The sequence below is a fragment of the Planomonospora sp. ID67723 genome, assembly GCF_015711605.1.
GTDB lineage: Bacteria > Actinomycetota > Actinomycetes > Streptosporangiales > Streptosporangiaceae > Planomonospora_A.
In genome coordinates this window covers 1,831,893-1,888,384 of record NZ_JABTEZ010000002.1, presented here as the reverse complement: position 1 = coordinate 1,888,384, position 56,492 = coordinate 1,831,893, and the positions used below count along the sequence as shown (strand labels likewise).

The 56,492-nt window shown below is 72.1% G+C and carries 53 protein-coding genes and 1 riboswitch (2 of these 54 cut by a window edge); of the genes, 17 read left to right on the top strand and 36 right to left on the bottom strand.

Going from position 1 to position 56,492, the window contains the following annotated elements; translation table 11 throughout:
- From HS041_RS21025 to HS041_RS20970, 12 genes are all read right to left on the bottom strand, one after another.
- Positions 1 to 653: the start of an ABC transporter substrate-binding protein gene (locus tag HS041_RS21025; protein ID WP_196442350.1), read on the bottom strand. 1,132 nt of this gene lie to the left of the window's left edge; the window shows 653 of its 1,785 coding nt (coding positions 1-653); the start codon lies at positions 651 to 653; the stop codon falls past the left edge of the window.
- A gap of 30 nt (positions 654 to 683) precedes the next feature.
- Positions 684 to 959 (bottom strand): DUF2160 domain-containing protein, encoded by a 276-nt coding sequence (locus tag HS041_RS21020; RefSeq protein WP_196442349.1) that lies wholly within the window; start codon positions 957 to 959, stop codon positions 684 to 686.
- 2 nt (positions 960 to 961) lie between these two features.
- Entirely contained in the window at positions 962 to 1,810 is an 849-nt protein-coding gene (locus tag HS041_RS21015) for a carbohydrate ABC transporter permease (RefSeq protein WP_196442348.1), read from the bottom strand.
- Between the two features lie 5 nt (positions 1,811 to 1,815).
- Entirely contained in the window at positions 1,816 to 2,796 is a 981-nt protein-coding gene (locus tag HS041_RS38535; RefSeq protein ID WP_196442347.1) for a carbohydrate ABC transporter permease, read from the bottom strand.
- Positions 2,793 to 3,923, bottom strand: a complete 1,131-nt coding sequence (locus HS041_RS21005) for an ABC transporter ATP-binding protein (RefSeq protein WP_196442346.1) — start codon at positions 3,921 to 3,923, stop codon at positions 2,793 to 2,795. The genes HS041_RS38535 and HS041_RS21005 overlap by 4 nt, the downstream gene beginning before the upstream one ends.
- Positions 3,916 to 5,034: an ABC transporter ATP-binding protein gene (locus HS041_RS21000; RefSeq protein ID WP_196442345.1), complete on the bottom strand. Its 1,119-nt coding sequence runs from the start codon at positions 5,032 to 5,034 to the stop codon at positions 3,916 to 3,918. The genes HS041_RS21005 and HS041_RS21000 overlap by 8 nt, the downstream gene beginning before the upstream one ends.
- Before the next feature lie 213 nt (positions 5,035 to 5,247).
- Complete coding sequence (locus tag HS041_RS20995; RefSeq protein ID WP_196442344.1) at positions 5,248 to 6,072, bottom strand: carbohydrate ABC transporter permease; 825 nt, start codon at positions 6,070 to 6,072, stop codon at positions 5,248 to 5,250.
- A gap of 32 nt (positions 6,073 to 6,104) precedes the next feature.
- Entirely contained in the window at positions 6,105 to 7,070 is a 966-nt protein-coding gene (locus HS041_RS40115) for a carbohydrate ABC transporter permease (protein ID WP_196442343.1), read from the bottom strand.
- A gap of 69 nt (positions 7,071 to 7,139) precedes the next feature.
- On the bottom strand, positions 7,140 to 8,408 hold the full coding sequence (locus HS041_RS20985) for an extracellular solute-binding protein (protein ID WP_196442342.1): 1,269 nt from the start codon (positions 8,406 to 8,408) through the stop codon (positions 7,140 to 7,142).
- 94 nt (positions 8,409 to 8,502) lie between these two features.
- The gene (locus tag HS041_RS20980) at positions 8,503 to 9,897 is read right to left on the bottom strand and encodes a cellulose binding domain-containing protein (protein ID WP_196442341.1); all 1,395 of its coding nucleotides are present in this window, start codon (positions 9,895 to 9,897) and stop codon (positions 8,503 to 8,505) included.
- A 177-nt stretch (positions 9,898 to 10,074) separates the two neighbouring features.
- A complete protein-coding gene (locus tag HS041_RS20975; RefSeq protein ID WP_307845389.1) occupies positions 10,075 to 10,881 on the bottom strand; it encodes a sugar isomerase domain-containing protein in 807 nt (268 codons plus the stop codon).
- The gene (locus HS041_RS20970; protein ID WP_196442340.1) at positions 10,872 to 11,750 is read right to left on the bottom strand and encodes a MurR/RpiR family transcriptional regulator; all 879 of its coding nucleotides are present in this window, start codon (positions 11,748 to 11,750) and stop codon (positions 10,872 to 10,874) included. Before HS041_RS20970 ends, HS041_RS20975 begins: the two co-directional genes overlap by 10 nt.
- 76 nt (positions 11,751 to 11,826) lie before the next feature.
- Between HS041_RS20970 and HS041_RS20965 the strand changes: the two genes are divergently transcribed.
- From HS041_RS20965 to egtE, 9 genes are all read left to right on the top strand, one after another.
- Complete coding sequence (locus tag HS041_RS20965) at positions 11,827 to 12,897, top strand: BadF/BadG/BcrA/BcrD ATPase family protein (protein WP_196442339.1); 1,071 nt, start codon at positions 11,827 to 11,829, stop codon at positions 12,895 to 12,897.
- Between the two features lie 248 nt (positions 12,898 to 13,145).
- The gene (locus HS041_RS20960; protein WP_196442338.1) at positions 13,146 to 14,630 is read left to right on the top strand and encodes a PhoX family protein; all 1,485 of its coding nucleotides are present in this window, start codon (positions 13,146 to 13,148) and stop codon (positions 14,628 to 14,630) included.
- A gap of 217 nt (positions 14,631 to 14,847) precedes the next feature.
- Entirely contained in the window at positions 14,848 to 15,498 is a 651-nt protein-coding gene (locus HS041_RS20955) for an RNA polymerase sigma factor (RefSeq protein ID WP_307845388.1), read from the top strand.
- Between the two features lie 65 nt (positions 15,499 to 15,563).
- Entirely contained in the window at positions 15,564 to 15,779 is a 216-nt protein-coding gene (locus tag HS041_RS40110; RefSeq protein ID WP_307845387.1) for an anti-sigma factor family protein, read from the top strand.
- A 169-nt stretch (positions 15,780 to 15,948) separates the two neighbouring features.
- Entirely contained in the window at positions 15,949 to 17,169 is a 1,221-nt protein-coding gene (gene egtA / locus HS041_RS20945; RefSeq protein WP_196442335.1) for an ergothioneine biosynthesis glutamate--cysteine ligase EgtA, read from the top strand.
- The gene (egtB, locus tag HS041_RS20940) at positions 17,166 to 18,527 is read left to right on the top strand and encodes an ergothioneine biosynthesis protein EgtB (protein ID WP_196442334.1); all 1,362 of its coding nucleotides are present in this window, start codon (positions 17,166 to 17,168) and stop codon (positions 18,525 to 18,527) included. Before egtA ends, egtB begins: the two co-directional genes overlap by 4 nt.
- Positions 18,527 to 19,255, top strand: coding sequence for an ergothioneine biosynthesis protein EgtC (gene egtC, locus HS041_RS20935; protein ID WP_196442333.1), 729 nt, complete (start codon positions 18,527 to 18,529; stop codon positions 19,253 to 19,255). The genes egtB and egtC overlap by 1 nt, the downstream gene beginning before the upstream one ends.
- 131 nt (positions 19,256 to 19,386) lie before the next feature.
- Positions 19,387 to 20,367, top strand: coding sequence for an L-histidine N(alpha)-methyltransferase (gene egtD, locus HS041_RS20930; protein ID WP_196442332.1), 981 nt, complete (start codon positions 19,387 to 19,389; stop codon positions 20,365 to 20,367).
- On the top strand, positions 20,364 to 21,554 hold the full coding sequence (egtE, locus tag HS041_RS20925) for an ergothioneine biosynthesis PLP-dependent enzyme EgtE (protein WP_196442331.1): 1,191 nt from the start codon (positions 20,364 to 20,366) through the stop codon (positions 21,552 to 21,554). The genes egtD and egtE overlap by 4 nt, the downstream gene beginning before the upstream one ends.
- 59 nt (positions 21,555 to 21,613) lie before the next feature.
- Here the strand turns inward: egtE and HS041_RS20920 are convergent, their stop codons facing one another.
- On the bottom strand, positions 21,614 to 22,225 hold the full coding sequence (locus HS041_RS20920) for a TetR/AcrR family transcriptional regulator (protein WP_196442330.1): 612 nt from the start codon (positions 22,223 to 22,225) through the stop codon (positions 21,614 to 21,616).
- 95 nt (positions 22,226 to 22,320) lie between these two features.
- Here HS041_RS20920 and HS041_RS20915 point away from each other — a divergent pair, with 95 nt between their 5' ends.
- From HS041_RS20915 to HS041_RS20905, 3 genes are all read left to right on the top strand, one after another.
- Positions 22,321 to 22,932, top strand: coding sequence for a flavodoxin family protein (locus tag HS041_RS20915; protein ID WP_196442329.1), 612 nt, complete (start codon positions 22,321 to 22,323; stop codon positions 22,930 to 22,932).
- The gene (locus HS041_RS20910) at positions 22,932 to 24,029 is read left to right on the top strand and encodes an NAD(P)H-dependent flavin oxidoreductase (RefSeq protein WP_196442328.1); all 1,098 of its coding nucleotides are present in this window, start codon (positions 22,932 to 22,934) and stop codon (positions 24,027 to 24,029) included. The genes HS041_RS20915 and HS041_RS20910 overlap by 1 nt, the downstream gene beginning before the upstream one ends.
- Before the next feature lie 155 nt (positions 24,030 to 24,184).
- The gene (locus HS041_RS20905; RefSeq protein WP_196442327.1) at positions 24,185 to 25,114 is read left to right on the top strand and encodes a CE1 family esterase; all 930 of its coding nucleotides are present in this window, start codon (positions 24,185 to 24,187) and stop codon (positions 25,112 to 25,114) included.
- A 40-nt stretch (positions 25,115 to 25,154) separates the two neighbouring features.
- On the opposite strand, the gene HS041_RS20900 is transcribed toward HS041_RS20905, so the two are convergent.
- The 4 genes from HS041_RS20900 to HS041_RS20885 all read right to left on the bottom strand — a co-directional run bounded on the left by HS041_RS20900 (position 25,155) and on the right by HS041_RS20885 (position 32,354).
- Positions 25,155 to 26,309 carry a methyltransferase gene (locus tag HS041_RS20900; RefSeq protein WP_196442326.1) on the bottom strand — a complete coding sequence of 385 codons (1,155 nt, stop codon included), beginning with the start codon at positions 26,307 to 26,309 and terminating at the stop codon, positions 25,155 to 25,157.
- Between the two features lie 66 nt (positions 26,310 to 26,375).
- A complete protein-coding gene (gene metH, locus HS041_RS20895; RefSeq protein WP_196442625.1) occupies positions 26,376 to 30,092 on the bottom strand; it encodes a methionine synthase in 3,717 nt (1,238 codons plus the stop codon).
- Between the two features lie 19 nt (positions 30,093 to 30,111).
- Positions 30,112 to 30,187, bottom strand: a riboswitch (S-adenosyl-L-homocysteine riboswitch).
- A gap of 41 nt (positions 30,188 to 30,228) precedes the next feature.
- Entirely contained in the window at positions 30,229 to 30,642 is a 414-nt protein-coding gene (locus tag HS041_RS20890; protein ID WP_196442325.1) for a YchJ family protein, read from the bottom strand.
- 74 nt (positions 30,643 to 30,716) lie between these two features.
- Positions 30,717 to 32,354 (bottom strand): RecQ family ATP-dependent DNA helicase, encoded by a 1,638-nt coding sequence (locus HS041_RS20885; protein ID WP_196442324.1) that lies wholly within the window; start codon positions 32,352 to 32,354, stop codon positions 30,717 to 30,719.
- A 226-nt stretch (positions 32,355 to 32,580) separates the two neighbouring features.
- Here HS041_RS20885 and HS041_RS20880 point away from each other — a divergent pair, with 226 nt between their 5' ends.
- Positions 32,581 to 32,955 (top strand): STAS domain-containing protein, encoded by a 375-nt coding sequence (locus tag HS041_RS20880; RefSeq protein ID WP_230879506.1) that lies wholly within the window; start codon positions 32,581 to 32,583, stop codon positions 32,953 to 32,955.
- Between the two features lie 52 nt (positions 32,956 to 33,007).
- Here the strand turns inward: HS041_RS20880 and HS041_RS20875 are convergent, their stop codons facing one another.
- Complete coding sequence (locus HS041_RS20875) at positions 33,008 to 34,063, bottom strand: LacI family DNA-binding transcriptional regulator (protein WP_196442322.1); 1,056 nt, start codon at positions 34,061 to 34,063, stop codon at positions 33,008 to 33,010.
- Positions 34,064 to 34,223: 160 nt separating this feature from the next.
- On the opposite strand from HS041_RS20875, the gene HS041_RS20870 reads away from it, so the two are divergent.
- Complete coding sequence (locus HS041_RS20870; protein ID WP_196442321.1) at positions 34,224 to 35,111, top strand: phytanoyl-CoA dioxygenase family protein; 888 nt, start codon at positions 34,224 to 34,226, stop codon at positions 35,109 to 35,111.
- A 90-nt stretch (positions 35,112 to 35,201) separates the two neighbouring features.
- Here HS041_RS20870 and HS041_RS20865 read toward each other — a convergent pair whose 3' ends face one another.
- From HS041_RS20865 to HS041_RS20820, 10 genes are all read right to left on the bottom strand, one after another.
- Positions 35,202 to 35,738 carry an NUDIX hydrolase family protein gene (locus HS041_RS20865; protein WP_196442320.1) on the bottom strand — a complete coding sequence of 179 codons (537 nt, stop codon included), beginning with the start codon at positions 35,736 to 35,738 and terminating at the stop codon, positions 35,202 to 35,204.
- 157 nt (positions 35,739 to 35,895) lie between these two features.
- The gene (locus tag HS041_RS20860; protein ID WP_196442319.1) at positions 35,896 to 36,462 is read right to left on the bottom strand and encodes a flavin reductase family protein; all 567 of its coding nucleotides are present in this window, start codon (positions 36,460 to 36,462) and stop codon (positions 35,896 to 35,898) included.
- A complete protein-coding gene (locus HS041_RS20855; protein ID WP_307845411.1) occupies positions 36,459 to 37,025 on the bottom strand; it encodes an NADPH-dependent FMN reductase in 567 nt (188 codons plus the stop codon). Before HS041_RS20855 ends, HS041_RS20860 begins: the two co-directional genes overlap by 4 nt.
- A 2-nt stretch (positions 37,026 to 37,027) precedes the next feature.
- Entirely contained in the window at positions 37,028 to 38,377 is a 1,350-nt protein-coding gene (locus tag HS041_RS20850; protein WP_196442318.1) for an LLM class flavin-dependent oxidoreductase, read from the bottom strand.
- A complete protein-coding gene (locus HS041_RS20845) occupies positions 38,377 to 39,291 on the bottom strand; it encodes an ABC transporter permease (RefSeq protein WP_230879159.1) in 915 nt (304 codons plus the stop codon). Before HS041_RS20845 ends, HS041_RS20850 begins: the two co-directional genes overlap by 1 nt.
- Positions 39,284 to 40,069 (bottom strand): ABC transporter ATP-binding protein, encoded by a 786-nt coding sequence (locus HS041_RS20840; RefSeq protein ID WP_196442622.1) that lies wholly within the window; start codon positions 40,067 to 40,069, stop codon positions 39,284 to 39,286. The genes HS041_RS20845 and HS041_RS20840 overlap by 8 nt, the downstream gene beginning before the upstream one ends.
- Positions 40,070 to 40,209: 140 nt before the next feature.
- Positions 40,210 to 41,229 (bottom strand): ABC transporter substrate-binding protein, encoded by a 1,020-nt coding sequence (locus HS041_RS20835; RefSeq protein WP_196442317.1) that lies wholly within the window; start codon positions 41,227 to 41,229, stop codon positions 40,210 to 40,212.
- Between the two features lie 492 nt (positions 41,230 to 41,721).
- Entirely contained in the window at positions 41,722 to 42,342 is a 621-nt protein-coding gene (locus HS041_RS20830; RefSeq protein WP_196442316.1) for a TetR/AcrR family transcriptional regulator, read from the bottom strand.
- Positions 42,343 to 42,362: 20 nt separating this feature from the next.
- Positions 42,363 to 43,799 (bottom strand): MFS transporter, encoded by a 1,437-nt coding sequence (locus tag HS041_RS20825; protein WP_307845385.1) that lies wholly within the window; start codon positions 43,797 to 43,799, stop codon positions 42,363 to 42,365.
- Positions 43,800 to 43,883: 84 nt separating this feature from the next.
- Positions 43,884 to 44,798 (bottom strand): helix-turn-helix transcriptional regulator, encoded by a 915-nt coding sequence (locus tag HS041_RS20820; RefSeq protein WP_196442315.1) that lies wholly within the window; start codon positions 44,796 to 44,798, stop codon positions 43,884 to 43,886.
- Positions 44,799 to 44,907: 109 nt separating this feature from the next.
- Between HS041_RS20820 and HS041_RS20815 the strand changes: the two genes are divergently transcribed.
- A complete protein-coding gene (locus HS041_RS20815; protein WP_196442314.1) occupies positions 44,908 to 45,897 on the top strand; it encodes an SMP-30/gluconolactonase/LRE family protein in 990 nt (329 codons plus the stop codon).
- 25 nt (positions 45,898 to 45,922) lie between these two features.
- On the opposite strand, the gene HS041_RS20810 is transcribed toward HS041_RS20815, so the two are convergent.
- The 8 genes from HS041_RS20810 to HS041_RS20775 form a co-directional block, all read right to left on the bottom strand.
- Positions 45,923 to 46,942, bottom strand: a complete 1,020-nt coding sequence (locus HS041_RS20810; protein WP_196442313.1) for a LacI family DNA-binding transcriptional regulator — start codon at positions 46,940 to 46,942, stop codon at positions 45,923 to 45,925.
- Positions 46,933 to 48,072 carry an alpha/beta hydrolase family protein gene (locus HS041_RS20805; RefSeq protein WP_196442312.1) on the bottom strand — a complete coding sequence of 380 codons (1,140 nt, stop codon included), beginning with the start codon at positions 48,070 to 48,072 and terminating at the stop codon, positions 46,933 to 46,935. Before HS041_RS20805 ends, HS041_RS20810 begins: the two co-directional genes overlap by 10 nt.
- 3 nt (positions 48,073 to 48,075) lie before the next feature.
- Entirely contained in the window at positions 48,076 to 49,362 is a 1,287-nt protein-coding gene (locus HS041_RS20800; RefSeq protein ID WP_196442311.1) for a Gfo/Idh/MocA family protein, read from the bottom strand.
- Positions 49,363 to 49,447: 85 nt separating this feature from the next.
- Positions 49,448 to 50,719 carry an extracellular solute-binding protein gene (locus HS041_RS20795; RefSeq protein ID WP_196442310.1) on the bottom strand — a complete coding sequence of 424 codons (1,272 nt, stop codon included), beginning with the start codon at positions 50,717 to 50,719 and terminating at the stop codon, positions 49,448 to 49,450.
- A gap of 45 nt (positions 50,720 to 50,764) precedes the next feature.
- Positions 50,765 to 51,628, bottom strand: a complete 864-nt coding sequence (locus tag HS041_RS20790) for a carbohydrate ABC transporter permease (protein WP_196442309.1) — start codon at positions 51,626 to 51,628, stop codon at positions 50,765 to 50,767.
- The gene (locus tag HS041_RS20785) at positions 51,612 to 52,589 is read right to left on the bottom strand and encodes a carbohydrate ABC transporter permease (protein WP_307845384.1); all 978 of its coding nucleotides are present in this window, start codon (positions 52,587 to 52,589) and stop codon (positions 51,612 to 51,614) included. Before HS041_RS20785 ends, HS041_RS20790 begins: the two co-directional genes overlap by 17 nt.
- Positions 52,590 to 52,957: 368 nt before the next feature.
- Positions 52,958 to 53,881 carry an aldose epimerase family protein gene (locus HS041_RS20780; RefSeq protein ID WP_307845383.1) on the bottom strand — a complete coding sequence of 308 codons (924 nt, stop codon included), beginning with the start codon at positions 53,879 to 53,881 and terminating at the stop codon, positions 52,958 to 52,960.
- A 29-nt stretch (positions 53,882 to 53,910) separates the two neighbouring features.
- On the bottom strand, positions 53,911 to 54,900 hold the full coding sequence (locus HS041_RS20775; protein ID WP_196442306.1) for a LacI family DNA-binding transcriptional regulator: 990 nt from the start codon (positions 54,898 to 54,900) through the stop codon (positions 53,911 to 53,913).
- A 249-nt stretch (positions 54,901 to 55,149) separates the two neighbouring features.
- On the opposite strand from HS041_RS20775, the gene HS041_RS20770 reads away from it, so the two are divergent.
- A complete protein-coding gene (locus HS041_RS20770) occupies positions 55,150 to 56,031 on the top strand; it encodes an NAD-dependent epimerase/dehydratase family protein (RefSeq protein ID WP_196442305.1) in 882 nt (293 codons plus the stop codon).
- Positions 56,032 to 56,074: 43 nt separating this feature from the next.
- On the top strand, positions 56,075 to 56,492 hold the 5' portion of the coding sequence (locus HS041_RS20765; protein ID WP_196442304.1) for a 5-dehydro-4-deoxyglucarate dehydratase. The gene runs 458 nt beyond the window's last position; the window shows 418 of its 876 coding nt (coding positions 1-418); its start codon is at positions 56,075 to 56,077; its stop codon lies beyond the right edge, outside the window.

Here is a 56,492-nt window from a genome sequence, read left to right as displayed (position 1 = left end):
TTCGGATCGGTGAACCAGTCGTAGCGGAACCAGTAGAGGTTCGCGAACTGCTGGTCGGGGAGCTGGTAGATCTTCTTGTCCGGCCCGGTGGTGAAGCTGATGCCGATGAAGTCGTCGATGTCGAGCGTGGGCGACGTGACGGCCTTGCCCTCGCCCGCCATGTAGTCGGAGAGCGGGAGCACGTAGTCGCCGCGCGAGTGGGTGCCGATGAGGTCGGAGTCGTTGACGTAGGCGTCGTAGATGTTCTGGTCGCCCTGGATCTGGGTCTGCAGCTTCTCGATGACGTCGCCCTCCTGGATCAGGTCGTGCTTGAGCCTGATCCCGGTGATCTCGGTGAACGCCTTGGCGAGCCGCTGCGACTCGTACTCGTGCGTGGTGATCGTCTCGGAGACCACGTTGATCTCCATTCCGCGGTACGGCGCCGCGGCCTTGATGAACCAGTCCATCTCCGCGAGTTGCCGGTCACGCGAGAGCGTGCTCGGCGTGAACTCCTCGGACACCCATTTGCGCGCCGCCGCCCTTCCGTCCTCCTCCCTGAAGTCACTCGTGCGTTCTCCCTCGCCCTCTCCCGTGCAGCCGGCCCCCAGCAGTGCGAGCAGTACGGCCAGGCCGACCGCCCGCCTCCTGAGCCGTCTCTTGAGCGTCAACGACATCGCCTGACTCCTCTCGGGGAAACGTGCGCGTCATCCCCATATCCCGATCACCGCCGCCACCAGCAGCGCGCACGCCAGCGCCAGCCACATCGACAGGTCGGTGACGGCGATCCATCCGGCGAGCACGGCCCCCGCGGCGAGCAGGCCGATGTACAGCCGGTCGCCCCGGTCGGTCTCGATCCGCAGGAAGCCTCGCCGGGCCACCGGTGGCGAGAGCCTGGCCCACACCGCCGTCCCGGCCAGCAGCAGCGTCAGCCCGATGAACACCGCGGCCGTGGGAGGGGTCCACACCATCCACTCCAGCATCGTCAGACCCTCCCGAGCGCGAAGCCCTTGGCGATGTAGTTGCGGACGAACCAGATGACGATCGCGCCCGGGATGATCGTCAGCACGCCGGCCGCGGCGAGCAGCCCCCAGTCGACCCCCGCCGCGCTCACGGTCCGCGTCATGGTGGCGGCGATCGGCTTGGCGTTGACCGAGGTGATGGTCCTGGCGATGAGCAGCTCGACCCAGCTGAACATGAAGCAGAAGAAGGCGGTGACCCCGATCGCGGAACGGATCATCGGCAGGAATATGCGGATGAAGAACCGCGGCAGGGAGTACCCGTCGATCGCCGCGGTCTCGTCTATCTCCCGGGGGATCCCGGACATGAACCCCTCCAGGATCCAGACGGCGAGCGGGACGTTGAACAGCATGTGCGCGATGGCGACCCCGAGGTGGGTGTCGAACAGTCCTACGCTCTGGTAGATCTGGAAGAACGGCAGCAGGAACACCGCCGGCGGGGCCATGCGGTTGGTCAGCAGCCAGAAGAACAGGTGCTTGTCCCCGGCGAACCTGAAGCGGGAGAAGGCGTAGGCCGCCGGGAGCGCCACGACCAGCGAGAGGACCGCGTTGACGGACGTGTAGACGATCGAGTTCAGGTAGCTCGAGTACCACACGGGGTCCGTGAAGAACGTCCCGTAGTTGTCGAACGTCACCCGCTGCGGGATGAGCGAGAAACTGCCGAGGATGTCCTCGTTCGGCCGGATGGACATGCCGAACATCCACAGCAGGGGCAGCATGAGGGTGGCGGCGTACAGCCAGAAGACCGCGCGGGCCCACGGAAGCTGCCGCCGGGCCTTCGCGGCCACGGCGGCCGGTGCCCCTCCTCCGGTCACCGGGCTCACCTCCCCGTCCTGGTCAGCACGGTGAAGAAGACGTACGAGACGATCTGCACGATGAGGAAGTACAGCAGGGAGAACGCTCCCGCGGGCCCGAGGTCGAACTGGCCCACGGCGATCTTCGACAGCAGGATGCTCAGGAACGACGTGGCGTTGCCGGGTCCGCCGCCGGTCACCACGAACGGCTCCGTGTAGATCATGAAGCTGTCCATGAACCTCAGCAGGATCGCGATCGTCAGCACGCCGCGCAGCCGCGGCAACTGGATGTGGCGGAAGGTCGCCCAGGCGGAGGCGCCGTCGATCTGCGCGGCCTGGAAGTAGGGGTCCGGGATCGACCGCAGGCCCGCGTAGGCCAGCAGCGCCACCAGCGGGGTCCAGTGCCAGACGTCCATGAGCAGGACCGTGATCCAGGCGTCGGTGGAGTCCAGGGTGTAGTTGAAGTCGACGCCCAGGACGTTGTTGATCGCCCAGCCGCCGAGCCCGATGTCGCCGCGCGCGAAGATCTGCCAGATGGTGCCCACCACGTTCCACGGGATGAGCAGCGGCAGCGCGACCACGACCAGGGCCGCCGAGGCCCACACCCCGCGGCGCGGCATCGACACCGCGAGCGCCACCCCGAGCGGGATCTCCAGCAGCAGGACCTGGGCCGAGAACAGCAGGGTCCGCAGGAAGGCCGAGCGGATCTCGGGGTCGCGGGCGACGTCCCGGAACCAGTCCAGCCCCACGAAGATCCGGTCGGTGGGGCTGAAGATGTCCTGCACCGAGAAGTTGACGACCGTCATCAGCGGGATCACCGCGGTGAACGCGACCGAGACGACGACCGGGAGCACGAGGAACCAGGCCCGGTTGTCCCTCGGCTTGGCGTCCGCCTGCCTGCCGGGCGCGTCGCGGGGTGCGGCGGCGCCCGCGAGGGAGTCGTCCACCGCCCGGCCGGCGGCGGTGGCGCCCGCCGCCGGGATGTCGTCCACGCTCCTGCCGGTCACGTTCCCGGCCCCCCTTCCAGCGGCGTGATCGACCCGCACCGGACCTCGTCGCGGAACAGGAAGGCCCGCCCGGCGGCGAAGCGGAGCACCGCGGCGGTGCCGGGCTCGTACCGGGAACCGGTGCCCGTCCTGGCGACGAGGGTGTGCCCGTCCACCCGGGCGTGCACGAGGTGGTAGGCCCCCATGCGGTCCACCCCGGTGATCCGCGCGCTCAGGCCCGGTGCCGCCCGCTCGGCCGCGGTCCGGGCGGTCGGAGTGGATGGGAGGACCTGGACGAACTCCGGCCGGACCCCGATTCGCACCGGACCCGGCGGGAGCTCGCCGCCGTCGCCCGCGGCGCGCCCGACGGCCGTCCTCCCGATCATGACCACCCCGCCGGCGACCTCGGCGGGCAGCACGTTCATGCCGGGTGAGCCGATGAAGTGGCCGACGAACTCGTGCGCGGGCGACAGGAAGAGCTCGGCCGGCTCGCCGGCCTGCACGATCCCCCCGTCTTTGAGGACGACCACTTCGTCGGCGAAGGTCAGGGCCTCGGTCTGGTCGTGGGTGACGTAGATGAGCGTGTGGCCGGTGTCGCGGTGGATCTCCTTCAGCTTGCTGCGCAGCGTCCATTTCAGCGCCGGGTCGATGACGGTGAGGGGTTCGTCGAGCAGCACCGCCGCGACCTCGGGGCGGACCAGCCCGCGGCCCAGGCAGACGATCTGCTGCCGGCCCGGGTCCAGCCGCCGCGACCTGCGGCCGAGGTGGCCTTCCAGTCCGAGCATCCGGGAGACCTCGCGCACCCTCCGGTCGACCTCCGCCCTGGGGTAGCCGCGGTTGCGCAGCGGGAAGGCGAGGTTGTCGTAGACCGACATCTCCTCGTACAGGACCGGGAACTGGAAGACCTGGGCGATGTTGCGGCCCGCGGTCGGCACCGCGGTGACCTCGCGGTCGTCGAGCCAGATCCGCCCCGTCGTCGGGGAGAGCAGACCGGAGATGATGTTCAGCAGCGTGGTCTTGCCGCATCCGCTCGGGCCGAGGAGCGCGTAGGCCCTGGCGCTCCGCCACGTCCAGGTCATCGGCCGCAGGGCCCAGGTCCGGCCTCCGTCGTAGCTGTGGCCCACGCCCTCCATGCGGATGTCAGCCATGCAGATCGGCCTCCGCGGCCGACCTGGCGAGCAGGCCTCCGTCGTTGTCGTCGAAGACGAGGACGTGCGCGGGATCCACGTGGACCGTCGCCGGCTCGCCGGGGGTGAACAACCGGGCCCCCGGCAGCTCCGCGACGAGGTGGCGCCCGCCGGCCAGCAGGAGGTGCAGGAAGGTGACGCTCCCGGTGACCTCCGCGAGCCGGATCTCCGCGGGGAACGCGAGTCCCTCGAGCCCGTCCGGCTCGAGGGCCACCTGGTGGGGGCGTACACCGAGGACGACCCGCAGGCCGGAGGCGTGCGCCCCGGGGGCCGGGAACGAGGCGCCCAGGCACTCGATCCGGCCGTCGCGCACGACGCCCGGCAGGAGGTTCAGCGGCGGGTCGCTGAGGGTCGCGGCGACGGCCAGCGTCGGCGGCCGGTCGTACATCTCCGCCGGGTCGCCGACGTGCCGCACCCTGCCCTCGCCCAGGACCACCGTCGGCGCCGCGAAGGTCAGCGCCTCGGCCGGGTCGGCGGTGGAGTACAGGACGGTGCCCGGCGAGTCCGCGAACATGCTCTTGAGATCGGCTCTCAACTGCTCTCTGAGCTTGTAGTCGAGATTGGCGAGCGGCTCGTCCAGCAGCAGCACGTCGGCAGGACGGGCCAGCGCCCTGGCGATGGCGGTCCGCTGCTGCTGGCCGCCCGACAGTTCGGCCGGCCTGCGCCTGAGCAGGTCGCCGATTCCCATGAGCTCGGCGACCTCGCGCACCCGCCGGTCGATCCCCTCCTTCGGGAAGGAGGGCTCCAGGCGCAGCGGGGAGGCGATGTTCTCGTAGACCGTCAGCGAGGGGTAGTTGATGAATTGCTGGTAGACGAAGGCCACGGATCGTTTTCGCACCGAAATGGAGGTGACGTCTTTCCCGTCGACGACGACGCGCCCCTCGGTGGGCGGGAGCAGCCCGGCGGCGACGCGCATCAACGTCGTTTTCCCCGCCGCCACCGGCCCGATGAGGGTCGTCATTCCGTCCGGCAATTCGAGGTTGATGTCGTCCAGCCAGGACTCCCCGCGTTGCCGCACGTGAACGCCGTCGAGAATCAGCGCCACCGTGCCCGGTCCTCTCTGCCGGAGCATGATCGAAACCGTGCGGTCAGCGTAAGCGCTCCGACGTGCGATCGCGACGGTCCTGAACCGAATCCAATTCCATATAACATGACCGTCAAGTCTGTGCATAGGGGGCGTCTACTGTGACGCGAGATACGTCACCGCCCCGGAGATGCGGTGCTTTTCAGCTCACCGCCTCCCCCTCCGGCGGCCCTCGCCGGAGCTTCCCGGCGCACGCCGCGCTCACCCTTTCACCGCCCCCGTGATCATGCCCGCACCGACCCTGCGCTGCAGGAACAGGAAGACCAGCAGAACCGGAAGGGCGAACAGGGTGGCGGCGGCCATGGTGGCGCCCCAGTCGGTGCCGAACACGTCGCGGAAGGACGACAGCCACACCGGGAGCGTCCGCTTGTCCTGGTCCTTGATGATCAGCACGTTGACGAACGCGAACTCGTTCCACGCGGTGATGAATCCGAACAGCGAGGTGGCCATCAGGCCCGGTGCGAGCAGCGGGAAGACCACCCGCCGGAAGGCGGCCGGCCGGGTGCAGCCGTCGACCAGGGCGGCCTCCTCCACCTCGACGGGGATGGCGGCGAGGAAGCCGCGCAGGGTCACGATCGTGAACGGCAGGGTGATCATGAAGTAGACGCCGGTGAGCATGGCCAGCGAGTCGAGCAGCTCGGTGTCCCTGGCGATGATGAACATCGGCACGAGCAACGCCTCCCACGGCGCCATCTGCGCGGCGAAGACCATGACGATGAACGCCCCCCTGCCGCGCCAGCGCATCCGCGCCACGGCGAAGGCCGACAGCAACGAGACCGCCAGGGCCAGGAGCACGGCGGCGCCGGTGACGGCCAGGCTGTTGCGCCAGAACGTCCAGAACCCGTCGGCGCCCACCGCGGCGGCGAAGTGCTCCAGCGTCGGGTGCGCCGGCCACAGGCTCGGCGTCTCTGCCTGGATCTCCGCGGCCGGCTTGAAGGCGGTGGCGAACATCCAGTAGACCGGGAAGATCATCACGACGAGCACGGCCGCGGCGGCGGCGTTGAGGGCGATCCCGCCCGCTCTCATGACCCGTCTCCTCCTGGCCGGGGCGGCTGGTGTCACGACTCGGCTCCTTCCTGCCTGAGCATCCGGCGCAGGTTGCCGACCAGGGCGACGGCGAGGACCGCGACGGTGAGCATGGCGACCGCCGAGCCGAGGTCGTAGCGGTGCAGGACCCGGGCGACCTTGAAGGCGTAGACCGGCAGCGTGGTCGTCGCGTTGCCGGGGCCTCCCTGGCTGAGCACCCAGATCTGCGGGAAGCACTTGAAGACCCAGATCACCTCCAGCGAGGTGATGAGCGCGAACATCGGGCGCAGGATCGGGAAGGTCACCCGGGTGAAGATCTGCCTGCCGGTACCGCCGTCGATCCTGGCCGACTCGTACAGCTCGGCGGGGATCGTGGTCAGGCCCGCGTACAGGGTCAGCGCGGCGAACGGCACCGACTGCCAGACCACCAGGGCCACCAGCACGCCGAACATCGCCCGGCCGTCGGCGAACCAGGAGTACCCCTGGAACGAGTCGAGGCCGAGGCCCACCAGCAGCCAGTTGACGACGCCCAGTTCCGACTGGAAGAGCCACTGGAAGATCGTGGTGGCCGCGATGACCGGTGTGGCCCAGACGAGGGCCAGTGCGCTCATCAGGGCGACGCGCATGCGCCGGCCGAGCCGCGCCAGCATGAGTGCGACGGCGGTCGAGATGCCCACGATGAGCACCACGTTGACCGCGGTCCAGGCGAAGGTGCGCAGCGTGACCGTCCAGAACTCCTCGGCGGCCAGCAGCTCGCGGTAGTTGTCCAGGCCGGCGAGCTCCGCGCCGCCCCGGATGAGCTCGCCCATCCGGAAGCGCTGGAAGGAGATCGTCGCTGCGCGCAGCAGCGGGTAGAGCAGCAGGAAGACGCCTCCGGCCACAGCGGGGGCGATGAGCAGGTAGGGCCACAGGTCCCCGGGTCGCCGGCGTCTTCCGGTCGGGGCCCGCGGCTCCTGCCGCCGTCGCGGCGGGGCCGGGGCCTGGGTGGCGGCGGGCACGTTCGCTCCCTCCGGTTCGGCGTTCCGCCCGGCCCTGGACGCTCCCGGGCCGGGCGGCGCGCAGGTGTCTCAGGATCCGCTGTTGAGGGTCGTGGTGATGGACTCGGACGCCTTGCGCGCCTCGGTCGCCGGATCCTTGCCGGTGAGCACGGCGGTCATGTACTGCTTGATCACGGAGGTGGCCTCGACCGCCGCCCAGTTGGGGGTGTTGGGGGTGGCCCTGCCGGCCGCCGCCCCCCGCGCCATGGCGGCGGTGCCCTCGTCGGCGTCGAGCACGTGCGCCAGCGACGCCCTGTTGGGCACGAAGTTCATCGTCTTGGCCAGGTCGGTCTGGAACTCCTCCCCCGCCAGGGCCTTGACCACCTCGTAGGCGGCCTCCGGGTTCTTCGACGCCTCCGGGATGATCAGATCGGAGCCGCCGGTGAACACCGCGCCGGGCTTGTCCGCCGTCTTCCCCGGGATCGGGAAGAACCCCATCTTGTCTTTCATGCCCGGCTCGACCTCCAGCACCCGGGCCGCGCCGCCGGGCACGTTGATCATCTGCGCGACCTTGCCCTGGGCGAAGACCTCGTGCTGCGGCGGGTTGGCCTCGTCGGCGTCCTTCGGCCCCTTGCCGAGGGCCTGGAGCCGCCTGTAGAAGTCCATTCCGGCCAGCGCCTGCGGGGTGTCGAGGGCGCCCTTCCACCGGTCGCCCTCCTTGACGGCCAGGTCGCCGCCCTCGTCCCAGATGAATCCGGCCAGCGCGTACCACGTCTGCCCGGTGAGGTAGATGCCCTGGGTCCCGCCCTTGTCGAGCTTGGCGGTGATCTCCAGCCACTCGTCGCGCGTCTTGGGCGGGGCCTCGATCCCGGCCTTGGCGAACAGCTCCTTGTTGTAGACGACGACGCGGTTGGCGGCGTACCAGGGGATGCCGTACTGCCTGCCGTCGATGTTGCCGGGTTGGGCCAGTCCGGGGATCCAGTCGGAGCCGGCGAGGTCGGGGACCTTGTCGGTGAGGTCCTTGACGCCGCCGCTCGCGGCGTACTGGGCGACCTGGGTGTTGCCGACCTCGATCACGTCGGGGGCGTCGGTGCTGGCCAGCGCGGCGGTGACGCGCTCGCCGATGCCGTCCCACGCCTGGATCTGGATGTCGAGGTCGACACCCCGGTGGGCGGTCTCGTAGCCGGTCTCGAAACGCTTGGCGAGCTCGTCGGTGACACTCCCGTCCATGATCCATACGGTGAGTTCGGCGGGCCCGGTGCTCGCGGGGGCGGCGGATCCGCCGCCGGAGCCGGAGCCACAGGCGGCGGTGGCGGCCAGGGTCAGGGCGGCGGCCGCGGTCAGGAGGCGGTGCTTCATGGTGTCTTCTCTTTTCGGGGGGTACGGCCTGCGGGCCGTGCGGGCGCCGGGGCACGACCCGCAGGCGGCTCCGCGCGGGAGCCGTGGGCGTTCCTCAGGGGGCGGGGACGGTGTCGGTGAACGTGGTGGAGGCCGCGCGGAAGGCGGCGACCCTGCTCAGCACGTCGGCGGGCGGGACGACCTCGTTCCTGCTGTGGTAGACCCAGTCGACCTGCTGCCGGTAGGTGCGCGGGGCGGAGCCGCCCTGCAGGTCGATGAACCACTGGTTGAACATGATCCACATGGGGGTTTCGGGATAGTGGACGTCGCCGTGGTCGGCGAACAGACGCCCGTCGACGTAGTACCTGATCCGGCCGCCGGAGACCTGGATGACCAGGTCGTGCCAGCCGACGAAGCTGGCCCGCTCCTCGGTGTGGGTGTTGACGGCCTGCCAGGGATCGGCCTGGTAGGTCTCCCAGCTCGTGGCGTACAGGATGTTGCCGGGCTCTCCCCACCCGCCGTTGGGGAGGTACTCGAAGTCCAGCTCGCCGTAGTCCGGGTCCATGTTCTGCCGCAGCGGCGTGATGGTGAAGAACGTCTGCACCACGTGCTCCCCGTCGGGGCCGGACAGCGGGGCGTCGGCGAACTTCACCCGGGCCGCGTAGGTGCCCTCGAAGAACTTGCGGGCGGAGGTGGACAGCTCGGTGTGGACGGTGCCCGCGCCGCTGCCGTCGGTGGAGGAGTCGAGCTGCAGGACCTGCCGGCCGTCGACCGAGGGGAAGGTGACCGCGGAGGGCGACCAGGTGGCGCCGGGCACACCGGGACCGCCGGAGGCCGATCGCACGGTCCAGCCGCGCTGCGCCAGCCGCGGGTCGGACGAGCCGGTGTAGGCGAAGTCGTCGAACAGCGTGCCCTGGCCTCCCGGGCCGCCCGTCGGGGTGACCGTGGGCGTCGGCGTGGGCTCCCCTCCCCCGCCGCCCGCGGGTGCGCCCCAGACGAGCCGGCCGTCGACGTGGACGCTCACCTTGTCCCAGTCGCCGTAGCTCGTACGGCTCGCACCGAACGAGTAGTCGTCGGACTGGGTGAAGTTCTGCCAGTCCGCGCGGTGGAAGCGCAGTTGCAGGTCGCCGGTGCCCGCGCCGGGGGCCAGCGCCCCGGAGGTGAAGCCGACCTCCAGGTAGCGGTCGGCGGTCGGCACCGGATCCGTCAGCGTGACGAACCGCCCGGTCACGGTGGAGCAGCTCACCACCGCCCAGGAACAGGCGAAACGGTAGGCGGTCTCCCCCGTGAAGTAGTAGCGGATCTTGACGTTGCTGAGCGCGACGGGCGTGGTGCCGTCGTTGACGAGCGTGAACCACGGCTCGGCCTGGGAGGTGGCGGCTCCGGTGGAGCTGGTCCTGTACTGCAGGCGCAGCGACTGGTCTGCGGCGGCCGGGGAGGCCAGGGCCACCGCCGCCAGGACGAGGGGAAGGGCCAGGGCGAGGGCGGTTTTCATGAGATGTCGGCGCATGGCTGGTCTCCTTCTGAGCGGCCCCCGAGGTGTTTTCCGGCATGACGAAGACGATCTCCGTCGGGGTGACCGGCAGGCGGCCCCCGTTCGGGCGCCTGCTGCGGTCATGGGTCGTGCGCGGTCATGGGTCGTGCGCGGTCACGGTCCGCGTGGGCTGCGGGGCGGCGCCGGCCGCGGTCAGCCGCCCCTGCGGATGCGGCCCGCGTAGCGGGCCTCGAGGGCGAGGTTGTGCGCGTCGCCCTCGGGGACGTTCGCCGACAGGTACACCGGGGGCGCCTGGCCGGAGGCGAGCAGTTCGGCCACCGCCCTGACGACGACGAGCTGGGCGAGCAGCGCCGAGGTGATCGTGGAGACGGCCGCGACGGCGCCTCCTCCGGGCAGCGGGAGGATCGCGTCGCCGTACGGCGCCCGGTTGTCGAGCACCACGTCGGCGAGGTCGTACAGCTTGCGGCCGGAGGGGTGCCTGGCCGCCGCGGCGCGGCTGTGTTCGAGCGAGGTGATCGCGATCAGGTCGTGACCGCGCTCCTTCACCAGGGCGGCCAGCTCGACGACGACGCCGTTGACGCCCGAGCTGGAAACGATCACGAACAGGTCGCCGTCCTCGACGGGGGCGGCGTCCAGGATCCGGTGGGCGACCGCGGGGTCGCGTTCGAGGTCGTAGCGTTCGAGCTCGCTGCGGTCGGCCCCGCCGTACAGGACGATGTCCCGCAGTGTGAGCCGGTTGGTCGGCACGAGCCCGCCCGCGCGGCCGGCGATCTCCATGGCGACCGCCTCGGAGTGTCCCGAGCCGAACGCCTGGACGACGTCGCCCCGGCTCAGCGTCGCCGCGACCAGGACCGCGGCCTTTCCGATGGGTTCGGCCTGCTCGACCGGCATGTCCTGGACGAGCCGGGCGATGTGCCGGACGTAGGCGTCCGGATCGGGTGGTGAGGTCGTTCCTCCGGTCGGATCGAGTGCTGCGGGTTCCAGGGGTTCTACGGCCACGCGTCTCCTTCCGGGAGGCGGTGCCCGGTCACCGCCCGCACGGTCAGGTCGAACGCCTTCCGGGTGCGCTCGTAGGTGCGCTGCGCGACCGAGACGTAGACCACGTCGAGGACGAGCAGCTGGGAGTGGATGGCGGCGAAGCCCTCCGACCGGAAGGTCGTCTCCCTGCTCGCCGTGGTGACGACCAGCTCCGCCACCTCCGCCAGCGGTGACCTCGGGTGGGAGGTGACCGCCACGGTGATCGCCCCGTGGCTGCCGGCCTCGGCGAGCACCTCGATGGCCTCCCGGGTCCTGCCGCTGTGCGAGATGCCGATCGCCACGTCGCCCTGGCCGAGCAGGGCCGCGTCGGTGAGCGCGCTGTGCGCGTCGGACCTGCTCCAGGTCGGGATGCGGATGCGCTGCAGGCGGTACTCCATCTCGCTGGCCACCGCGGCGCTGCTGGAGACCCCGAACAGCAGCACCCGGCCGGCCCGGGCGATCGCCCCCGCCACCTTCTCCACGGTGGCCAGGTCGAGCTGGGCGGCGGTCTCCTGGATCAGGCGGATGTCGTTGCCCGACACCACGCCCAGCACCCGGTCGAGCCCGTCGTCCGGCAGGATCTCCTGCCCGATGTCGGTCTCCCAGCGCTGCTGCGCGGCCCTGCCGGTCTCGGTGGCGAGGGCGACGCGCAGTTCGGCGTAGCCGCCGAAGCCCAGACTGCGGCAGAGCCGGGTGATCGTGGCGGTCGAGGTGCCGCTGCGCTCGGCCAGGTCGACGATCGTCGACCGCGCGGCCTCGGCCGGGTCGGCGACGATCACCTCGGCCACCTTGCGCAGCGCTTCGGGCATCTCGCCCTGCTCGGTCCTGATCCTGCTCAGGAGTCCCACCATCGCCTCCTCCGTCTTATTGGTGAAAATTATGACCGATATCTCGCTTCGTCAAGGCTTATGGATAATAATTTTTGACATGAACGTGATACTCGGCGTGGACGCCGGCGGGACGTCGTCTCGCGCTGCGGCCGTCACGACGGAGGGGGCCGCATTGGGGCGCGGCAGGGCGGGCGGGGGCAATCCCGTGGCCCTCGGCGTCGAGAAGGCGTTCGCCAACCTGGCCCTGGCCGTGCGCGCCGCCCTGGCCCCGGTGGATCCCGCCCGGGTGAAGGCGGTGACCGTCGGGCTGGCCGGCTCGGGGATGCTGCGGGACCCGGCGGTGCGAAGCGCCCTGGAGCGGACCTTGCGCGGCTGCGGACTGGCGGCCGTCCCCCGCGTGGTGGGCGACGTGGTCGTGGCGTTCGCAGCGGGTACGGCCGCGCGGTCGGGGACGGTTCTGATCTCCGGCACCGGGGCCGTGGCTGCGCAGATCATCGACCACGAGCCGGTGGCGCTGGCCGACGGGTACGGCTGGCTGCTCGGCGACGAGGGGTCGGCGTTCTGGCTCGGCCGGGCCGCGGCCCGCGCCGCCGTCCGGCAGGCCGGCAGCGGGCTGCCGATGCACGACGCCGGCCTGCTGACACGGCTCGTCGTGGGGCATCTGCTCCCCGCGGCCGTCCGGGGCGGCGAGGGCGGCGAGGGCGGCGAGATCGTCGTGCCCGGCGGGGAGCTGGCGGACCTGCTCTGCGCCGCGGTGCAGATCCGCCACCCGCTCGCCCTGGCCGAGCTCGCCCCGCTGGTGAGCAGGGCGGCCCTCGCCGGGGACCCGGCGGCGGAGGCCGTCGTGGCCGGCGCCGCCGCCCGGCTGGCCCGGACCGTCTCCCGGGTGCACGTTCCCGGCCCGTGCACGCCGATCGTGCTGGCCGGGAGTGTGCTGACGAGCGAGGGGCCCGTGCGCCGTGCCGTGCAGGACCTTCTCCGGCGCCGCGGCAGCGGACCGGTCGCCGTCGCGGGAGACGGCGCCGGGGCCGCCGCGTGGCTGGCCGCCGGGCCGCTCCTCGGCCCCGGGGAGGCGGCCGGGCTCCACCACCGCTTCACCGGCGCCCTTCAGCCGGGGAACCCGTCCGCCTCGCCCCAGGAAGACGGGCATACCGGGCAGGAGTCCTGACGCCCCGCGCAGGGCCCCGCCGCCCCCGTCCCGGCGACGGCACGCGGCCTCCTCCGGGCCTCCCTGCTGCGGCCTCCCGGGCGGGGGAGGCCCGGCGGGCAGCGCAGAACAATCCGTCATGGACATGATCAACGTTAGCGGGGATGCTCGTGACAGTTCCTGTTCATCGATTGTTAACCGGACAGCCGGACAGCATAATGTCAGGACAAATGGAGGGTCGTTTCTGACCCTCCGTGAGAGGAGTCGTCATGGTTTCCCTCGACCGCAGATCCTTTCTGACCACGACCGGTGGCGCGCTCGCCAGCGGAGTGGCGCTCAACACGCTCGGGGCCCACGCCGCCTGGGCCGAGGCGGGCCGCTCGCCGTCCGACCCCGGCAAGGTCGGCTACGGGGAGCTGCGCCGTACCGCCTCCCGCAACACCGGTGAGGAGCTGCTCGCGCTGCCCGCCGGGTTCTCCTACGTCGTCCTCGGCAGGACGGGGACCCCCATGGACGACGGCACGCTCACCCCGATCGCCCACGACGGCATGGCCGCCTTCCGCGGCACCCGCAGGCACACCGCCCGCCTGATCCGCAACCACGAGGTGCGGACCGCGCCGGGGACGCCGACCGGCCGGGTGCACGTCCCCGGCTCGACCCGCTACGACGAGCTCGGCGTCGGCGGCACGACCACCCTTGAGGTGGACCTGCACAGCGGCGAGGTGATCCGCCACTTCGTCAGCCTCAACGGCACGATCATCAACTGCGCCGGAGGCGTCATGCTCGGCGCCCGCGGCTGGCTGACGTGCGAGGAGACCACCGCGGGACCGGCTCAGGGCTGGCAGCGCAAGCACGGGTACGTCTTCGAGGTCCCGCTGGACGGGCCCGAGCCGGGGACGCCCGCGCCCTCGATGCCGATCACGGCGATGGGACGCTTCTCCCACGAGGCCGTGGCGGTCGACCCCCGTACCGGCTACGTGTACGAGACCGAGGACGACTCGGGCAAGCCCGACGGCTTCTACCGCTACCGCCCCAAGGATCCGCGCAACCTCGCCGCCGGCGGCGTCCTCGAGATGCTGAAGGTCAAAGGCCGTGACGGTTACGACTGCCGTGAAGGCCAGCGGGTGGGCGCCCGGCTGCCGGTGGAGTGGGTGACGATCGACGATCCGGATCCGGACCTGGAGGGCGGCGCCCCGACCTGCACCCAGCAGGGGCTCGCCAAGGGCGGGGCGAAGTTCAACCGGCTGGAGGGCTGCTGGTGGGGCGACGGCAGCGTCTTCTTCAACTCCACCAGCGGCGGTGACGCCAAGAACGGCGACGCCCCCAACGCCGACGGGTACCGTGAGGGTTACGGCCAGGTCTGGCGCCACATCCCCGGCCGCCGCGACGGCGGGAGCCTCGTGCTGGTGTACGAGTCGCCCGGCCGCAGGGCCCTGGACTCCCCCGACAACCTGACCTTCACCCCGCGCGGCGGCATCGTGCTGTGCGAGGACGACGCCTCCTCGGCGGACGCCGACCCGCACCCGCTGGCTCCGGGGCTGACCAACGTCAACCGCCTGATCGGGCTGGACCCCCGGGGAGGGCAGCCGTTCGAGTTCGCGGTCAACATCAGCGACGACAGCGAGTTCGCCGGGGCGTGCTTCAGCCCCGACGGCTCGGTGCTGTTCGTCAACAACCTCGGCAGCACCACCGAGACCGATCCGCCGGGCCGCACCTACGCCATCCGCGGCCCGTGGCGACGCGGGCCCCTGTAGGACAGCGGCCCTGTAGGACAGCGGCCCCGTAGGACAGCGGCCCCGTAGGACAGCCGGGCCCCTCCCCCACCGGCGTGGCGGCAGGGGCCCGTACCGCGGTCGACATGTTGCGTTCAGCATGTTGAGATCGGAAATGTCGTACGCCGGTGCCAGGATCGGCCGGCGGGACGTCGCGACGCGTGGATGTTCCCGATGTCCCCGACGGAAGGAAACGATCGTGGCTTTCGCGGGTGGCGTGCTGCCCCCGGACGACGTCGTCGTCGAGGCCCTGCGCGCCGGTGACGAGGCGATCTTCGAGGCGCTGCTCGGCGCCTGGTCGCGGGGGATGCTCAGGCTGGCCCGCGCGTACGTGTCCACCGACGACTCCGCGCAGGAGGTCGTCCAGGACGCCTGGCTGGCGGTGATCGAGGGGATCGACGGGTTCGAGGGCCGTTCGTCGATCAAGACCTGGGTCCACCGGATCCTGATCAACACGGCGAAGAAGCGCGGCGCCCGGGAAGGCCGGGCGATTCCGTGGAGCAGCGCCTTCGACCGGCGGGAGGGGCCGGCCGCCGGCTCCGGCGGCTTCCCCGACGGGGACGGCTCCCTCCCGGGCCCCTGGAAGGACTTCTCCGCCCTCTGGCCGACTCCCGAGGACGAGGCGCTCGCCTCGGAGGTGCGCGGCCAGATCGCGGTAGCCCTGGCCGGGCTGCCGGCCAGGCAGCGGACCGTGATCACGCTTCGTGACGTCGAGGGGTGCACCTCGGAGGAGGTTTGCGAGATCCTGGAGATCTCCGCGGCCAACCAGCGGGTCCTGCTGCACCGCGCCCGGGCGTGGGTGCGGGGGCGGATCGAGGCCTACTTCGAGACGGTGGGGCGGCCGGCGTAGTGAAGCGGTTCATCTTTGACACAGGTAAGGCGGTCGACGCCGTGAAGCGGTTCAGGTGCGCTGATGTGGTGGAACTCCTCACCGCCTACCTCGACGACGCCCTCGACCAGCCGGCTCGCCAGCGGATGGACGAGCATCTGACCTGCTGCGCCGAGTGCGGGCGCCATCTGGACCAGTTCCGCGCCGTCGTCGGCGTTCTCGGCACGCTCCCCGAGGAGCGGCTCCGCGATGACGTGCACGACCGGCTGATCTCGGCCTTCCGCGCCCGCCGCCGTCGCTGAGCCGGGCGAGGCCGTCGCGCCCTTCGCCGCCCGGCGAGCCGGGCGCCCTTTCCCTCCGCCTTCTCTTCCTCCGCCGGCGCATTCGCCCGGCTGAGATTCGCACTCCTCTGTAACGTTCGCGCGCCTCGCGGGTCTGTAGATCCATGCGCACCGGACGGAAGGGGAGACGATGACCGGTCTGGTGACCGAGGAGACGCCGATCCGGGACGGCGCGGAGGTGGAGGAGTTCGCGCGGAGCTGCTTCGGCGCCGCCGCCGGAGACCGGGTGGGGGTCGAACTGGAGTTCCTGGTCTTCGACCGTTCGGCCGTCGCCCGGCACGTCCCGCAGGACAGGATCGCCCGGGCGCTCCCCCTCCTGCCGGGGCGGAGCCGGGTGACCTTCGAGCCGGGCGGCCAGCTTGAGCTGTCCGGCCCGGCGGGCCCGCTCGCGCAGGCCGTCGCCGCCCTGGCCGCCGACGTGGAGGCGGTGCGCGGGGCCCTGCGGGAGGCGGGCCTGGTGCTGGCCGGGGTGGGCCTCGATCCGGTACGGCCCGCACGGCGGCAGCTACGCCTGCCCCGGTACGAGGCCATGGCGGAGTTCCTCGGCGCGCCGTACGGGCCGCTGATGATGTGCTCCACGGCGTCGATCCAGGTCAACCTGGACCTGGGAGAGAAGCCCGCCGTCCGGTGGGAGCGCGCGCACCTGCTGGGGCCCGTGCTGAGCGCGGCCTTCGCCAACTCGCCGCTGAGCGGCGGCCGGCCCTCGGGCTGGATGTCGGGCCGCCAGATGGTGTGGGAGCACCTGGACCGCACGCGGACGGCCCCGGTCCCCGCGACCGGCGACCCGGCCGCCGACTGGACGGAGTACCTCCTCGACGCCCGGCTCATGCTGGTGCGCGAGGGCCGCGGGAGTGCCGAGCGCTTCCGCCCGGTCCGCGACGGCTCCACCTTCCGCGACTGGCTGGGCGCACGCGGGCACCCGCCGACCCTGGGGGACCTGGCCTACCACGCCACGACGCTCTTCCCCCCGGTACGGCCGCGCGGCTGGCTGGAGATCCGCTATCTCGACGCCCAGCACCCCGCGCACTGGCCGGTGTGCGCGGCCGTGACCTGCGCCCTGGTGACCGACGACCGCGCGGCCGAGACGGCGCTGGCCGCGTGCGAGCCGTACCGGGGCCTGTGGTCGCGGGCGGCCCGGTGCGGCCTGCAGGACCCGCTGCTGAGGCGGGCCGCCGACGCCTGCTTCCGGGCCGCGATCGAGGCGCTGCCCCGCCTGGGAGCGGGCGCCGACCTGGTCGGCGAGGTGGCCGCCTTCGCCGACCGCTACGTGACGGCCGGCCGGTCCCCTGCCGACGACCTGATCGACCTGGTGAACCTGCCGGACTGGCTGATCGAGGAAGGACGTGTATGAACGACGTCGGGGAGCACACCGTCAGAGGGCACACCGTCAGAGGGCACACCGTCAGAGGGCACAACGTCAAGGAGCACATCGCCGCGCAGTTGGCCGCCGTGCGCAGCAGGTCGCTGGCCTACACCGACGCCGAGGACGACCTGCTGGTGCGCCAGCACTCCGCGCTGATGTCCCCGCTGGTGTGGGATCTGGCGCACGTCGGCAACTACGAGGAGCTGTGGGTGCTGCGGGAGACCGGAGGCATCACACCGCTCCGCCCCGAGATCGACGATCTCTACGACGCCTTCAAGCACCCCCGCAGGGACCGCCCCTCCCTGCCGATCCTGGGGCCGGCGGAAGCGCGCCGCTACATCTCCGGCGTGCGGGGCCGCGTGCTGGACGTGCTGGACGCCGTCGACCTGAACGACCCCGATCCGCTGCGCCGGGACGGCTTCGTCTTCGGCCTGGTGATCCAGCACGAGCACCAGCACGACGAGACGATGCTCGCCACGCTGCAGTTGTCCGGACAGCCCGGCCTGGTGACCGAGGGAGAGCTGCCGTCCGGCCGGACCACCGGCGCCGAGGAGGTGTTCGTCCCGGGCGGCCCCTTCCTGATGGGCACCGACCTGCTGCCGTGGGCCTACGACAACGAACGCCCGGCCCACCGGGTCGACCTGCCCGGTTACTGGATCGACAGGTTCCCCGTCGGCAACGGCGCCTACGCCGCCTTCATCGAGGACGGCGGCTACGACGACCCTCGCTGGTGGTCGGCACGGGGCTGGCAGTGGCGGCAGGAGAGCCGTGCCTTCGCCCCGCTGTTCTGGACCAGGGAGGGCGGCACCTGGTGGCGCACCCGCTTCGGCCGCATGGAGCCGGTTCCCATGGACGAGCCGGTCCAGCACGTGTGCTGGTACGAGGCCGACGCCTACGCCCGCTGGGCGGGCAAGCGACTGCCCAGCGAGGCCGAGTGGGAGAAGGCCTGCGGCTGGGATCCCGAGGCCGACCGGGCGCGGAAGTATCCCTGGGGGGACGACGACCCGGGGCCCGGACTGGCCAACCTCGGCCACCGGGCGGCGCGCCCGGCGCCGCTGGGCGCATTCCCCTCAGGGGCGGGCGCCTACGGCGCCGAGCAGATGATCGGAGACGTGTGGGAGTGGACCTCCTCCTGGTTCCTGCCGTATCCCGGCTTCCGCAGCTTCCCCTACCCCGAGTACAGCGAGGTCTTCTTCGGCCGCGAGTACCGCGTGCTGCGCGGCGGGTCCTGGGCGGCCGACCCCGCGGCGGTCCGCACGACGTTCCGCAACTGGGACTACCCGATCCGGCGGCAGATCTTCTCCGGCTTCCGCTGCGCCCGCTCCGCCTCCGCAGAGGAGGCGTGATGTGCCGCCACGCGGCCTGGCTGGGCTCTCCCCGCCCCCTCACCTCACTGATCTGCGAACCGGAGCACGGCCTGCTCAGGCAGTCCTACGCGCCCCGCCTGCAGCGGTACGGCACGGTCAACGCCGACGGCTTCGGCATGGGGTGGTACGACCCCGCCCACACCGAGCCGGTCCGCTACCGTCGCGCGGTGCCCGTCTGGACGGACGCCAACCTGCCCGCGCTGGCGCGGGTGGCCCGTTCGCGCTGCCTGCTGGCCGCCGTACGATCGGCCACGGTCGGCATGCCGGTCGAGGAGACGGCCACCGCGCCCTTCACCGACGGGCGATGGCTGCTCAGCCACAACGGCCGCGTCACCCGGGACGCCGTCAGGGACCTCGCCGACGATCTGCCCGGCGCCGCGGAGAGCTCCTGCGACTCCGCCTGGCTGGCCGCCGCGGTGTTCTCCCGGCGACGATCCGGGCTCCCGCTCGGCGAGGCCCTGGCCGAGGTCGTCGCCCACGCCGGGGCGAAGGCCCCGGAGGCCCGGCTGAACCTGCTCGCCTGCGACGGCGCGTCGCTCGCCGCGACGGTCTGGGGCGACACGCTCTTCCTCCACCACGACGACCGTCCCGGCGGCGGCGTGCTCGTGGCGAGCGAGCCGCTGGACGAGCGGCCCGGCTGGCAGGCCGTACCCGAGCGGAGCCTGCTGCTCGCCTCGTCCGGCGGCGTGCACGTCCAGCCGCTCTGACCCACCGCGGCCCACCGCAGCTCACTGCGACCCGCCGCACCCGTTCCGACCTGTCAGCCCGCCCGGCGGATCGCTCGCCAGGAGCACGCCGCATCCGGCGGCCGCCGTGACCCACCGACCCAGGAGGCCCCGTGCCCGTCAGCCAGTCAGCCGTGCACCTCATCAACCACCTCGACCGCGACTACCTCCGCCAGGCGCTCGAACGCGACGTCCGCACCGGGCTGGCGTCGACGCCCAAGTGGCTGCCGCCGAAGTGGTTCTACGACGCGGCGGGCAGTGAGCTGTTCACCAGGATCACCCGGCTGCCCGAGTACTACCCCACCCGCCGGGAGCTGGCCATCCTGCGCGCGCGGGCGGGCGAGATCGCGACGGCCTGCGGCGCGGACACGCTGGTCGAGCTGGGCTCGGGGACCAGCGAGAAGACCGTCCTGCTGCTCGACGCCCTCACCGCGGCGGGGACACTGCGCACCTACACTCCGGTGGACGTCGACGCGCACACCCTCGCCGAGGCGGCGCGGCGGCTCACCGCCCGCCTGCCCGGGCTCACCGTCCGGGCGGTCTGCGCCGACTTCGAGCACCATCTCGGGCTGCTGCCGCGGACGGGCAGGCGGATGGTGGCCTTCCTCGGCGGCACCATCGGCAACCTGGACCCGGCCTCGCGCGAGCTGTTCCTGAAGGACCTGCGCGCCACGCTGCGCCCCGGCGACACGTTCCTGCTCGGGGCCGACCTGGTCAAGGACACCGGCCGGCTGGTCGCGGCCTACGACGACGCGGCCGGGGTGACGGCCGCCTTCAACCGCAACGTCCTGCACGTGATCAACCGGGAGCTGGACGCCGACTTCGAGCCGTCCGCCTTCGAGCACGTCGCGCTGTACGACGAGCGGCGCGACTGGATCGAGATGAGGCTGCGCGCGACCCGGGACATGACCGTGCGGATCGGCGCTCTGGACCTGCCGGTGGCGTTCGCCGCGGGAGAGGAGACGCGCACCGAGATCAGCGCCAAGTTCCGGCCCGACGGGCTCCGGGACGAGCTCGCCGCGGCGGGGTTCACGGTGATGCGCCGCTACACCGACCCGGCCGGCGACTTCAGCCTCGTCCTGGCCGGCGTGTGACCGCGGGCCCGGCGGGCGGCGCGACCGGCGGGGCATGGCGGGCGGCGCGGTCCTGCGCGCCGCCCGGTCACCTCGACGCCGCCGGGTGCAACGTGCCCAGCGACCGGGTGCTCGACGCCGTCGTCGCGCACCTGCGGCGGGAACGCGAGGCGGGCGGCTACCGCGCCTCCGGGGATCTGCGCGCGGCCCGGTCCGCGCTGGCCGCCCTGGTCGGCGCGGACGCGCGGGACGTCGCCTTCCTGGAGAGCGGGACGGCGGCGATGGCGGCGCTGCTGGGCGGGTGGCGGCTCCCCCCGGGCAGCCGCGTCGGGTTCACCCGCACCGAATACGGCAGCACCCTCATGCTCCTGCGCCGCCTGGCCGGGGACCGCGGCTGGAGGCTGGTCGAGGTCCCCGTGGACGGCGACTCGCGCGTCGACCCGGACGGCCTGCGGTCCGTGCTCGCCGCCGGGCTGGACCTGCTGACCGTCCCGCACATCGCCTCGCACCGGGGAGTCGTGCAGCCCGCCCGAGAGATCGGGCGGCTGTGCCGCGACGCCGGCGTGCCGCTGGTCCTCGACGTGTGCCAGTCCCTCGGCCACGTGGACACCGGCGACATCGGCGCCACCGCCTACGTGGGGACGTCCCGCAAGTGGCTCGCCGGGCCGCGCGGGGTCGGCTTCCTGATCGTCCCCGGCCTCGCCGGTGACGGGGTCGGGGACGGGCGTCACCGGGAGATGGACGCCGCGGCCCCCGCGCTCGGCGGCCACGTCTGGGCGGACGGGCAGCCGTCGCCGCTCGCGGGTGCGGCCCGGTACGAAACCTCCGAAGGTCCGATCGCCGCGCGGGCCGGGTTCGGCGCCGCCGTGCTGGAGCACCACGAGCTCGGCCCCGCCGCGGTCCGCGCCCGTCTGGCGGAGCTGGGCGTCATGGCCCGCCGCCTCCTCGACGGGGCCGGCGGCTGGCGGGCGGCCGAACCGCTCGGCGAGCCGTCCGCCGTCGTCACCCTCAGGCCGCCACCGGGCGCGGACCCCGCCGCGGCCGTCGCCGACGCCGCCTCCCGGGCGGCGGAGGCGGCCCTGCTCGTCGGCACCGTGCCGGTCGCCAGGGCTCCGCTGGACATGCCCGCACCCGTGCTCCGCGTCTCCCCCTCGCCGGGCACGCGCGTGGAGAGTCTGCACGCCCTCGCACGCGTCCTGGACCGCTGAGGCCGCGGACACCCCGGCGGGGAGTCCGGCGGCCTGCCGTCCCGCCTCGGGGCGGCGGATCACCCGGTGAGGGCGGGGCTGCCGGACGCCCCGAGCAGGAGCTCGGCCTGCTCCCACAGATCGTCCAGGATCGCGGGGTCGTTGCCCAGCTTCGCGAACAGGACCAGCCCCTCCAGCTGCGCCACCAGTGAGCGCGCCGTGCCGGGCCGCGGCGCCGGGATGGCGCCCTCACCCGCCGCCTGGTCCAGGACGGCCTGGACCAGGGCGATCTGCTCGGCGAAGATCTCCCCCAGGCGCTCCTGAACCGGGTCGTCCTGCTGGCTGAGCTCGAGCGCCAGATTGGCCAGCAGGCACCCGTGCACCGCCCCGCCGGACAGCTTGGCCCGGCGCTGTCCCTCCGCCTGCTCGCGGAAGAGCCGTTCCAGCCGTTCGAGCGGGGGCGCCGGATCGCCCAGGATGGCGGTCCAGGCCGCCCGCTGCGTCTGCCAGTGGGCGTCGACGACCGCGATCGTCAGCGCCTGCTTGGACTCGAAGAAGTGGTAGAAGCTGCCCTTGCGCACGTCGGCGCGGGAGCAGATCTCCGCCACGCCGATGCTGCCGTATCCCCTGCTGAGCATGAGTTCGCAGGCGGATTCGAGGAGTCGCTCGCGGGCGGTGCTCGATCGTCCCATAGACCGGAGTATACGGTCGGTCAACTATGACTGGACATAGTTGACCGGTCGTCTATATGCTCACTCCGTACCTGCCGGAAGCAGAAAGGGCACCCATGTCCGAATCGATCACCGTCGCCATCGCCTACCACAGCGGCTACGGTCACACCGAGCGCCAGGCGCTGGCCGCCGCCGCCGGAGCGCGTTCCGTTCCCGGAGTGCTGGCCGGACTGCACGATGTGACCTCCCTGACCGACGAGCTGTGGGCGGCGCTGGGCGAGGCCGAGGCCATCATCTTCGGCTCCCCGACCTACATGGGCAGCCAGTCCGCCGCCTTCCAGGTCTTCGCCGAGGCCAGCGCCAAGGTCTGGGCCGACATGGGCTGGCGCGACAAACTGGCGGCCGGCTTCACCAATTCGGCCGGGGTGAACGGCGACAAGCTCAACACCCTCACCTCCATGGCGCTCCTGGCCGCCCAGCACGGCATGACCTGGGTCACGCTGGGCCTGCCGCCGGGCTGGCTGTACAGCTCGGACGGCAGCCACGACGACCTCAACCGGCTCGGCGGCTTCCTCGGCGCGATGGCCCAGTCGCCGTCCGACCTGGGCCCCGACGCCGCTCCCTCCACCGCCGACCTGCGTACGGCCGAGCACCTGGGCCGGCGGGTCGCCCAGACCGCGCTCCGGCTGGCCGCCGGCCGCGGCGTCCTCGAAGGGGCGGCCTCCTGATGGGCGCGCGCGTCCCCGGCTGGTCCGGCGGCAGGCTGGAGCGCCTGCTCGGCCTGGACCACCCGATCGTCCAGGGTCCCTTCGGCGGCGGCCTGTCGTCCGTCGCGCTGGCCGCGGCCGTGTCCGAGGCGGGTGGTCTCGGCTCCTACGGCGGGCACATCCTGGCTCCGGACGAGCTCACCGGCCTGGTCGCCGGGCTCAAAGCGGCGACCGGCCGGCCGTTCGCCGTCAACCTCTGGGTCCCTCAGCCCGGCGAGGCGGAGCTGCGCGCCCGGCAAGCCGACGTGGACCGGCTCCGGCCCTACTTCGAGGAGCTCGGCCTCCCCGCCCCCGACGCCGGGCAGCAGGCCGGGCCGGACTTCGACGACCAGGTGGACGCGCTGCTGGCGGCCGGCCCCCCAGTGCTCAGCTTCGTCATGGGCGTCCCGCCCGCACGGGTGCTCGCCGAGGCCCGCCGCAGGGGCATCGCGACGATCGGCACCGCGACGACCGTGGAGGAGGCGGTCGCCCTGGAGGAGGCGGGCCTGGACGCGGTCGTCGCCTCCGGCAGCGACGCCGGCGGGCACCGGGGCGCCTTCCTGCGGCCCGTGCGCGAGTCGCTGGTCGGCACGTTCTCCCTCGTCCCGCAGGTCGCCGACGCCGTCTCGGTGCCGGTGATCGCCGCGGGCGGGATCGCCGACGGGCGCGGCGTCGCCGCGGCGATCACGCTCGGGGCGCACGGCGTGCAGATCGGCACCGGCTTCCTGGCCACCGGGGAGTCGGGCGCGAGCACGCTGCACAAGGCCGCCCTGCACACCCCCGAGGCCCGGATCACCGTGCTCACCCGGCTGTTCTCCGGACGGACGGCCCGGGCGATCCCCAACCGTTTCGTCCGGGAGATGGCGGCCGCCGAGGAGGAGGTGCCGCCTTACCCCGTGCAGAGCGCGCTGATGCTCCCGCTCCGCAGGGAAGCCGCGCGGCGCGGCCTGGACGGTCTGACCAACCTGTGGGCGGGCCAGGCGGCGGCGCTGACCGCGCCGGGCAACGCCCGCGGCTACGTCGAGAGGCTGCTGGCGGAGACGGACAAGCTCCTGGGCGGCCGATCCGTCCCGGACTGATCTGCGGCCAGATGGCGGAGCCGGAGTGCGAGGGCGCCACGGGCGAGCGGGCCTCCGGTGGACGGGAACCGGGAGACAGCCCCGGAATCTCAGGAATTTGCCAAGAAGGTCGGGTTCACTACCGGCTGTCGTCCACCGGGGAAGGGAGTTGGGACATGCGGGTGATCCGCAGGGGTACGGCGGTGGCACTCGCCGTACTGACCGCGATGTGCGCGGCCGGGAGCGGCGTCGCGATGGGTGCCGAAAGCACGGGAGGCACGGGAGGCACGGGAGGCACGACGGCCGGCAGGACCACCGTTCACACGATCGCCGTTGACGGGCGGGAGCGCGGCTACCGGCTCTACCGGCCCGCCTCGCTCCCGGCGAAGGCGCCGCTGGTGGTGATGCTGCACGGCGGCTTCGGGTCGGCGCGGCAGGCGGAGAGGTCCTACGGCTGGAACGCCGAGGCCGATCGGCGGCGCTTCGCCGTCGCCTATCCCGACGGGTACGGCAGGGCCTGGAACGTCGGCGGCGGGTGCTGCGGCAGGCCAGGCCGGCAGGGAGTGGACGACGTCGCGTTCATCAGCCGGATGGTCGCGGAGGTCGGCCGCGAGCTGAGGACCGACCCCCGGCGGGTGTACGCGGCGGGGATCTCCAACGGCGGCATGATGGCCTACCGGCTGGCCTGCGACACCACGATCTTCGCGGCGGTCGGGCCGGTGGCCGCGACCCGGCTGGGCGGTTGCCCCGCGCCGGAGCCCCTCTCGGTCGTCCACGTCCACGGCCTGGCCGATGAGGCCGTACGGTTCGACGGCGCGCCCGGCGCCGGATTCGCCGGGATCGACGGCCCGCCCGTGCCGGAGGTCCTCGCCGCCTGGCGCACGGCCGGCCGCTGCGGGCGGCCCGCCGTCTCCGGGTCGGGGCCGGTCACCACCGAGCTCGCCCGGTGCCCGCGCGGCCGTGCCGTCGAGCTGATCACGGTCAGGGGCGCGGGCCACCAGTGGCCGGGCGGCGAGGTCGTCCGCGAGCGGGCCGATCCCCCGTCCACGGCCCTCGACGCCACCGCCGTCATCTGGCGTTTCTTCGCCGCCCACCCCAGGCCCTGATCGCGGTGGGACCGTGGGGAAGACCGGGTCCTGCGCGCCGTCAGTTTCTGACGGCGCGCAGGACGACGAACTTCGGGTCGCTCGCGACGACCTCGCAGTTGCCGAAGATCCGGCGCAGCTTCACGTGGTATCCGAGGTGCCGGTTGCCGACCACCCACAGCTCTCCCCCGCGGCGCAGCGCGGCGCGCGACCCGGTGAACATGCGCCAGGCCGTCGCGTCGGTCATGGCCCGGTGGGTGTGGAACGGCGGGTTGTTCAGCACCAGGTCCACCGTTCCGGCCGGCACGCCCGACAGTCCGTCGCCCACCCGGAACTCCGCCGCGGCGTCCGCTCCGAGGTTCTCGCGGAACGTGGCCTCCGCCGAGGCCACCGCCTGGTGGGACTCGTCGGCGAACACCACCTCGGCCTCGCCGTTGGCCAGCGCCACGGCCGTTCCCACCACCCCGTTTCCGCAGCCCAGGTCCACGACGCGCTCGGGACCGCGGCGGCGGGGCAGGTTGCGCAGGAAGAACCTGGTCCCGATGTCGAGGCGCTCGGCGCAGAAGATGCCCGCGTGGTTGGTGACGGTCCGGCCGGAGGCCGCTCCGATGCCGGCGGGCAGGGTGTAGCTCCGCGGCCAGGGACTGGGGACGCGGGGCAGTCCCGGATCCGGCGAGCAGAAGATGAGCCGCGCCTTCTTCACCGCCAGCGACGTCCTGGTCGGCCCGAGGATCCGCTCGAACAGCCTCAACGTCGAGGTGTGGATCTCGGTGACCATCCCCGTGCCGACCACGACGGTGCCCGCGTGCACGGCGGGCGCCAGGCGGTGCAACTGGTCCTCCAGGAACGCGAGGCTCTTGGGCACGCGGACCAGCAGCACGTCGATCCGGTCCGGCGGCGTGTCCCTGCTCGACAGCAGCCGCACCTCGTCCGGGCCGATCCCGTTGCGCTTCAGGTTGGCCCGGGTCGCCTCCTGGGTGAGGAACGAGTCGGTGATCTGCACGGGACGGTGCTCCGCGAGCGCGGTGACCAGGGCGCCCCAGCGGTCACCGGCCACGACCACGGTGCCCGACGGCTCGACCGGTTCGCCGCCGACCCCGTCGAGGTGCCGTAGCAGGTATTCGTCGGCGGCGTCCCAGGCGCGCAGCAGGTCGCGGGGATCCTCGGGGAAGCGGGTGAGGTCGAGCTCACCCCATGGCGTCGTCAGGCGGTTCATCGCGCCTCAGGCTAGCCGAGCCCCGGGGCCCGCCTGACGATCCGGGGCCGGTACGGCCCGGCCGGGTCACCGGGGATCGTAGTCGAGGTTGGGCCGCAGCCAGCGTTCGACCTCCTCCAGGCCGAGACCGCGCCGCAGGGCGTAGTCCTCGACCTGGTCCCTGCCCAGGCGCCCCACGGTGAAGTACCGCGACGACGGGTGGGCGAACAGCAGCCCGCTGACGCTGGCGGCGGGGGTCATGGCGAAGGACTCGGTCAGGGCCATGCCGAGTTTGCCGGCCCCGATGAGGTCGAACAGGTCCTGCTTCTGGCTGTGGTCCGGGCAGGCCGGGTAGCCGAGCGCGGGGCGGATGCCGCGGAAGCGCTCGGCGTGCAGGTCCCCGATCGCAGGGTCGGCGTCCGGCTCGTACCAGTCGCGCCGCGCCTGCAGGTGGATGTGCTCGGCGAACGCCTCGGCGAGCCGGTCGGCGAGGGCCTTCACCATGATCGCCCGGTAGTCGTCGTGCCGGGCCTCGAAGGAGGCGGCGAGGTCCTCGGCGCCGTGGACGGCCACCGCGAACCCGCCGAGGTGGTCGCCGGCCGGAGCCACGTAGTCCGCCAGGCACCGGTTGGCCCGGCCCTCGGGTTTGGCCGTCTGCTGGCGCAGCATCGGCAGCCGGAGAACGTCCGCGTCGCCCGGTGAGCCGGTGCCGAGGAGGATGTCGTCGCCCTCGGAGCGGGCGGGCCAGAAGCCGTAGGCGCCCTGGGCGTGCAGCGAGCCGTCGGCGATGATCCGGTCGAGCAGGGTGTTCGCCTCGTCGTAGAGCTCGCGTGCCACCGGCTGGTCGAGGATCGCCGGGTACTTCCCCTTGAGCTGCCAGGCGAGGAAGAGGAACTGCCAGTCGATCATCTCCCTGAGGGTGCTCAGCTCCGGCTGGACGGTGCGGACGCCGGTGAAGGCGGGGACGGGCAGGTCGTCGAAGGAGACCCGCTCGCGGTTGGCGCGGGCCTTCGCCAGGGGCAGCAGGGGGCTCCGCTCCCGGGCCGCGTGCTGCTCGCGCAGGCGCTCCTGCTCGGCGCGGTTGCCCGCGTCCAGTTCCCCGGCCCGCCCGGTGTCCATCAGGTCCGCGACCACGCCGGCGACGCGTGAGGCGTCGAGCACGTGGATCGTGGTGCCGTCGTAGGCGGGGGCGATGCGCACCGCGGTGTGCTGGCGCGACGTCGTGGCACCGCCGATCAGCAGCGGCAGCTTCAGCCCGCGGCGCTGCATCTCCGCCGCGACCGCGACCATCTCGTCCAGCGACGGGGTGATCAGCCCGGAGAGCCCGACGGCGTCGGCGCCCTCGGCGACCGCCGTGTCGAGGATGGTGGCGGCGGGGACCATGACGCCGAGATCGACGACCTCGTAGTTGTTGCAGCCGAGCACGACGCCCACGATGTTCTTGCCGATGTCGTGCACGTCGCCCTTGACCGTGGCGAGCACGACCTTGCCGTTGCCCCGCCTGGCCTCGGCGCGGCCCTCCAGCCGCGCCTGCTCCTTCTCCGCCTCCATGTACGGTTCCAGGTAGGCGACCGCGCGCTTCATCACCCGCGCGCTCTTGACCACCTGCGGCAGGAACATCTTCCCCGCGCCGAACAGGTCGCCCACGGTCTTCATGCCGTCCATGAGCGGTCCCTCGATCACGTCGAGGGGCCGCGCCGCCCGCTGCCGGGCCTCCTCGGTGTCGGCCTCGACGAAGTCGACGACGCCGTGCACGAGCGCGTGCGCCAGGCGCTGCTCCACCGGCGCCTCGCGCCAGGACAGGTCCACGGTGCGGCGGGTGCCGGACCCGCTGACCGTCCCGGCGAAGGCGACGAGCCGGTCGGTGGCGTCGGGGCGCCGGTCGAAGATGACGTCCTCGACGAGTTCGAGCAGGTCGGCGGGGATGTCCTGGTAGACCGCGAGCTGCCCGGCGTTGACGATGCCCATGTCCAGCCCGGCGCGCACGGCGTGGAACAGGAACGCCGAGTGCATCGCCTCGCGCACGACGTCGTTGCCGCGGAAGGAGAACGACAGGTTGGAGATGCCGCCGCTGGTGCGCGCCCCGGGGCAGCGCTCTTTGATCAGCGGCAGCGCGTCGATGAACGCCCTGGCGTAGCCGTTGTGCTCGGCGATGCCGGTGGCGACGGCGAGCACGTTGGGGTCGAACACGATGTCCTCGGCGGGGAAGCCGACCCGCTGGGTGAGAAGGTCGTAGGCGCGGGCGCAGATGTCCACCTTCCGCTCGACCGTGTCGGCCTGGCCCTGTTCGTCGAAGGCCATGACGACCACGCCGGCGCCGAAGTCGCGGATGCGCCGGGCCTGCTCCAGGAACGGCTCCTCACCCTCCTTGAGGCTGATGGAGTTGACGACGCCCTTGCCCTGCACGCACTTGAGGCCGGCCTCCAGCACGCTCCACCGCGAGCTGTCGATCATGACTGGGATGCGGGCGGCCTCCGGCTCGGTCGCGATCAGGTTCAGGAACGTGGTCATGGCCCGCTCGCTGTCGAGCAGGTCGGCGTCCATGTTGACGTCGAGCAGGTTGGCCCCGCCGCGCACCTGCTCCAGCGCGACGTCGACGGCGCCCTGGTGGTCGCCGGACTCGATCAGCCGCCGGAACCGCGCCGAACCGGTGACGTTGGTGCGCTCCCCGATCATCACGAAGCCGGTGTCCGCGCCGATCTCGAAGGGCTCCAGGCCGCTGAAGCGGGTGCGGGCGGGCGGTGCCGGGATCGGGCGCGGCGCCAGGCCGGACACCGCGGCGGCGATCTGCTCGATGTGCGTGGGCGTCGTCCCGCAGCAGCCGCCGACGATGTTGACCATCCCGGAGGCGGCGAACTCGCCGAGCAACCGCGCGGTCTCGTCCGGCGTCTGGTCGTAGCCGCCGAACGCGTTGGGCAGCCCGGCGTTGGGGTGGGAGGCCGTGTAGACGCCGGCCAGCCGGGACAGCTCGGCGACGTAGGGGCGCATCTCCGCCGCGCCCAGGGAGCAGTTCAGGCCCACCACCAGCGGATCGGCGTGTTCGATCGCGCGCCAGAACGCCTCGACGGTCTGCCCCGACAGCGTGCGCCCGCTCAGGTCGACGATCGTCACCGAGATCCACAGCGGCAGGTGCGGGGCGGCGTCGCGGGCGGCGGCGATGGCGGCCTTCGCGTTGAGCGTGTCGAAGATCGTCTCGATCAGCAGCAGGTCGACACCGCCGTCGGCCAGCGCCCGGATCTGTTCGGCGTACGAGGCGCGCACCTCGTCGAACGTGACGGCGCGGAAGGCGGGGTCCTCCACCTTCGGGGAGAGCGAGAGCGTGACGTTCAGCGGGCCCACCGATCCGGCGACCAGACGCCCGCCCGCCTCGTCGGCGGCCTGGCGTGCGAGCTGGGCCCCCCGCAGGTTCATCTCCCGCACCAGCGGCTGCAGCTCGTAGTCCGCCTGGCCGATGCTGGTCGCGGTGAAGGTGTTCGTCGTGGTGATGTCCGCGCCCGCCGCGAGATAGCGCCGGTGGACGTCGAGGATGACATCCGGGCGGGTCAGGTTCAGCAGGTCCGGGTCCCCGGTCACGTCGCGCGGGTGATCGCGCAGGCGCTCCCCCCGGTAGTCGGCCGCAGTGAGCCCGGCCCCCTGCAGCATCGTGCCCCAGGCCCCGTCGAGCACCGCGATCCGCTGGTCCAGCAGTTCCCGCAGGGCCCGGGCCGTACCGCCCGATCCCGCCCGCGGCGCCGCGCCCGGCCGGGAGCCGGGTGCGTTCCCGACGGTGCCGTGCCCGCCCGCGTCGTCGTGCTTCGGGGACATGCCCACCTGGCCACCTCCGTTGTCGGAGGCGCCCTTTCAGAACGGAGCAGGCCGAGCGTGGCGGGCTTGGGCCCGTTGCAGCGCCTCTCGGCCTTGACCTCGAGGGTACCAAATCCGGGCCGGGCCGTCCCGTTCCCTACAGCGCTCCCACGTAGACCCAGTCGCCCTCGTGCCGGACGAAGCGGCTGTGCTCCTCCATGTGCCCCGCGCTCCCGCGATCGACGTAGTGGGCACGGAAGCGGACGGTGCCCTCGGTGTGGAAGGTGCTTCCGCCGGTGGTCTCGAGGACCTCCAGGCGCACCCACCGCGTCGCCCTGTCGAGGTCGACGCGCGGCGGGCGCGTGGCCGGGTGCCAGGTGCGCAGGAGGTATCCCTCGTCACCGACGCTGAACGCGCTGAACCGCGAGCGCATGAGCAGCTCGGCGGTGGGCGCGGCGCCCTCCCCCCGGTGCAGCCGCCCGCAGCAGTCCCGGTACGGCGAAGGAAGCCCGCACGGGCACGAGGCGGCGGGGGCAGGGAGCGCTTGGGATCGTGAGCTGCGTCGGGACATGCCCCTCATTGTGCCGGTCGGCGGCCGGGGCGCGGCCGCCCGGTCCGCCCGGCGAGCCGGGCGGTTCAGGCGGTTCAGGCTCCCACCAGCAGGTTCTCCCGCTCGACGGCCTCCAGCAGCAGCGTCTTGTAGCCGACCTCCTCGAACAGCACGGTGACGCGGTCGCTCTCCCGGCTCATCACCATGCCCGGGCCCCATTCGCTGTGCCGCACCCGGGCGTGCATGGCGAAGGGGCCGCCGTCGTCGCCGGGAGCCTCGGCCTCACCGGCCCGGCAGGTGTCGCAGTGCCCGCAGACCCGCTCGTACGGCTCGCCGAAGTACTCCAGCAGGAACCGGCGCCGGCAGCCGGTGGTCTCGGCGTAACCGCGCATCATCTCGATGCGGGAGGCGTCGACGCGGCGGCGGCTCTCCTCCAGTTCCACGGCCCGCTCGACGGCCTGCTCGGGGTCAGGACCGCCGGCGGTCCAGCGCAGGTGCCCCCGGCCGGTGACCGCCACGGCGCCGGCCCGCTCCAGGAGGTTCACCACCCGGGTCAGCCGGGTGGCGCCGACGCCCAGCGTCTCGCGCAGTTCCCGGGCCGGGACCGTGCCTCCGTGCTCGCGCAGCAGTGTCGCGGCCCGCAGCAGGAGTTCCTCGTCGGCCCGCCCCGCGGCGAAGAACCTGCGCAGCCCCAGTTCCTCGGGCCGGTAGAACAGCACCGCGGCGGCCGGACCGCCGTCCCGCCCGGCCCTGCCGATCTCCTGGTAGTAGGAGTCCGGCGACTCCGGTGGAGCGGCGTGCAGCACGAACCGCACATCGGGTTTGTCGATCCCCATGCCGAACGCCGAGGTCGCCACGGCGACGTCCAGCGCGCCGCCGCGGAACGCCTCGTGGACGCGGTGCCGGTCGGCCGCCTTCATCCCGGCGTGGTACGGCTCGGCCCGGCGGCCCTGCTCGCACAGCGCGGCGGCGTACTCCTCGGCGGCCCGGCGGGTGGCGACGTAGACCAGCCCGAGTCCGGATCTGGAGGCGGCCTCGGCCACCAGCTCCCGCCGCAGCTCGTCCCCGGTGACGAAGCGGCGCACCTGGAGCTCGAGGTTGGGCCGGTCGAATCCCCGCACCACCTGGCGCACGTTCCGCAGCCCCAGGACGGCCGTGATCTCCTCGCGCACCGAAGGAGTCGCCGTGGCGGTCAGCGCCACCACCGGAGGGTGGCCCAGCCGCTCGATCACGTGACCGAGCCGCAGGTAGTCGGGGCGGAAATCATGGCCCCAGGCGGACACGCAATGCGCCTCGTCGACGGCGATCAGCGAGGGGCGCGCGGCCCGCAGCCGCTCCACCGTCTCGGGTCTGGCCAGCTGTTCGGGGGCCAGGAACACGAATTCGGTGCGACCGGCACGCACCGCCTCCAGCGAGGCCTCCGCACCGGGCTGGGCGGAGTTGACCGCGACCGCTCCGCCCGCGTCGGCCTCCGCGAGTCCGGCGACCTGGTCACGCTGCAGGGCGATCAGCGGCGAGACGACCACCGTCGGGCCGTCCAGCAGTTGGGCGGGCACCTGGTAGACGGCCGACTTGCCGCCGCCGGTCGGCATGACCACGAGCGCGTCGCCGCCGCCCATCAGATGGGTCATGGCCTCCAGCTGGCCGGTCCGCAGCCCCTGCCAGCCGAACACCTCACGGGCCACGGCGCGCAACCGGCCCGCCTGCGATCCGGTCCCGTCTCCTGCGGCCATCTCTCGTCTCTCCCGTCTCCCGCCGTGCGGACCGGCCTCCTACCCCCGGTTCGGCGCCGTAGTCGGCGCCCGTCCCGGCGCACCGTGACCGGCGGTGACCGGGAGCCGCCTTTCGGTGAGAACAGGCGCCGGCGGCGAGAATTCCTCGCGCTCGGAGGCGCTCTCCCGCGGTGATCACTGGTAGAAAAAGGTGAATTGTTCTCACCCACGGCTAGGACATCCCGTGATGCTGTTCGACCCTGCTCGTGGCCCGGCGTTCACCGTCTCGTTCACCGAACACGAAGGCGTGGTCGTCGCCCACCTCAGCGGGGAGCTGGACCTGCGCTCCGCGCCGGTCCTGCGCGACCAGCTCCGGCCCTTCTGGGGCCGGCCCGGCACCCGTGCGATGATCATCGACATGAGCGAGCTGGGCTTCTGCGACTCGATAGGCCTGGGCGAGCTCCTCTCGACGATGAAACGCAGCCAGCAGGCCGGGATGCGCTTCATGCTCAGCGAGATCTCCGACGTGGTGGCCCGGGTGCTGAGCATCACCGGTCTGCGCAACGCGTTCGAGACCCACGCCAGCACCGCCGAGGCACTGCGTCAGGCGTCCTCCCCGTAGCGTGCCGGGACCCGTCCCGGGTCCGCCGGCCGGGGCCGGTCCGACGGTGTGATCACGAACGCCCGGCCGTGCTCTCGCGGACCACCAGCCGGTGGGCGACCACGATCCTGCGCGCCGGCGGCGCGTCCCCCCGAGCCGCCGACTCGTCCCGGACCGCCGCGCCGGACGCCGGCCGCCGCAACCGATCGGCCAGGCAGGCGAGGGCCTGTCTGGCGATCTCAGCCTTGTCCGGGGCCACGGTGGTCAGCGACGGAGTGGCGTACCTGCCGTCCTCGATGTCGTCGAACCCGCACACCGCCAGGTCCCGCGGCACGGTGAGACCGTGTTCCAGCGCCGCCCGCAGCGCTCCCAGCGCGAGCTGGTCGCTGAAGCAGAAGACCGCGTCCGGGGCATGGCCTCCGTCCAGCAGCCGGCGCATGGCCCGCGCGCCCTCGGCCCGGTGCAGGGTGGTCACCGGCACCTCCAGCGCCGGGTCGTGGGGGAATCCCGCCGCGCGTAGCGCCTGCCGGTATCCGGTCACCCGCTGCTGCGCCGTGCCGTTGGTCAGATCCGGCTGCACGCCGATCGCCGCGATCCGGCGGCGGCCCAGGCCGATCAGGTGCCCGGTGGCCTCGGCGGCGGCCTGGACGGAGTCCACGCTCACGTGGTCGATCAGCCCGGCGGCGTCCTGCTCGCCGAGCAGGACCAGCGGTACGGCGTCGGCGCGCCGCTGCAGATCCGCGGGCGACAGGCTCCAGGGGCTCGTGATCAGGCCGTCGACGATCTGCCCCGGCAGGCCGTCGAGCAGCCGGCGTTCGTGCTCGGGGTCGCCGTTGGTCTGGTCGACCAGCAGCGTCCAGCCGTACTCCTGCGCCGACTGGACCAACAGGGAGGCGAGCTCCCCGAAGTACGGCGAGTCGATCTCCGGGATGACCAGCCCGATCAGCCCGGACCGGCCCGCGCGCAGTCGCCGCGCCGCCGCGTTGGGCCGGTACTGGAGCTCCTCCAGCGCCTGCTGCACGCGCCGGCGGGTCTCCGGGGCGACCAGCGGGAAGTCGTTGACGACATTCGACACCGTGCGCACGGACACTCCCGCCCGCGCCGCCACGTCCTTCAGGCTCGCGCCCACCGTCCCGTCCTCCGTGTCCGCGTATCTCGTCCGGAGTCGCCGCACCGGCCCGGCACCAGATGTTCGTGCACCTCGCCCTCCCTGTCCAGGAGGCCTCTGTTGCAACGCTGCATGCAACGTTGCAACATAAGGAAACCACACAACGAGGAGGCCGAGGTTCATGACGGAGACGATCCGCCCCGCGCCTGCGGGGACATCCCGGCGGGAGCCGGCGGCATGGCGGGACGCGCACGTGGACGAGGCGGTCGTGGCGACCGCGGTCGAGCAGCTTCACCGCGAGGGGATCACCGCCCGCCAGGGCGCCTTCGGCGTCGCGTGGGCCGACCGGATGGCGCATGACATCGACGTCGCCTTCCACGAGGCGCTCTCCCGGCCGGGCGGCGCGGTGGGACGCGGCCCGAACCGCTACTACGTGGAGATCCACCCCGAGCAGATGCGCGGCTTCGTCGATCTGGTCACCCATCCGTGGGTCACCGCGGTCTGTGCGGCGGTGCTCGGCCCCCGCTACGAGATCGTCGAGCTGGGCTTCGACGTTCCGCTGGCCGGGGCGGTCGACCAGCCCTGGCACCGCGACTTCCCCATGCCCGAGGAGACCCGGGCGCACCGCCGGCTCACCTCGCTGGCCTTCAATCTCACCGCCGTGGACACCGAACCCGACATGGGACCGTTCGAGATCGCCCCCGGCACGCAGTGGGACGACGGCACGCCGTTCGAGCACGGCATGTTCCCGCCCAGAGACGCGTACCCGCGATACCGCGAGCGCGCCGTGCGCAAATATCCCCGGCGAGGCGACATCTCGGCCCGCTCCGCGCTGACGATCCACCGGGGCACGGCCAATCGCTCCGCCAAGGCACGCCCCGTGCTCGTCCTGGGCGTCGACGCCCCGGGCGCGGGCAACGCCGCCCGCCACGACATGGCCGTCACCCACGGCTACTGGGAGAGCCTGCCGCCGCAGGTGCGCGACCATCTGCCCTGCCCGGTGGTCGGCGAACTCCGCCCGATCGTGCAGAAGCACACCATCGAAGGCCTGGTGATGGGCGACGCGTGACGGGCCCCGGGCGAGGCCGCCGGCCGCGGGCGGAGCGGGGGCGCCCCCGCTCCGGAACCCGGTCGCGGCCCTGCGGCACCGCCCGGGGCGTCAGGGAAGGCAGCCGACGTGCGCGAGGGCCTGCTTCAGCAGGACGCCCTGCCCGCCGGTCATCTCCTGCTGCACCAGCGGCGACGCGGCCTCCTGCGGGGTGAACCAGACGAGGTCGAGGGCGTCCTGGCGGGGGCGGCAGTCCCCCGCGACCGGGACGACGTACGCCAGCGAGACCGCGTGCTGCCGGGGGTCGTGGTACGGCGTCACGCCCTGCGTCGGAAAGTACTCGGCGATGGTGAACGGCTGCGGAGAGGCCGGAACCTGGGGCAGCGCCACGGGGCCGAGGTCCTTCTCCAGATGGCGCATGAGCGCGTCGCGGACGCGTTCATGGTGGAGCACCCGCCCGGACACGAGGGCGCGGCTGACCTTCCCGCCCGATCCGATGCGCAGCAGCAGGCCGACCCGCGTGACCACTCCGGCCTCGTCGACCCGCACGGGCACGGCGTCGATGTAGAGGATCGGCATCCGCGCGCGCGTCGCCTCCAGCTCGTCGGGAGTGAGCCAGCCGGGCGAGGTTTCGGTCATTTCGGTCATTGAACGATCGTACTTCGCGGCCGTCTCGGAGACACGACCGCTCCTGGAACCGGAACGGGGAGACGGACCGATGCCCGGCGCGGATCGCCGGGGAGGCGGCTCGTCAAGAGCCGCCTCCCCGGCGGGCGCCCGCCCCCGCCCCGGCCGGTGCGCCCGGTCAGGGGTGGGCGATGAACCGGCCGAAACGACCCCGGTGGTACAGCAGGGGACGGCCCGGGCCGCGCACGGCCGCCTCGGCGACCAGGCCCACGACCAGGACGTGGTCGCCCACGTCGGCCGTCTCGTACGGCAGGCAGACCAGGTGCGCGGAAACGTCCTCCAGCAGCGGCGCCCCGAGCGGACCGGGACGCCACCGGGTGGGGGCGGCGAACCGGTCGAGGCCCTTGCTGGCGAAGCGCGCGGCCAGCTCGGCCTGGTCGCTGGCCAGGATGTTGACCGCGAAGTGGTCGGCCTGACGCAGCCAGGGCCAGGTGGAGGAGCCCCGGTCGACGTAGAAGGAGACCAGGGGCGGGTCCAGGCTGACCGAGGAGAACGAGGTCGCGGTCAGCCCGACGGGCACGCCCTGGCTCTGCGCGGTGACCACGACGACGCCCGCGGCGTGCACGGCCAGGGCCTGCCGGAAGGCGCCGCCGTCCACGGACCGGCCCGCACCGTCGTCCGAGGACCGGCCGGCACCGTGCTCCGCGGGCAGGCCCCGCAGGTCGGCCGGGAGGGTCTCCGTCATGTTCCCGCTCCTTCCCTGATCACCGCGGCCGCCTGCGGGGCGATCCGGTCGGCCCACCGCGTGAGCGCCCGGCCGAGATCGGGGAGCTCGGATTCCGGCAGCGCCAGCCCGGGGGTGGGCACGTGGGCGCCGAGCTCGACCAGGACGGGCCGGAGATGGAGCTCGACGGCCAGGGCGTGCCGGGGATCGCCCATGACCAGCAGCGGCAGTGCCACGGTCCCGGCCAGCGCGCCGCCGGGGAGCCGGTCGAGGAACACCTTGAGCAGGCCGGTATAGGTGGCCTTGTAGGTGGGGCTGGCCACCACGAGCACGTCGGCCCCCGCGACCAGTTCCAGTGCCACCTCCACGCCTGCGGACGGGCCGGGCGTCAGCAGGTGCGGTCCCAGCGCCGACAGGTCCACCACCTCGGGGGGCCCGTCGTGTCCGATCCGCCGCCCGACCTCCTCGGCCGCGGCCACGGCCACGGCCCGTGTCCTGGAGTCCGCGCGGGGGTTTCCGACCAGTGCGACGAGGGAGCCCGTCGGCGGGCCGCCCGGCCGCCGCCGGCCGCCGGTCACCGGGATGCTCACGAGACCACCGCCGCGTCGAGCCGCCCGGCCGCCACGGGCCGCGCGTGGCGGGAGGCGGGCCGGGCCAGGCCGTAGTTCTCGCGCAGGGTCCGGCCCTCGTACTCGGTCCGGAACAGGCCCCTGATCTGCAGTTCCGGCACGACGTGCTCGACGAAGTCCTCCAGGCCGCCGGGCAGGACCGGCGGCATGATGTTGAACCCGTCGGCCGCGCCCCCGGTGAACCAGACCTGGATCTCGTCGGCGATCTGCTCGGGCGTGCCGGCCACGACCCGGTGCCCCCGCCCGCCCGCCAGGCGGGCGAGGAGCTGCCGGACGGTGAGGTTCTCCCGGCGGGCGAGGTCGATGACCAGCTTGCGGCGGCTCTGCGCTCCCTCCGTCTCGGCCGAGACGTCGGGCAGCGGCCGGTCCAGCGCGTCGTGCGACAGTTCGATGCCGACCATGTGCGAGAGCTGGGCCAGGCCGTACGCGGGGATGATGAGATCCTCCAGCTCCTTCTCCAGCCGGAGCGCCTCCCGCTCGGTGGAACCGATGATCGGGGAGATGCCGGGCAGGATCAGCAGCTCGTCCTCGTGCCTGCCGTACCGGGCCAGCCGGCCCTTGAGATCGGCGTAGAACTCCTGCCCCTCGGCCAGGGTCTGCTGGGCGGTGAAGACGGCCTCGGCATGCCGGGCGGCGAACTCCTTGCCGTCCTCCGAGGAACCTGCCTGCACCAGGAGCGGGTGCCCCTGCGGCGGGCGGGAGGTGTTCAGCGGGCCGCGGACCCGGAAGTGGACCCCGTCGTGGTCGAGGGCGTGGATCTTCCCGGTGTCGGCGTAGACGCCCGTTCGGCGGTCGCCGACGACGGCGTCGTCCTCCCAGCTGTCCCAGAGCTTGGTGACCACCTCCAGGAACTCGGTGGCCCTGGCGTAGCGGTCGGCGTGCGCGGGGCGTTCGACGCCGAAGTTGCGCGCCTCGGCCTCTCCGGCGGAGGTGACGATGTTCCATCCGGCCCGGCCGCCGCTGATGTGGTCCAGTGAGGCGAACTTGCGGGCCACGTGGAACGGTTCGTTGTAGGTGGTGGAGACGGTCGCGATCAGGCCGATGTGGTCGGTGACCGCGGCCAGTGCCGACAGCAGCGTGAGGGGTTCGAGCCCGCCGAGCGCGTTGTGCCGGACGTCGCCCTGCAGGGCGAGGCCGTCGGCGAGGAAGAGCGAGTCGAGCCGGCCGCGCTCGGCGATCCGGGCCAGCTGCTGGTAGTGCCGGACGTCGCTCAGCCGGGCGGGCTCGGTGCGCGGATGGCGCCAGGCCGCCTCGTGGTGGCCGACGCCCATGAGGAAGGCGTTCAGGTGCAGCGTGCGGGTGGGCATCAGGTGGTCCTCCACGTCGAGAAGCGGCGCTCCACGCTGAGCAGGAGCAGGTTGAACAGCAGGCCGAGGGCGGAGATCGTGATGATCCCGGCGTACATGTCGGGGATGCGGAAGCTGAACTGCGCGTCCTGGATGAGGTAGCCGAGCCCGGCCTTGGCCCCGACCATCTCGGCGAAGATCAGTACGAGGATGGAGTAGGCGCCCGCCAGCCGGATGCCGGTGAAGATGGTCGGTACGGCCGCCGGGAGGATCACCTTCTGGAACAGCCTGAACGGGCCGAGGCCCATGGACCGGGCCGACTTGATCAGCAGCGGTTCCACGGTCTTGACGCCGCTGACGGTGTTCAGCAGGATCGGCCAGGCGCAGGCGTAGAACACGAAGACGATCTTCGAGGTCTCCCCCAGGCCGAAGATCAGGATGAAGACCGGCAGCAGGGCCACGGCCGAGGTGTTGCGGAACAGCTCCAGCACCGGGCTGAGGAAGTCGGCGAGCGGCCGGTACCAGCCGATGGCCAGGCCGAGCGGGATGGCCAGCGCGATGGCCAGGCCGAACCCGGACAGGGACCGGAGCAGTGAGGCCTGGAAGTGTTCCGGCAGCTGCCCGCCGAGCAGCAGGTCGTACCAGGCGAGCAGGACCTCCGACAACGGCGGCACGAACACCGGGTCGACCGCTCCGGTGCGGGGCAGCGCCTCCCAGGCGCCGGCCAGCAGCACGATCGCCAGCGACCGGTTGGCCGCCGCGGCCAGCCGCGGCACCGCCGGAGTTCGCGTCCTTCCCGTGACCTTGAAGAAGTTGGTGGCCCTGTCGTCGGCGGTGGGCGCGTCGCCCCGCGCGGCCCCGGCCCCCGGGGCCGTTGCCCGGGGGGGTTCGCCTCCGGGAGCCTGGGCCCCGGACGCGGTGAGAGTGTCAGCCAATGGTCCGCTCCTGTTCCTGGGCCACGGCGACCTCGTCGCGCAGCAGGGTCCAGATGTGGTGGCGGTACTCGCCGAAGCGCGGGTCCGCGCGCAGGTCGCCCTCGCGCGAGTCGAACGCCACGTCGAGGACCTGCTTGATCCGGCCGGGCCTGGAGGTCATCACCGCGACCCGCTGTCCCAGGTAGACGGCTTCGTCGATGCCGTGGGTGATGAACACGACGGTCTTGTTCGTCTTCTCCCAGATGCGCAGCAGCTCCTCCTGCAACGACTCACGGGTCTGGGCGTCCAGCGCGGCGAACGGCTCGTCCATCAGCAGCACGTCCGGGTCGAAGGCCAGGCTGCGGGCGATGGCCACGCGCTGGCGCATGCCGCCCGACAGCTCGTGCGGGTACCGCTGCCCGAAGCCGTCCAGCCCGACCAGGTCCAGGTAGTGCCGGGCCCGATCCTGCCGCTCCTTCTTCGGTACGGCCTTGGCCTCCAGCCCGAAGGCGATGTTGTCCAGCGCCGTGCGCCACGGGAACAGGGCGTACTGCTGGAAGACGATTCCCCGGTCCAGACCGGGGCCGGTGATCTCCCTGCCGTCGATGAGGATGCGCCCGGTGGTCGGGGCGGTGAGACCGGCGACCAGGTCGAGCAGGGTGGATTTGCCGCAGCCGCTCGGCCCGACCAGGGTGAGGAACTCCCCCTCGCGCACGTCGAGGTCGATGCCCTCGACCGCGGTGAACGGCCGGTCGGCTCCCCTGACCCGGAAGACCTTGCCGACGTCCCGGATCGCGATTTTCGGCGGGCCCGCGGCGCGGCGCCCGGATCCGGCGGCCTCGGGGACGGGAACGGCGGATCGCCCGGCGGTGCTCCCCGCGAGGTCCTCCTGCCCGGGGACGGCCCGGCCGGCGACGCTCTGTTCGGCGGTGTGCAGGCTCACGAGGTGCTCCCGGAGGCGAAGGGGTTGAACTCGTTGGTGTAGAGGTCGGACGCCTTGACCTGGCCGGCTCTGATCTCGCCCTCGCGCTCCAGCCAGTCGACCCAGGTCTGGAACTCCTTGGCGTCGATCACGCCGCCCTTGCCGTGCACGCCGCTGCTCTTCCAGAAGCCGACGGTCGCGGCGTCCTCGTTGCGCCCGCGCTTGGCGATGATCTCCTTGTACGTGGCGATCACCTCCTCGCGGGAGTGGGTCTGGGTCCATTCGACGGCCTTGGCGAAGGCCTCGACGAACTTCTTGGTCGTGTTGGGGTTGCGCGCGATGAAGTCCTGGCGGAGCACGATGCTGCCCGCCGTGAAGGAGCCGAACAGGTCGATGTCCTTGAACAGGGGGTGGATGCCACCGCGCTCCAGGGCCTTGTCGCGCAGGACGCCCGACAGCGCGGCCACGTCGATCTGGCCCTGGCGCAGGGCCTGCTCGGTGTTGACCGGCGGCACGACGACCAGCTCGACCTTGCCGATCTCCTCCGGGGTGAGGCCGCCGCGCTTGAGGTACTCCTTGAGCACGGCTTCCAGGTGGGCGCCGAGGGTGTTGACCCCGATCTTCTTGCCGATCAGGTCGCGGGGCCCCGTGATCGGCGACCCGTCCGCGACGTAGTAGCCGATGAAGCTGTCCTCGTCGCTTCCGTAGTAGCCGACCACGGCCTTGATCGGCGCCTTGGCGGCGGCGAGCTTGACGATGGCGCCGTTGAAGGCGCCGCCGAAGTCGGTCTGACCGGTGGCGGCCGACTGGATGTCCTGCGGGCCGGAGATGGTGTTGCCGACCCACTTGAGCTTGATGTCACCGAGGTAGCCCAGATGCTCGGCCAGCTCGGGGAAGGTGACGGCGCCGACGCCGCCCTGGTAACGCAGCTCGGTCACCTCGAGCCCTCCGGGCTTGGCGGCTCCGGAGGCGGAGCCGCAGGCGGCCAGAGAGAAGGCCAGCAGGACGGAGGCGAAGATGTGCCTGGTTCTGATCACGGAAGTAGTCCTCGTGCAGGAAGAAAGGGCATGCCTGCGCGGCGCCGTGCCGCGGGCGGAGCATGCCGGGGGAACGATTTCGCGAAGGGGACGTGGACGCCGTCGGCCACGCGAGGCGGGAGAGCCCGGGCGCGGCGGGTCACCGGCCGCGCCTTCACCGGGTGGGGAACGTCAGAGATCCGCGATCAACGACACTGCGCGCTGGCGACGTGGCAGAAGTCCACGTGCGGGCGTCGGGTCAGGTAAAGCCCCTGTCTCATGACTCGAACCTACGACCCTGCCGTCACAAAGTCAACATTACCTACTGGCTTTGCATGAAATATGATCGGAGTCGCTCCCCGCACTCAGGCGGGGGAACGCCGTCTTCCACGGGCTCGGTGGATCAGCGAAGGGGACGGCGGGACCCGGATCGGAGGACGCCTCCCGGCAGGACCTTCGGCCCTGCGTCCGGCCGCGGGCCCGGATCACCGGGCGCGGGAGGCGGCCCGGATCTCACCCGGCGGCCGGGGCCGGAGAGAGCGCGGAGACCACCGTCGCCTCCAGGACGCCCGCGGCGTCGCCCGGGGAGAGCCTGCCGGCCTCGGTCTCGGAGGCGGCGGCGTGCAGGAGGCTGTAGACGGTGGCGACCAGCCAGTCGCGCGGGAGGTCGGCGCGGATGGTGCCGTCGTGCTGCCCCCGCTCGACCAGCGCGCCGATGGTGGCCAGCGGCTCGTCGTGCCGGGCACGCATGCGCTCCGGGCCGAGGACGCGGACGGCCGCGGCGTGCAGACTCCGGTAGCGGTCCAGGACCTGCCAGCACGAGCGGACCACCCCGGCCAGCGCATCCCTGGCGGGCGGGCCCTCCACCGGGACGGCCGCCAGGACGGCGCGCACGTCCTCGATGGCGCGAGCCATCACCTCTTCGAGCAGCTCCTCCCGGGAGGGGAAGTGGCTGTAGAGGGTGACCCGGCCGACTCCGGCGGTGCGGGCGATGTCGGCCATGGTGGCGTCGGCGTCGCTGCGGAAGGCGACGAGAGCGGCTTCGACGATGGCGGTGATGCTCCGCTCGGCATCGGCCCGGCGCCGGGTGCGGGAGCCGGCGCCGGGGACGACGCCGGTGTGGTCGGTGGCCATGGGGCAAGCGTACGGCCTGCTCAGTGGGCGAAGATCGGACCGTCGGTCGCCGGAGGCCGTCCCTTGGGCAGGACCACCGCGGCGATCACCGCGACGGCGGCCGCGCCGATCGCCGCCGCCCGGTAGGCGTCGGCGAATCCGCCGGCCTGCGCGGCGCCGACACCGGTCGCGGCGAGGGTGGAGATGACCGCGACGCCGAGGCCGGCCCCCAGCTCGTGTCCGGTGTTGACCAGCCCCGACACGACACCGGCCTCGTGGCGGGCGACGTGGGCCATGGCGGTGGTGGTGGCGGTGACGAACGCGGCGCCGAGTCCCAGGGCGGCCAGCGCGAACCCGGGCTCCACGTCGACCAGCACGTCGGGCCGTACCGGCAGGCGCGACAGCAGCGCCATCCCGGCGGCGGTGAGAGCGAAGGCGAGGACGGCGACGACCCGGCCGCCGACCCGGACGACCAGGCGGGCGCCGAGGTGGGCGCCGATCACCGTGGCGACGGCCACCGGCAGGAACGCCAGGCCGGTCTCCAGGGCGGACAGGCCCGCGACGCGCTGCAGGTACTGGGAGGTGAGGAAGAAGGCCGCCAGCAGCAGCCCGGACGCGGCCAGCATGACGACGTTGCCGGCGACGACCGGGCGCCGGGCGAGCAGTTCGAGCCGGACCAGCGGCGCCGGAGCACGCCGCTCGACCGCGGCGAAGACCCCGGCCAGGACCAGCCCGGCGCCCAGCGCGGCAAGGGTCCACGGATCGCTCCAGCCGGTGTCCCCGGCCCGGACCAGGCCGTAGACGGCCGCCGCCGTCGCCGCGGTGACCAGTGCCGCGCCGGGCAGGTCCAGGCGTCCGCCGGAGGCCGTCGCCGGACCCGCGGCCACCAGGCGGGGCAGTACCGCGGCGACAAGCACGCCGACCGGGACGTTGACGAAGAACACCCACTGCCAGCCGGGACCCGAGGTGAGCACTCCGCCGATCAGGACGCCCGCGGCCGCGCCACCTCCGCCGATCGCCGCCCACACGCCGAGTGCGCGGTGCCGCTCGGGACCGTGGAAGGTGGTGGTCACGATCGACAGCGCCGACGGCGACAGCAGCGCGGCGCCCGCGCCCTGGGCGGCCCGCGCGGCGATGAGCACCGGGCCGGAGCCGGTCAGGCCCGCCACCAGCGAGGCCAGTGTGAACACGACCAGGCCCGCCAGGAAGATCCGGCGGCGGCCGTACAGGTCCGACAGCCGGCCGCCGAGCAGCATCAGGCCGCCGAAGCAGAGCGTGTAGGCGGTGACGACCCAGGTCGCGGCGGACCGGTCGAGGGACAGGTCGGCGCCGACGGCGGGCAGGGCGATGTTCACCACAGTGATGTCGAGGATCACCATGAACTGCGCGAGGCACAGTACGGCCAGGGCCGGCCAGCGGCGGGAGCCGGCCGGGGGGTGGTGAGGGGTCGCCTCGGGATGAGCCGTGGAGTGAGCCACAAGGATCTCCTTCTAACCCGAACAGATGTGTTCGGGTTAGAAGGTAACATAAACCGAACAGAAGTGTTCGGACTGTTTCGCGGTCTAGCGCCGGGACCGCGGCGCCGCCAGACCGGCGAGGCGGAGGTCCGTCGGCGTCCCGGCAAGCGGCTGGAGGATCACCACCTGCAGATCCGGGGCCTCCGCGGGGTGGAGGACGATCTGGTTCAGCAGCAGCGTGCCCGCCTCGGGGTGCCGGATCTCCTTGGTGATGCCGCCGGCCCGGCGGCTGACCTCACGCTCGTCGAGCCAGGCGTCCGCCTCCGGGAACCGCCCGCGCAACCGCGCCAGCAGGCGGGCCATCCGCTCGTCGGGGCGGCGCGCGAAGCTCTCCCTCAGCTCCCCCAGCATCCGCCGGGCATGGTGCTCCCAGCCCACCGTGAACACGCGGATGTCCGGGGAGGCGAACATCAGCCAGGCGACGTTGCGGTCCTCCGGGGACTGGTCGGAGTAGCGGTAGAGCGCGTCGGCGGCGGCGTTCCAGGCGCGCAGGTCCCAGCAGCCGTCCATGATGACGGCGGGGGCGGGGTCCTGGGCGTGGATCAGATCCAGCAGGTGCCCGGACACATCGCCCGATCCCGCCGGCCCCTCCGGCGGCTGCTGCCCCGCCATGCGGAACAGGTAGCCCGTCGCCGCGTCGTCGAGCCTGAGGGTCCGCGCGATGGCCGCGAGCACCTCCGGCGACGGGTTGATGTCACGGCCCTGCTCCAGCCAGGTGTACCAGGTGATCCCCACACCCGACAGCAGCGCCACCTCCTCCCGGCGCAACCCGGGCGCCCGGCGGCGCAACCCCGGCGCCAGGCCCACCTCCTGCGGTGTCAGCCCGGCGCGCCGCGTCCGCAGGAAGTTCGCCAGCGCCGTCCGGCGCACCTCCTCCACCGGCGCCGTCCGGCGCACCTCGCCCACCGGCGCCGTCCGGCGCACCTCGCCCACCGGCGCCGTCCGGCGCACCTCGTTCATCCGCGGCTCCCTGGTAGTCGCACTAACAGTATCGAGGGGATCTGTCAGCCCCCGCGCGCGGCGGCCAGGGTGGTCACACGACCTCCGATCTGGAACGAAAGGACATCTCGTGCCCAGCATCTCTGCCCGGCGCCGGTTGAAGACCATCCTGACCGCGGCGGCCCTCGCGTCCGTCCTCGCCCCGGCGCCGGCGGCCTCGGCCGCCACGCCCGACGTCATCGAGGGCCGGGCGCCGAGCCTGCACCCGGAGGGCGTGGCCTACGACCCGACCCGCGGCGCCTACCTCGTCAGCTCCCTGCGGCACGGGACCGTGTCGGTCGTGCGGCCGGACGGCTCGGTCCGCACTCTGGTGGACGACCCGGCGCTGATCTCCGCCATCGGCATCCAGGTGGACGCCGCCCGGCGCAGGCTCCTGGTCGCCAATGCCGACCCCGGAATGGGCGTGCGGACCTCCCCCGGCACCCAGGGGCGCCTCGCCGGCCTGGGGATCTACGACCTGGCGTCGGGCCGGCGGACCGGCTACGTCGATCTCGCCGAGGTCGCCGGCGACAGCGCGCGGCACTTCGCCAACGACCTGGCGGTCGCGCCCGACGGCACGGTGTACGTCACCGACTCCTTCGCGCCCATCGTCTACCGGGTCCCGACGCGGGGCGAGGCCTCGGTCCTCCTGCGTGACCGGCGGCTCAGCGGCGGCGACGGCTTCGGCGCCAACGGCATCGCCTGGCGGGACGGGCACCTGCTGATCGGCAAATACGACGACGGCACGCTGTGGCGGGTCCCGGTGCGACGGCCCGGCGCGCTGCGGCAGGTTCGGCTCGACCGGGCGCTGCCCGGCGCCGACGGCATCGTGCTGCGGCGCGACGGCTCACTGGTGGTGGTGACCAACAAGGTCGCCGCGTCCGGGACCGACGCGGTCTTCACCGTCCGGCCCTCGGCCGGCTGGTCACGCGCCACGGTGACCGGCGAGCGGGCCTGGCCCGACCAGGCCCCGACCACCGCCGCCGTGCGGCCCGACGGGTCGGTCCACGTGCTGAGCGGCCGGCTGGACCTGCTGTTCGCCGGCATCACCACCGACACCTTCACCCTGCGGAAGCACTGACGTAGCACCCGGCGGGTGCCGCCCGTTACCCGCGCAGGCTCGGCTGGGCCGCACCGGCGACCCGATCCACCGCCCCGGTGGACTCGCGCACGACGAGGTTGGTCTCCAGCCGGGCCAGCGCCGGCGTCTCCGAGTCCCCGGCGTTGACGGCCGCCAGCAGCAGGTCGACCGCCATCCGCCCGGCGGCCGCGGTCGGCATCGTGATCGTCGTCAGCTTCGGCCTGTTCAACCGGGCCGGCAGGCTGTCGTCGACGCCGATCACACTCACGTCGCCGGGCACGTCCAGACCGCGCTCACGCAGCCCCTCGATCAGGCCCAGCGCGACCAGGTCGTTGTAGCACAACACCCCGCTCACCCCCGACCCGGCGACCGCGGACGCCGCCGCCAGCCCGCCCTGCTCGTTCGGCTCGTTCGGGCCCTGGAGCATCAGCTCGACGCCGAACTCGGCCGCGGCGGCGGTGGCGGCGGCGTGCATCTCCTCGCTGGTCCACGAGCCGGCCGGCCCCGACAACAACGCCACCCGCCGATGACCCAACCCCGCCAGATGACCCACCGCCGCCCGCACCCCCTGACCCACATCCATCAACACCGTCGCCAACCCCTTCACCCGACGGTTCACCACCACAAACGGCACCTGCGCCCGAAGCCGCTCGATCACCCGGTTCGACAACCGCGGACTGCACAACAACACCCCGTCCACCTGCTTGCACAACATCTCGATCAACTCCTGCTCCAACACCGGATCCTCATCGGTATCGGCCACGAACACGTGATAATCCCGCTCCCGCGCCTGCGCCTGCGCCGCCTTGATCAACGGAGGAAAGAACGGATTGGCGATATCCGCCACGATCAACCCCAGATTGTGCGTCCGCCCCGTCGTCAACGCCCGCGCCGCCCGATTCGGCCGATACCCCAACCCCTCCGCCACCGCCAGCACCCGGTTCCGCGTCTCCGCATTCACCAGATGCGGCGCCGAAAACGTCCGCGACACCGTCGAGACATGCACCCCCGACGCCCGCGCCACATCCCTGATCGTCACCGCCATGGCACACCTCCATCTGCTCTCAAGTGGCGGGCGAGCCAGCCGAAGACCCGCTCCTGAGCCGGGATGCCGAAGCAGTGCCCCGTGTCGGCGAACACGCCCGTGTAGCCCGCCGGGGCCCGCCGGTAATGTGCCGTGATCATCGCATGGGCACGACGCATCCCGTCCGCCGGAAGGATCGCGTCGCGCTCGCCGTACCAGACCAGCAACGGCCGGGGGGCCGCGCAGGCCACCAGGTCGGGCAGGTCGCACAGCCTTGACAGGCCCGGAGGGTACAACATCCAGGTGTGACTCGCGACGTACCCGTCCAGCAGGTCACGGTAGGAGGAGACCATCGCGATCACGGCGACCGCCGCCATGCCGGGATCGAAGGCGCCGAGCAGGGCCGCGCGCAGGCCGCCGCCGGACAGCCCGGCGCAGCCGACGGGCCCGGTGTCGGGGCGGGAACGCAGATAGGCGGCCGCGGCCAGGTCCTCACCCGCGACGACGCCCGCGTACGAGGTGCCGAGCACGGTGCAGTACTTGGCCAGCACGTGCTCGTGCCGGGCGGCCGCGGCGTCGTAGCGGTCGGCCTCACCCACCCCGGGCTCGGGGTTCCCGCGCACGTTCTCCGGCATGTCGGCGAGCGGGATCCTGCGGCTGCCCCAGCCCAGCACGTCGGGCACCAGTACGGTGAACCCGCGCGCGGCCAGTTCCCCGGCCCAGGCCCTGCCGTCGTAGAGCGCGGTCCGCAGCCGGGCCACTTCGGCGGAGTGGCCTTCCGGGCCGTCGGCGATCTTCTCCTTGCCCGCCCACTTCATCCCGGCGTGGCAGTGCAGCGCGAGGACTCCCGGCAGCACCGCGTCGCCCGCCTCGCGGGGGCGCAGCACGTAGGCGCGGGTCCTGGGGCCGAACCCGACGTCCCAGGAGACCTCCTCCCCGGACAGCTCGCCCGCCTTCCAGGTCCGCTCGGTGCGCACGTCCGCCGCGGTCAGCTCGAGGACGCCCAGCAGGTCGCGTGCCCGCTCGCGCAGCCCGGGACCGGGCGGGGGGAACAACCCGCGCTGCGCCGCGGCGATCCCGGCGAGAGCGGAGAACTCTCCGAGGTGCCGCAGGCGGCGCGGCTCTCCGGCAGAAGCGGAGTCGGACGGCACGACTCAGCGGTCCGACATGCGGGTGCCGCCGTCGGTCAGGTGGACGGGCCGGCCGGTACGGATGGACTCGTTGGCCGAGGCTCCGACCATGACGCTGCGGATCCCGTCGAGGTAGCCGGCCTGCCGGGCCAGCGGGTCGTCGCCGGGCCCGCGGAAGACGTCGTCCAGCAGCAGCCGGTCGCCGCCGCCGTGACCGCCCTCGCCCTGCTCGATCGGGATCTCCCGGGCCTCCTGCCAGTGCTGGTGCAGGGTGAGCTTCTCCCAGGCGCCCGCCGCGTGCTCCTTGGAGGCCGCGGTCGGGTCGATCGCTGCGTGCGGCGGAGTCCAGGCCCGCTCGCACACCTCCAGTTCGATCCGCCCGCCGGTGCCGTTGAAGACGACACGGTAGCCCTCGTAGGGCGCGTGCGCGTTGAGCGAGTAGGTGAGCACAGCCCGGTTGTCGTAACGGACCAGGACCGCCATGTTGTCCTCGATGGTGACGCCCTCGGCGAAGACGTCCTGGTCGCGGATGTAGCCGTCCTCGTGCTCGGCGTCCAGGTAGAGGCGCTTGAGCCGGGGGTCGGCGGAGATGTCCAGGATGAACGGGTCGGTGCCGAGGCCCGGTGCGCCCTGGCCGCGCTCGGGCCGCGGGTCGAGGCCGCGGGCCTTGGCGTTCTCCGCGCCGTAGAAGCGCAGGTCTCCCTGGGCGTACACGCTCTCCGCCGTGGCCGCCAGCCACCAGTTGACCAGGTCGAAGTGGTGGGTGGACTTGTGCACCAGCAGGCCTCCGGAGCTGGCCTTGTCGCGGTGCCAGCGGCGGAAGTAGTCGGCGCCGTGGATGGTGTCCAGCGCCCAGTCGAAGTGCACGGAGGTGATCTCGCCGATCGCGCCGTCCATGATGAGGCGGCGGACCGCGGAGTTGCGGGGCGAGTAGCGGTAGTTGAAGGTGACGACCAGGGAGCCGGTGCTCCGCTCGGCGGCGGCGGCGATCGCGGCGCACCCCTCGGCGTCGGTCGTCAGCGGCTTCTCCACGATGACGCGCTTGCCCGCCTCCAGCGCCGCGACGACGTAGTGGGCGTGCGTGGCGTCCACGGTGGCGACGACCACCGCGTCGCACAGTTCGAGCATCTTCTCGAAGTCGTCCGGCGCGAAGCAGGGCACCGGCGCGCCGATCCGCTCGGCGTAGAAGTCCATGCGGGTCCGGTTGGCGTCGCACAGGGCGACGACGGTGCCGGTGTCCCGCCAGTCGCCGAGCAGCGCGTCGACGTACATCTGGGCGCGGTGGCCGAGCCCGACGAATGCGTATCTCATCTCTTCTCCCCGATGGTGCGCCGTACGGCTCGCGCGCTCCCGCAACGAGCCGTACGGCAGTCTTAGGGTGTCTCCCCGGTGGCGGTCAGCCGGCGATGGCCGCGTTGGCCGCGTTGAGGAGCTCGGTGGCCGCGTCGTCGGCGCTCTGCTGGCCGGAGGTCACCGCCTCGGAGTAGCGCCGGACGATGTCCTCCATCTTCGAGCCGCCCTTCGGCGGGACCTCCGCCGTGGCCAGCTCGCTCTTGATCGAGTCGACGAAGGCCAAGACCTGCTGGTCGGCCGGGGGCAGCTTGTCCTTGACCGTGGCGAGGACCTTGGAGTTGATCGGCAGACCGCGGTCGCTGAGCAGGATGCCGGCGGCCTCGGGGTCGTTGACCAGGTAGTCGATGAACTTCTGGGCCTCGGCCGGGTGCTCGGTCTTGCTGGAGGCGGTCCAGTGCATGGCGGGCTGGAGGAACATGCCGTGGGTGGAGGCTCCCTCCGCCTTGGGGAGGCGGAGCATGGTCAGCTCGGAGCCGGACACCTTGCTCAGGGTGCCGAGCTGGTTGCTCCACCACATGCCGAGCGCGCCCTTGTTGGTGCCGATCAGCGACTGCTCCACGCCGGCGGCGGCGATCTCGGCCATCTTCGCGGCGTCGGGCGAGCCCTTGGTCTTGATCAGCTGGTCGAAGTTCGCCCACCAGGCCTTGATCGTCTCGGGGGTGACGCCGATCTTGCCGTTGTTGTAGAACTTCTCCCCGCGCTGCGCGGCGAACATGGACAGGTACACCTGGTTGAAGGTGTACTCCGTACCGAAGGTCGAACCGTCCCCGGCCTTGGTGATCTTCTCGGAGAGCTTGATGTAGTCGTCCCAGGTCCAGGTCTTGTCGTCCGGGAGCTCCTCGCCCGCCTTGTCGAGGACGGCCTTGTTGACGATCACTCCCATGACGTTGACGCCGGTGGGGATGGCGTACTGCTTGCCGCCGAAGCTGCCGGTGGAGAGCACCTGCTGGTCGAGGTCGGCGACGTTGACCTTGCCGGTGAGATCGGCGAGGGCGCCGCGGCCCGCGTACTCGGCCAGGCCGCGGATCTCCAGGGTCATGACGTCGGGCGCGTCGTTGGCCGCCACCTTGGTGGCCAGCGACTCGTAGTAGCTCGGCCAGTCGGAGAACTCGCCGACCACGTCGATGGTCGGGTTCTTCTTCTCGAACGCCGCGATCGCCTGCTCGGTGAGCTTCTGCCGGGCGTCGGAGCCCCAGTAGGAGAAGCGCAGCTTGACCTTGCCGTCGCCTTCGGCGGTGCCGCCGTCGCCGCTGCCGCAGGCCGCCAGGGTCATCGCGGCCGCCGCGAGCAGGGCCGCCGTCTTGAGAGAGCGCATCTCTCGGTCCTTCCTCTTGTTCGTTCTCAGGGGGGTTGAAGAGGACTACTTGAGACCCGTGGTCGCCATGCCACGGATCAGGTACTTCTGGCCGGCCAGGAAGAATCCGAAGATCGGCCCGAGCGCGATGATCGACATGGCGAACATCGGCCCCCACGACGACTCACCGGTGGAGTCCAGGAAGGTGCGCAGCGCCACCGGGACGGTGAAGTTGTCGGGGTTGTTCAGGTAGAGCAGCTGGCTGAAGAAGTCGTTCCACGTCCAGATGAACGTGAAGATCGCCGTGGTGGCCAGCGCGGGGGTGCAGAGCGGGAGGATGACGCGGAAGAACGTGCGCCAGTACCCGGCGCCGTCGATCGCGGCGGCCTCGTCGAGCTCCCGCGGGAGGGTCCGGATGAACTGGACCATCAGGAAGATGAAGAACGAGTCGTGGGCCAGGAACTTCGGCAGGATCAGCGGCCAGATCGTGTTGATCATGTCCAGCTGGGAGAACATGATGTACTGCGGCACGATCACCACGTGGAACGGCAGCATGATCGTGCCGAGCATGAGCGCGAACCAGAGCTTCTTCAGGGGGAAGTTCAGCCGGGCGAAGGAGTAGGCGGCCAGCGAGCAGGCGACCAGGTTTCCGACGACCGACAGCGCCGTGATGACCGCCGAGTTCCACAGGTAGTAGCCGAACGGATGGGCGAGCTCGTTCCAGCCCTCGGTGTAGTTGTCGAAGGTGATCGTGCTGGGGAGCAGACCCGGCTCCCGGAAGATCAGCTCCTCCGGCTTGAGGGAGCTGGAGACCATCCACAGCAGCGGGTAGAGCATGACCAGGCCGAAGCCGATCAGCATCAGGTGCTTGGCACCCCTGGAGACGCGGCGCCGGTACAGGACCGGATTCCGGCTATTTGCTGTCGCCATAGAAGACCCAATACTTGGACGCGAGGAAGTTGACCCCGGTCAGGCCGGCAATGATGATCACGAGCACCCAGGCCATCGCCGAGGCGTAGCCCATCTCGTACTCCTTGAACCCCTTCGAGTAGAGGTAGAGCGTGTAGAAGAGGGTGGAGTCGCTCGGGCCGCCCGTGCCGTTGCTCACGATGAACGACTGGGTGAACGACTGGAACGACTTGATCACTTCGAGCACGAGGTTGAAGAAGATGATCGGCGTGAGCAGCGGCAACGTGACCGACCTGAACTGCTGGACGGCTCCCGCGCCGTCGATCGAGGCGGCCTCGTAGTAGCTGCTCGGGATCTGCCGCAGGCCGGCCAGGAAGATGACCATCGGGGCGCCGAACGTCCAGACGTGCAGCAGGATCAGGGTGCCCAGCGCGGTGTCGGGGTTGTTGACGTAGCTGGTGCCCTGGATGCCGAACAGCGCGAGCACCGCGTTGACCAGGCCGTCCGCGCCGAAGATCTTCCGCCAGAGGATGGCGATCGCCACGCTGCCGCCCAGCAGCGAGGGCAGGTAGTAGATCGACCGGTAGAACGACAGGCCCCGCAGTCCGCGGTCCAGCAGCAGGGCCAGGGCGAGGGCGAAGCCGAGCTGGAGCGGCACCGAGACGACCACGTAGATCGTGGTGACCTTCAGCGAGGCCCAGAACCGCGGGTCCTCGGTGAACATCTTGACGTAGTTGTCCAGCCCGACCCATTTGGCCTCGTCGAGGAGGCTGTAGTCGGTGAAGGACAGGTAGAGCGATGCCACGATGGGGCCGACCGTGATCAGGAACAGGCCGAGGAACCACGGGGCGAGGAACAGGTGGGCCGTCCACGCCTCACGGCGGGAGCGGACGGTGGGCCGGGGGCGCCCACGCCCGCGCTTGGGAGCGGGAGCAGGGGCGGGAGCCGCGACCTCGGACTTCAGCGACAGAGAATCAACCACGGCGGAACCCCTGAGAGGACTGGGTTCCGACATCTCTTGATTCGGTCGTCATCACGGGACCTCCCGATGTGACGTGATTGGATGGCGCTTTCCTATAGCGCCGGAGAAAGTTACGTCAACCCTTTGCAGGCGTTACATAGCTGTTACCGATATATCGCTAACCCTGTTTCCGCAGCTAGATCAGTTACAGGCAGGTGTGCGCCGGGTAAACAATTTTCCAGATCCGGCTTTGTTGCTACAAGCGGTTGCAGTCGTAAGGCCATATATAGGGTCATGGGATGATTGGCTTGCGCACTCGATGACCGAGGACCGCGCCGGTCCCGGAAACACCGGTCACGGCGCGTTTCCCCGATATGGACGCGCCTGGGTCAGCTCACGAACCGGTAGGTGGTCGTCGAGACATGCTCCTGCCCCGGCCTGAGCACGGTGGAGGGGAAGTCCGGACGGTTCGGCGAGTCCGGGAAGTGCTGGGTCTCCAGGCACAGCCCGGCGTACCTGCCGTACGGCGTGGCGACGCCGTCCAGCATGTGCCCGGTGTAGAACTGGACCCCCGGCTCGGTGGTCGTCACCTCCATCGCCCGGCCGCTCACCGGCTCCTCCACGCGCATCACCCCGCCGGGGCGCAGCACGTAGCAGTGGTCGTAGCAGCCCTCGAGCCGCGCGCCCACCGCCGTCGGCCCGGTGAAGTCGTACGGCGTGCCCGCCACCGGCACGGGCTCTCCGGGGAGGGGGATCTTGCGCTCGTCGACCGGCAGGTACCGGTCGGCCTCGATGGTGACGACGTGCCCGAGCACGTCGCCCGAGCCGGCGAGGTTGAAGTAGGAGTGGTTGGTCAGGTTGAGCACGGTGGGCGCGTCGGTGGTGGCGTGGTAGCCGATGTGCAGCTCGTCGCGGTCGGTGAGGGTGTAGGTGACCGACGCGGTGAGAGTGCCCGGATACCCCTCCTCGCCGTCTTTGCTGACGTAGGTCAGCCGGACGGCCCGCTCGCCGTCCGATTCCGCCTGCCAGATCCGCTTGTCGAACCCGGTCTCGCCACCGTGCAGGCTGTTGCCCTTGTCGTTGAGGGGCAGCTGGTAGGGGGTGCCGTCGAGGGTGAAACGACCGCCCGCGATGCGGTTGCCGTACCGGCCGACCAGGGCCCCGAAGTAGCGGCTGCGCGTCAGGTAGTCGGCCACGGTGGGCAGGCCGAGGACGACGTCGGTCCCGTCGGGCAGCTCGACCGACTGGACGATCGCGCCGAGGGTCAGGATCCCTACGCGCATCCGGCCGTTCGACAGGACGTGCCGGTCCACGGCGTCTCCGGCGGGTGTGGATCCAAATCTCACGGTGAACTCGCTCTCTGCGTCGATTCTCTGATCACCAGGCTGGTCTCCAGCCTGGCGGTGGTGCGCGGGGCCGCCTCGCCCGCGGCGACGGAGGCTAGCAGCAGGTCGACCGCCATCCGCCCGGCGGCCGCGGTCGGCATCGTGATCGTCGTCAGCTTTGGCCGGCTGAGGCGGCCCGGCAGGCTGTCGTCGACGCCGATCACACTCACGTCGCCGGGCACGTCCAGACCGCGCTCACGCAGCCCCTCGATCAGGCCCAGCGCGACCAGGTCGTTGTAGCACAACACCCCGGTCACCCCCGCAGCCGCCACGGCCCCGGCCGCCGCCAGCCCGCCCTGCTCGGTCGGGGCGTTCGGGCCCAGCACGGTCAGCTCCAGGCCGAGGTCGGCGGCCCGCTCGGCCGCGGACTCACGGATCTCTCCGCTGGTCCACGAGCCGGCCGGCCCCGACAACAACGCCACCCGCCGATGACCCAACCCCGCCAGATGACCCACCGCCGCCCGCACCCCCTGACCCACATCCATCAACACCGTCGCCAACCCCTTCACCCGACGGTTCACCACCACAAACGGCACCTGCGCCCGAAGCCGCTCGATCACCCGGTTCGACAACCGCGGACTGCACAACAACACCCCGTCCACCTGCTTGCACAACATCTCGATCAACTCCTGCTCCAACACCGGATCCTCATCGGTATCGGCCACGAACACGTGATAATCCCGCTCCCGCGCCTGCGCCTGCGCCGCCTTGATCAACGGAGGAAAGAACGGATTGGCGATATCCGCCACGATCAACCCCAGATTGTGCGTCCGCCCCGTCGTCAACGCCCGCGCCGCCCGATTCGGCCGATACCCCAACCCCTCCGCCACCGCCAGCACCCGGTTCCGCGTCTCCGCATTCACCAGATGCGGCGCCGAAAACGTCCGCGACACCGTCGAGACATGCACCCCCGACGCCCGCGCCACATCCCTGATCGTCACCGCCATGGCACACCTCCCGCGCTCCGGCGCACCGTAACGCAAACGGTTGTGCCTCTACCAGACGTCACCAGGGGTGATGCGCGTGGTACTGCGACCGGTTGCGGAGCGGGCCGATCAAGAGATGTCAACGATCCCCCTGGTCACAGGCGCATGGCAAATTGCCCCCTTGACGTTTCAGCCAGATGACGACACTGTTCAGTGCAACTGGTTGCAGCCCCAGGGGTTCCTGGCGGCTGCCAGAAGGGAAAGACACCCGTGAGCAGAACTCTTGTCACCGGGAGCGCCGGGCGCCTCGGGCGCAGCGTCGTGTCCGCGCTCGCCGCGGCGGGGCACGAGGTGATCGGCGTGGACCGGGCGCCGGGCACCCCCGCCGACGCGGCCGCCAGCCTCCCCGCCGACCTGACCGACCTCGGCGAGGCGTACGAGGTGATCGCGCGCTTCCGGCCGGACGCCGTGGTGCACCTGGCCGCCATCGCCACCCCGTTCAGCCACAGCGACCAGGTGACCTTCCGCACCAACACCCAGCTGGCCTTCAACGTCTGCGACGCGGCGGTGGCGCTGGGCGTGGGCAAGGTGATCGTGGCCAGCAGCCCGACCGTCATCGGGTACGGCTCGCCGGGCGGCTGGGCCCCCGCCTACCTGCCCATCGACGAGGACCACCCGGCCCGGCCGTGGAACGCCTACAACCTGTCCAAGCTGGTCGCCGAAGAGACGATGCGGTCCTTCGCGCGCACCGCGGAGACGAAACTGGCGGCGGTGCGGCCCTGCTTCGTGATCGCGCCGGAGGAGTGGGAGGGGGCGCCGACCCAGTCGGGGCACACGGTGACCGAGCGGCTGGACCGGCCGGACATCGCCGGAGTCTCGCTGTTCAACTACATCGACGCCCGCGACGCGGCCGATCTGCTGCTCATCCTGCTCGACCGGCTCCCCGGCCTGCCCAACGGCGAGGTCTTCTTCGCCGGGGCCGCCGACGCGCTGGCCCGCGAGCCGCTGTCGGAGCTGCTGCCGCGGGTCATCCCCTCCACCGCGGACTTCGCCTCCGCCCTCACCGGCAGCGCCCCCGCATTCTCCTCCGCCAAGGCCGAGCGGATGCTCGGCTGGCAGGCCAAGCGCAGCTGGCGCACCGAACTTTCCTAAGACGATCTTTTTCGAAGACGAGTTCCTCAAGGGAGCATTGACGATGAATCTCAGCGGAGTCCTGTTCTTCCCCGTGACCCCCTTCGACGGTGAGGGCGCGCTGGCCGAGGACGTGCTGGCCGAGCACATCCGCCAGGGCCTCGCGCACGGCCCGGGTGCCGTCTTCGTGGCCTGCGGCACGGGGGAGTTCTCCGCGTTGTCGCAGGGCGAGCACGCCAGGGCCGTGCAGGTGGCGGCCAAGGCGGTCCAGGGCGAGGTGCCGGTGCTGGCGGGCGCGGGCGGTCCGCTCGGCGCCGCCCTCGAGCAGGCCCGTACGGCCCGCGAGGCGGGCGCCGACGGCCTGCTGCTCATGCCGCCCTACCTCACGCAGGGCACCAGGGCCGGTTTCGCCGAGTACGTACGCGCGATCGCCGCGGAGCTGCCGGTGATCGTCTACCAGCGCGGCTCCGTGGTGCTCGACC

Bases quoted from the DNA above. Each gene is read 5' to 3' on its own strand.
- HS041_RS21020 (WP_196442349.1), bottom strand. From the start codon at position 959: ATGCTGGAGTGGATGGTGTGGACCCCTCCCACGGCCGCGGTGTTCATC.
- HS041_RS21005 (WP_196442346.1), bottom strand. From the start codon at position 3,923: ATGGCTGACATCCGCATGGAGGGCGTGGGCCACAGCTACGACGGAGGC.
- HS041_RS21000 (WP_196442345.1), bottom strand. From the start codon at position 5,034: ATGCTCCGGCAGAGAGGACCGGGCACGGTGGCGCTGATTCTCGACGGC.
- HS041_RS20995 (WP_196442344.1), bottom strand. From the start codon at position 6,072: ATGAGAGCGGGCGGGATCGCCCTCAACGCCGCCGCCGCGGCCGTGCTC.
- HS041_RS20985 (WP_196442342.1), bottom strand. From the start codon at position 8,408: ATGAAGCACCGCCTCCTGACCGCGGCCGCCGCCCTGACCCTGGCCGCC.
- HS041_RS20980 (WP_196442341.1), bottom strand. From the start codon at position 9,897: ATGCGCCGACATCTCATGAAAACCGCCCTCGCCCTGGCCCTTCCCCTC.
- HS041_RS20970 (WP_196442340.1), bottom strand. From the start codon at position 11,750: ATGGTGGGACTCCTGAGCAGGATCAGGACCGAGCAGGGCGAGATGCCC.
- HS041_RS20965 (WP_196442339.1), top strand. From the start codon at position 11,827: ATGAACGTGATACTCGGCGTGGACGCCGGCGGGACGTCGTCTCGCGCT.
- HS041_RS20960 (WP_196442338.1), top strand. From the start codon at position 13,146: ATGGTTTCCCTCGACCGCAGATCCTTTCTGACCACGACCGGTGGCGCG.
- egtA (WP_196442335.1), top strand. From the start codon at position 15,949: ATGACCGGTCTGGTGACCGAGGAGACGCCGATCCGGGACGGCGCGGAG.
- egtB (WP_196442334.1), top strand. From the start codon at position 17,166: ATGAACGACGTCGGGGAGCACACCGTCAGAGGGCACACCGTCAGAGGG.
- egtC (WP_196442333.1), top strand. From the start codon at position 18,527: ATGTGCCGCCACGCGGCCTGGCTGGGCTCTCCCCGCCCCCTCACCTCA.
- HS041_RS20920 (WP_196442330.1), bottom strand. From the start codon at position 22,225: ATGGGACGATCGAGCACCGCCCGCGAGCGACTCCTCGAATCCGCCTGC.
- HS041_RS20915 (WP_196442329.1), top strand. From the start codon at position 22,321: ATGTCCGAATCGATCACCGTCGCCATCGCCTACCACAGCGGCTACGGT.
- HS041_RS20910 (WP_196442328.1), top strand. From the start codon at position 22,932: ATGGGCGCGCGCGTCCCCGGCTGGTCCGGCGGCAGGCTGGAGCGCCTG.
- HS041_RS20905 (WP_196442327.1), top strand. From the start codon at position 24,185: ATGCGGGTGATCCGCAGGGGTACGGCGGTGGCACTCGCCGTACTGACC.
- HS041_RS20900 (WP_196442326.1), bottom strand. From the start codon at position 26,309: ATGAACCGCCTGACGACGCCATGGGGTGAGCTCGACCTCACCCGCTTC.
- metH (WP_196442625.1), bottom strand. From the start codon at position 30,092: ATGTCCCCGAAGCACGACGACGCGGGCGGGCACGGCACCGTCGGGAAC.
- HS041_RS20890 (WP_196442325.1), bottom strand. From the start codon at position 30,642: ATGTCCCGACGCAGCTCACGATCCCAAGCGCTCCCTGCCCCCGCCGCC.
- HS041_RS20885 (WP_196442324.1), bottom strand. From the start codon at position 32,354: ATGGCCGCAGGAGACGGGACCGGATCGCAGGCGGGCCGGTTGCGCGCC.
- HS041_RS20880 (WP_230879506.1), top strand. From the start codon at position 32,581: ATGCTGTTCGACCCTGCTCGTGGCCCGGCGTTCACCGTCTCGTTCACC.
- HS041_RS20870 (WP_196442321.1), top strand. From the start codon at position 34,224: ATGACGGAGACGATCCGCCCCGCGCCTGCGGGGACATCCCGGCGGGAG.
- HS041_RS20865 (WP_196442320.1), bottom strand. From the start codon at position 35,738: ATGACCGAAATGACCGAAACCTCGCCCGGCTGGCTCACTCCCGACGAG.
- HS041_RS20860 (WP_196442319.1), bottom strand. From the start codon at position 36,462: ATGACGGAGACCCTCCCGGCCGACCTGCGGGGCCTGCCCGCGGAGCAC.
- HS041_RS20850 (WP_196442318.1), bottom strand. From the start codon at position 38,377: ATGCCCACCCGCACGCTGCACCTGAACGCCTTCCTCATGGGCGTCGGC.
- HS041_RS20830 (WP_196442316.1), bottom strand. From the start codon at position 42,342: ATGGCCACCGACCACACCGGCGTCGTCCCCGGCGCCGGCTCCCGCACC.
- HS041_RS20820 (WP_196442315.1), bottom strand. From the start codon at position 44,798: ATGAACGAGGTGCGCCGGACGGCGCCGGTGGGCGAGGTGCGCCGGACG.
- HS041_RS20810 (WP_196442313.1), bottom strand. From the start codon at position 46,942: ATGGCGGTGACGATCAGGGATGTGGCGCGGGCGTCGGGGGTGCATGTC.
- HS041_RS20800 (WP_196442311.1), bottom strand. From the start codon at position 49,362: ATGAGATACGCATTCGTCGGGCTCGGCCACCGCGCCCAGATGTACGTC.
- HS041_RS20795 (WP_196442310.1), bottom strand. From the start codon at position 50,719: ATGCGCTCTCTCAAGACGGCGGCCCTGCTCGCGGCGGCCGCGATGACC.
- HS041_RS20790 (WP_196442309.1), bottom strand. From the start codon at position 51,628: ATGGCGACAGCAAATAGCCGGAATCCGGTCCTGTACCGGCGCCGCGTC.
- HS041_RS20775 (WP_196442306.1), bottom strand. From the start codon at position 54,900: ATGGCGGTGACGATCAGGGATGTGGCGCGGGCGTCGGGGGTGCATGTC.